General features: G+C 62.1%; 58 protein-coding genes and 2 tRNA genes (1 of these 60 running past the window's edge). 17 read left to right on the top strand and 43 right to left on the bottom strand.

Translation table 11 applies throughout. The features are described 5' to 3' along the window. Positions 1–143 precede the first annotated feature (143 nt). From CRO18_RS12465 to CRO18_RS12445, 5 genes are all read left to right on the top strand, one after another. Positions 144–362, top strand: a complete 219-nt coding sequence (locus CRO18_RS12465; RefSeq protein ID WP_097082356.1) for a hypothetical protein — start codon at positions 144–146, stop codon at positions 360–362. Between the two features lie 174 nt (positions 363–536). Continuing rightward, the gene (locus CRO18_RS12460) at positions 537–1,241 is read left to right on the top strand and encodes a hypothetical protein (protein ID WP_097082355.1); all 705 of its coding nucleotides are present in this window, start codon (positions 537–539) and stop codon (positions 1,239–1,241) included. 10 nt (positions 1,242–1,251) lie between these two features. Further along, a complete protein-coding gene (locus tag CRO18_RS12455; protein WP_249276062.1) occupies positions 1,252–1,527 on the top strand; it encodes a DUF2312 domain-containing protein in 276 nt (91 codons plus the stop codon). Next, positions 1,527–1,727, top strand: coding sequence for a hypothetical protein (locus tag CRO18_RS12450; protein WP_097082353.1), 201 nt, complete (start codon positions 1,527–1,529; stop codon positions 1,725–1,727). The genes CRO18_RS12455 and CRO18_RS12450 overlap by 1 nt, the downstream gene beginning before the upstream one ends. Positions 1,728–1,740: 13 nt before the next feature. After that, entirely contained in the window at positions 1,741–1,944 is a 204-nt protein-coding gene (locus CRO18_RS12445) for a helix-turn-helix domain-containing protein (RefSeq protein ID WP_097082352.1), read from the top strand. Positions 1,945–2,019: 75 nt separating this feature from the next. Here CRO18_RS12445 and CRO18_RS12440 read toward each other — a convergent pair. The 4 genes from CRO18_RS12440 to CRO18_RS12425 all read right to left on the bottom strand — a co-directional run bounded on the left by CRO18_RS12440 (position 2,020) and on the right by CRO18_RS12425 (position 5,628). Continuing rightward, positions 2,020–2,105: transfer RNA gene (locus tag CRO18_RS12440), tRNA-Leu, on the bottom strand. A 48-nt stretch (positions 2,106–2,153) separates the two neighbouring features. Then, positions 2,154–2,930: an enoyl-CoA hydratase-related protein gene (locus CRO18_RS12435; protein WP_097082351.1), complete on the bottom strand. Its 777-nt coding sequence runs from the start codon at positions 2,928–2,930 to the stop codon at positions 2,154–2,156. A 280-nt stretch (positions 2,931–3,210) separates the two neighbouring features. Next, positions 3,211–3,663, bottom strand: coding sequence for a cytochrome c-type biogenesis protein (locus CRO18_RS12430; RefSeq protein WP_076483849.1), 453 nt, complete (start codon positions 3,661–3,663; stop codon positions 3,211–3,213). A 3-nt stretch (positions 3,664–3,666) separates the two neighbouring features. Beyond that, positions 3,667–5,628, bottom strand: coding sequence for a heme lyase CcmF/NrfE family subunit (locus CRO18_RS12425; RefSeq protein ID WP_097082350.1), 1,962 nt, complete (start codon positions 5,626–5,628; stop codon positions 3,667–3,669). A gap of 327 nt (positions 5,629–5,955) precedes the next feature. Here CRO18_RS12425 and CRO18_RS12420 point away from each other — a divergent pair, with 327 nt between their 5' ends. The 3 genes from CRO18_RS12420 to CRO18_RS12410 all read left to right on the top strand — a co-directional run bounded on the left by CRO18_RS12420 (position 5,956) and on the right by CRO18_RS12410 (position 9,247). Beyond that, entirely contained in the window at positions 5,956–7,137 is a 1,182-nt protein-coding gene (locus CRO18_RS12420) for an aspartate aminotransferase family protein (RefSeq protein WP_097082349.1), read from the top strand. Between the two features lie 69 nt (positions 7,138–7,206). Further along, entirely contained in the window at positions 7,207–8,133 is a 927-nt protein-coding gene (argF, locus tag CRO18_RS12415) for an ornithine carbamoyltransferase (protein WP_097082348.1), read from the top strand. A 175-nt stretch (positions 8,134–8,308) separates the two neighbouring features. Continuing rightward, positions 8,309–9,247, top strand: a complete 939-nt coding sequence (locus CRO18_RS12410; RefSeq protein WP_097082347.1) for a class I SAM-dependent methyltransferase — start codon at positions 8,309–8,311, stop codon at positions 9,245–9,247. Here the strand turns inward: CRO18_RS12410 and hrpB are convergent. Both hrpB and CRO18_RS12400 read right to left on the bottom strand, forming a co-directional pair. Further along, entirely contained in the window at positions 9,244–11,682 is a 2,439-nt protein-coding gene (hrpB, locus tag CRO18_RS12405) for an ATP-dependent helicase HrpB (protein WP_097082346.1), read from the bottom strand. The genes CRO18_RS12410 and hrpB overlap by 4 nt on opposite strands. A 7-nt stretch (positions 11,683–11,689) precedes the next feature. Continuing rightward, positions 11,690–12,397, bottom strand: a complete 708-nt coding sequence (locus tag CRO18_RS12400) for a DUF3108 domain-containing protein (RefSeq protein ID WP_076483843.1) — start codon at positions 12,395–12,397, stop codon at positions 11,690–11,692. 152 nt (positions 12,398–12,549) lie between these two features. Between CRO18_RS12400 and meaB the strand changes: the two genes are divergently transcribed. Beyond that, positions 12,550–13,533: a methylmalonyl Co-A mutase-associated GTPase MeaB gene (gene meaB / locus CRO18_RS12395; RefSeq protein ID WP_097082394.1), complete on the top strand. Its 984-nt coding sequence runs from the start codon at positions 12,550–12,552 to the stop codon at positions 13,531–13,533. Positions 13,534–13,588: 55 nt separating this feature from the next. Here meaB and rpmB read toward each other — a convergent pair whose 3' ends face one another. Together rpmB and CRO18_RS12385 are read right to left on the bottom strand one after the other, a co-directional pair. Beyond that, the gene (gene rpmB / locus CRO18_RS12390; protein WP_076483842.1) at positions 13,589–13,876 is read right to left on the bottom strand and encodes a 50S ribosomal protein L28; all 288 of its coding nucleotides are present in this window, start codon (positions 13,874–13,876) and stop codon (positions 13,589–13,591) included. A 128-nt stretch (positions 13,877–14,004) separates the two neighbouring features. Continuing rightward, positions 14,005–14,700: an NAD-dependent deacylase gene (locus tag CRO18_RS12385; RefSeq protein ID WP_097082344.1), complete on the bottom strand. Its 696-nt coding sequence runs from the start codon at positions 14,698–14,700 to the stop codon at positions 14,005–14,007. Positions 14,701–14,728: 28 nt separating this feature from the next. On the opposite strand from CRO18_RS12385, the gene CRO18_RS12380 reads away from it, so the two are divergent. Then, entirely contained in the window at positions 14,729–15,178 is a 450-nt protein-coding gene (locus CRO18_RS12380) for a low molecular weight protein-tyrosine-phosphatase (protein WP_097082343.1), read from the top strand. On the opposite strand, the gene CRO18_RS12375 is transcribed toward CRO18_RS12380, so the two are convergent. Both CRO18_RS12375 and CRO18_RS12370 read right to left on the bottom strand, forming a co-directional pair. Next, a complete protein-coding gene (locus tag CRO18_RS12375; RefSeq protein WP_076483839.1) occupies positions 15,163–15,462 on the bottom strand; it encodes a hypothetical protein in 300 nt (99 codons plus the stop codon). The two genes, CRO18_RS12380 and CRO18_RS12375, sit on opposite strands and share 16 nt — an antisense overlap. 165 nt (positions 15,463–15,627) lie before the next feature. Next, on the bottom strand, positions 15,628–15,816 hold the full coding sequence (locus tag CRO18_RS12370) for a heavy-metal-associated domain-containing protein (RefSeq protein ID WP_076483838.1): 189 nt from the start codon (positions 15,814–15,816) through the stop codon (positions 15,628–15,630). A 128-nt stretch (positions 15,817–15,944) separates the two neighbouring features. Here CRO18_RS12370 and lepA point away from each other — a divergent pair, with 128 nt between their 5' ends. After that, on the top strand, positions 15,945–17,744 hold the full coding sequence (lepA, locus tag CRO18_RS12365; RefSeq protein ID WP_170952656.1) for a translation elongation factor 4: 1,800 nt from the start codon (positions 15,945–15,947) through the stop codon (positions 17,742–17,744). Positions 17,745–17,794: 50 nt separating this feature from the next. Here the strand turns inward: lepA and pdxY are convergent, their stop codons facing one another. From pdxY to CRO18_RS12315, 11 genes are all read right to left on the bottom strand, one after another. Next, positions 17,795–18,646 carry a pyridoxal kinase gene (pdxY, locus tag CRO18_RS12360; RefSeq protein WP_097082393.1) on the bottom strand — a complete coding sequence of 284 codons (852 nt, stop codon included), beginning with the start codon at positions 18,644–18,646 and terminating at the stop codon, positions 17,795–17,797. Positions 18,647–18,836: 190 nt separating this feature from the next. Further along, on the bottom strand, positions 18,837–20,777 hold the full coding sequence (locus CRO18_RS12355; protein WP_097082341.1) for a hypothetical protein: 1,941 nt from the start codon (positions 20,775–20,777) through the stop codon (positions 18,837–18,839). A 1-nt stretch (position 20,778) separates the two neighbouring features. Continuing rightward, entirely contained in the window at positions 20,779–20,937 is a 159-nt protein-coding gene (locus tag CRO18_RS18845) for a hypothetical protein (RefSeq protein WP_170952655.1), read from the bottom strand. A 410-nt stretch (positions 20,938–21,347) separates the two neighbouring features. Further along, positions 21,348–21,421: transfer RNA gene (locus tag CRO18_RS12350), tRNA-Cys, on the bottom strand. An 88-nt stretch (positions 21,422–21,509) separates the two neighbouring features. After that, positions 21,510–22,529 (bottom strand): tyrosine-type recombinase/integrase, encoded by a 1,020-nt coding sequence (locus tag CRO18_RS12345; RefSeq protein ID WP_097082340.1) that lies wholly within the window; start codon positions 22,527–22,529, stop codon positions 21,510–21,512. After that, positions 22,526–22,729 carry a hypothetical protein gene (locus CRO18_RS12340; protein WP_097082339.1) on the bottom strand — a complete coding sequence of 68 codons (204 nt, stop codon included), beginning with the start codon at positions 22,727–22,729 and terminating at the stop codon, positions 22,526–22,528. The genes CRO18_RS12345 and CRO18_RS12340 overlap by 4 nt, the downstream gene beginning before the upstream one ends. Before the next feature lie 6 nt (positions 22,730–22,735). Next, entirely contained in the window at positions 22,736–23,314 is a 579-nt protein-coding gene (locus CRO18_RS12335; protein WP_143128639.1) for a hypothetical protein, read from the bottom strand. Positions 23,315–23,397: 83 nt separating this feature from the next. Then, positions 23,398–23,655 carry a hypothetical protein gene (locus tag CRO18_RS12330; RefSeq protein WP_097082337.1) on the bottom strand — a complete coding sequence of 86 codons (258 nt, stop codon included), beginning with the start codon at positions 23,653–23,655 and terminating at the stop codon, positions 23,398–23,400. Beyond that, positions 23,652–23,870, bottom strand: coding sequence for a hypothetical protein (locus CRO18_RS12325; protein WP_097082336.1), 219 nt, complete (start codon positions 23,868–23,870; stop codon positions 23,652–23,654). Before CRO18_RS12325 ends, CRO18_RS12330 begins: the two co-directional genes overlap by 4 nt. Continuing rightward, positions 23,867–24,106: a hypothetical protein gene (locus CRO18_RS12320; protein ID WP_097082335.1), complete on the bottom strand. Its 240-nt coding sequence runs from the start codon at positions 24,104–24,106 to the stop codon at positions 23,867–23,869. The genes CRO18_RS12325 and CRO18_RS12320 overlap by 4 nt, the downstream gene beginning before the upstream one ends. A gap of 16 nt (positions 24,107–24,122) precedes the next feature. Further along, positions 24,123–24,275 (bottom strand): Arc family DNA-binding protein, encoded by a 153-nt coding sequence (locus CRO18_RS12315; RefSeq protein WP_097082334.1) that lies wholly within the window; start codon positions 24,273–24,275, stop codon positions 24,123–24,125. Between the two features lie 98 nt (positions 24,276–24,373). Between CRO18_RS12315 and CRO18_RS12310 the strand changes: the two genes are divergently transcribed. After that, positions 24,374–24,709 carry an Arc family DNA-binding protein gene (locus CRO18_RS12310; protein WP_097082333.1) on the top strand — a complete coding sequence of 112 codons (336 nt, stop codon included), beginning with the start codon at positions 24,374–24,376 and terminating at the stop codon, positions 24,707–24,709. A 199-nt stretch (positions 24,710–24,908) separates the two neighbouring features. Here CRO18_RS12310 and CRO18_RS12305 read toward each other — a convergent pair whose 3' ends face one another. The 9 genes from CRO18_RS12305 to CRO18_RS12260 all read right to left on the bottom strand — a co-directional run bounded on the left by CRO18_RS12305 (position 24,909) and on the right by CRO18_RS12260 (position 33,253). Beyond that, positions 24,909–25,973: a phage portal protein gene (locus tag CRO18_RS12305; RefSeq protein ID WP_097082332.1), complete on the bottom strand. Its 1,065-nt coding sequence runs from the start codon at positions 25,971–25,973 to the stop codon at positions 24,909–24,911. Position 25,974: 1 nt separating this feature from the next. Next, positions 25,975–26,529: an HK97 family phage prohead protease gene (locus CRO18_RS12300; protein WP_097082331.1), complete on the bottom strand. Its 555-nt coding sequence runs from the start codon at positions 26,527–26,529 to the stop codon at positions 25,975–25,977. Next, the gene (locus tag CRO18_RS12295; RefSeq protein WP_097082330.1) at positions 26,529–27,788 is read right to left on the bottom strand and encodes a phage major capsid protein; all 1,260 of its coding nucleotides are present in this window, start codon (positions 27,786–27,788) and stop codon (positions 26,529–26,531) included. The genes CRO18_RS12300 and CRO18_RS12295 overlap by 1 nt, the downstream gene beginning before the upstream one ends. Continuing rightward, a complete protein-coding gene (locus tag CRO18_RS12290) occupies positions 27,773–28,126 on the bottom strand; it encodes an HNH endonuclease (RefSeq protein WP_097082392.1) in 354 nt (117 codons plus the stop codon). The genes CRO18_RS12295 and CRO18_RS12290 overlap by 16 nt, the downstream gene beginning before the upstream one ends. Then, entirely contained in the window at positions 28,123–29,775 is a 1,653-nt protein-coding gene (locus tag CRO18_RS12285; RefSeq protein WP_097082329.1) for a terminase large subunit domain-containing protein, read from the bottom strand. Before CRO18_RS12285 ends, CRO18_RS12290 begins: the two co-directional genes overlap by 4 nt. Further along, positions 29,772–30,083: a head-tail connector protein gene (locus CRO18_RS12280; protein WP_097082328.1), complete on the bottom strand. Its 312-nt coding sequence runs from the start codon at positions 30,081–30,083 to the stop codon at positions 29,772–29,774. Before CRO18_RS12280 ends, CRO18_RS12285 begins: the two co-directional genes overlap by 4 nt. A gap of 127 nt (positions 30,084–30,210) precedes the next feature. After that, positions 30,211–31,488, bottom strand: a complete 1,278-nt coding sequence (locus tag CRO18_RS12275) for a helicase RepA family protein (RefSeq protein ID WP_097082327.1) — start codon at positions 31,486–31,488, stop codon at positions 30,211–30,213. 190 nt (positions 31,489–31,678) lie between these two features. After that, entirely contained in the window at positions 31,679–32,086 is a 408-nt protein-coding gene (locus tag CRO18_RS12265; RefSeq protein ID WP_097082325.1) for a hypothetical protein, read from the bottom strand. Positions 32,087–32,182: 96 nt separating this feature from the next. Further along, the gene (locus CRO18_RS12260) at positions 32,183–33,253 is read right to left on the bottom strand and encodes an ABC transporter substrate-binding protein (RefSeq protein ID WP_097082324.1); all 1,071 of its coding nucleotides are present in this window, start codon (positions 33,251–33,253) and stop codon (positions 32,183–32,185) included. Between the two features lie 456 nt (positions 33,254–33,709). Here CRO18_RS12260 and CRO18_RS12255 point away from each other — a divergent pair, with 456 nt between their 5' ends. The 3 genes from CRO18_RS12255 (at position 33,710) to CRO18_RS12245 (ending at position 37,399) form a co-directional block, all read left to right on the top strand. Continuing rightward, on the top strand, positions 33,710–34,360 hold the full coding sequence (locus tag CRO18_RS12255; protein WP_097082391.1) for a protein-L-isoaspartate O-methyltransferase: 651 nt from the start codon (positions 33,710–33,712) through the stop codon (positions 34,358–34,360). Between the two features lie 120 nt (positions 34,361–34,480). Then, on the top strand, positions 34,481–35,869 hold the full coding sequence (locus tag CRO18_RS12250) for a TolC family outer membrane protein (RefSeq protein ID WP_076483820.1): 1,389 nt from the start codon (positions 34,481–34,483) through the stop codon (positions 35,867–35,869). A 126-nt stretch (positions 35,870–35,995) separates the two neighbouring features. Then, on the top strand, positions 35,996–37,399 hold the full coding sequence (locus CRO18_RS12245) for a hypothetical protein (RefSeq protein ID WP_170952654.1): 1,404 nt from the start codon (positions 35,996–35,998) through the stop codon (positions 37,397–37,399). A 92-nt stretch (positions 37,400–37,491) separates the two neighbouring features. Here the strand turns inward: CRO18_RS12245 and CRO18_RS12240 are convergent, their stop codons facing one another. From CRO18_RS12240 to CRO18_RS12230, 3 genes are all read right to left on the bottom strand, one after another. Continuing rightward, positions 37,492–37,812 (bottom strand): DUF6280 family protein, encoded by a 321-nt coding sequence (locus tag CRO18_RS12240; RefSeq protein WP_076483818.1) that lies wholly within the window; start codon positions 37,810–37,812, stop codon positions 37,492–37,494. Between the two features lie 307 nt (positions 37,813–38,119). Further along, entirely contained in the window at positions 38,120–38,851 is a 732-nt protein-coding gene (locus CRO18_RS12235) for a folate-binding protein YgfZ (protein WP_097082322.1), read from the bottom strand. A 34-nt stretch (positions 38,852–38,885) separates the two neighbouring features. After that, complete coding sequence (locus tag CRO18_RS12230) at positions 38,886–40,550, bottom strand: ABC transporter ATP-binding protein (RefSeq protein ID WP_097082390.1); 1,665 nt, start codon at positions 40,548–40,550, stop codon at positions 38,886–38,888. Positions 40,551–40,804: 254 nt separating this feature from the next. On the opposite strand from CRO18_RS12230, the gene CRO18_RS12225 reads away from it, so the two are divergent. Further along, entirely contained in the window at positions 40,805–42,007 is a 1,203-nt protein-coding gene (locus CRO18_RS12225) for an alanine--glyoxylate aminotransferase family protein (protein ID WP_097082321.1), read from the top strand. 3 nt (positions 42,008–42,010) lie between these two features. On the opposite strand, the gene CRO18_RS12220 is transcribed toward CRO18_RS12225, so the two are convergent. The 3 genes from CRO18_RS12220 to CRO18_RS12210 form a co-directional block, all read right to left on the bottom strand. Beyond that, positions 42,011–42,397 carry a DUF305 domain-containing protein gene (locus CRO18_RS12220; RefSeq protein ID WP_170952653.1) on the bottom strand — a complete coding sequence of 129 codons (387 nt, stop codon included), beginning with the start codon at positions 42,395–42,397 and terminating at the stop codon, positions 42,011–42,013. Positions 42,398–42,517: 120 nt separating this feature from the next. Then, on the bottom strand, positions 42,518–42,913 hold the full coding sequence (locus CRO18_RS12215; RefSeq protein WP_097082319.1) for a DUF6858 family protein: 396 nt from the start codon (positions 42,911–42,913) through the stop codon (positions 42,518–42,520). Positions 42,914–42,971: 58 nt separating this feature from the next. Continuing rightward, positions 42,972–44,090 (bottom strand): pyridoxal phosphate-dependent aminotransferase, encoded by a 1,119-nt coding sequence (locus CRO18_RS12210; protein ID WP_097082318.1) that lies wholly within the window; start codon positions 44,088–44,090, stop codon positions 42,972–42,974. A gap of 107 nt (positions 44,091–44,197) precedes the next feature. Between CRO18_RS12210 and CRO18_RS12205 the strand changes: the two genes are divergently transcribed. Next, complete coding sequence (locus CRO18_RS12205; protein WP_097082389.1) at positions 44,198–44,983, top strand: crotonase/enoyl-CoA hydratase family protein; 786 nt, start codon at positions 44,198–44,200, stop codon at positions 44,981–44,983. Between the two features lie 18 nt (positions 44,984–45,001). Here CRO18_RS12205 and CRO18_RS12200 read toward each other — a convergent pair whose 3' ends face one another. From CRO18_RS12200 to dprA, 7 genes are all read right to left on the bottom strand, one after another. Continuing rightward, positions 45,002–45,733, bottom strand: a complete 732-nt coding sequence (locus CRO18_RS12200) for an SDR family oxidoreductase (protein WP_097082317.1) — start codon at positions 45,731–45,733, stop codon at positions 45,002–45,004. 3 nt (positions 45,734–45,736) lie between these two features. Next, on the bottom strand, positions 45,737–47,029 hold the full coding sequence (locus CRO18_RS12195; protein WP_097082316.1) for an FAD-binding oxidoreductase: 1,293 nt from the start codon (positions 47,027–47,029) through the stop codon (positions 45,737–45,739). Then, positions 47,026–48,027, bottom strand: a complete 1,002-nt coding sequence (locus CRO18_RS12190) for a lysylphosphatidylglycerol synthase transmembrane domain-containing protein (protein ID WP_349290223.1) — start codon at positions 48,025–48,027, stop codon at positions 47,026–47,028. The genes CRO18_RS12195 and CRO18_RS12190 overlap by 4 nt, the downstream gene beginning before the upstream one ends. Before the next feature lie 111 nt (positions 48,028–48,138). Next, a complete protein-coding gene (locus CRO18_RS12185) occupies positions 48,139–48,768 on the bottom strand; it encodes a CoA transferase subunit B (RefSeq protein ID WP_076483808.1) in 630 nt (209 codons plus the stop codon). A 2-nt stretch (positions 48,769–48,770) separates the two neighbouring features. Next, positions 48,771–49,523 (bottom strand): CoA transferase subunit A, encoded by a 753-nt coding sequence (locus CRO18_RS12180; protein WP_097082314.1) that lies wholly within the window; start codon positions 49,521–49,523, stop codon positions 48,771–48,773. A gap of 77 nt (positions 49,524–49,600) precedes the next feature. Then, positions 49,601–52,273, bottom strand: coding sequence for a type I DNA topoisomerase (gene topA / locus CRO18_RS12175; RefSeq protein WP_097082313.1), 2,673 nt, complete (start codon positions 52,271–52,273; stop codon positions 49,601–49,603). Between the two features lie 107 nt (positions 52,274–52,380). Continuing rightward, a protein-coding gene (dprA, locus tag CRO18_RS12170; protein WP_097082312.1) for a DNA-processing protein DprA crosses the window boundary here: on the bottom strand, positions 52,381–52,633 show its end. Its footprint extends 908 nt past the window's final position; 253 of the gene's 1,161 nt are visible here — the last part of the coding sequence; its start codon lies beyond the right edge, outside the window; its stop codon occupies positions 52,381–52,383.

Raw genomic sequence — 52,633 nt, 5'->3', positions numbered from 1 at the left:
CACATTTTTATTGACGCGGACTTTTGTCCACTGTAGCGTCCCTCTCGCAGGCCACTACGGCCACGGAGGAATAGCCTATGTGGGTCCAGGACAACACTCGAGCGATCCTATCCTGCGCGCGCCGAAGGACTGCCGCCACTCACGTGCGGCGTGGTGAGCCCCGCTTCCTGTATTTACGGGGTGGGCTCACCGCGCCGCATCAACGCTCGCTATCGGCCCCGGCCTTCATCGCGCTGAGCATCGTCACGCTGGTGCTGGCCAACGCCGCCCTGCGCACCGCGCTAGAGCTGCGCACGATGCTCGATCCGAAATTCTGCGCCCCGGCCAATGCCGCTGCGCCCCTGCTTCCTGAGTGCCGCTGAAACCCGGGCACGTTCACTGGCCCGGATGCGCAAGCGACACCGCATCCGGGCACTTTTTCAGGAAACCCGCCATTCCCCGCGCGCGCATTCTCTCATCCCTGCGCGGGGCCAACGCTGCGGCGCGCGACCTCCCCACCCACGCGCCGCAGCACTCCCAACACACCAGAGGCTCGCATGACCTTCCCACAGCGCATAGAAACCATTGACCCGGAACTCGGCGAAGTGCTGCGCCGCGATGACGGTGTCCGCGAAATCGACTGGCACGATCCCATCGCGCGCGGCTGGTTCCTCGGCCACCTCGTGCGCGCGATCCACAACGGCCTCGCTGTGAAGATCACGCCGCTCGAAGGCCCGCGGGCGGGGTCAGTGCGCTCGATAGGCGGCGGGGCAGGGGCCGGCCAAGAGACCCGCTGGCACTGGTATGCCGGCACGGATGCGGAAGCCTATCCAATCGGCCCTTGCGCCAGCCGTGAGGAGGCGCTGGCCGCAGCGGTGGGGCATGACAGCTTTGAAGACCCCAGCGGCGGCACCCCGGTCGCAGCGATCTACATTGTCGAAGCGCGCACGCACGATCTGCGGATCGCAGACTTCATTGCCACCGAGCAAATGCTCGAACTGGTCGAGGAAGCCCCGCCCAATCTCTTCCACCTCCACGAAGACGATGAAGGCCCGTTCTTCGATGCGACCGAAGCGCAACAGGCCGATCTGCTCGCCCGCCTGCGCCAAGCCTGTGACGACTGGCAAAACGCCCACGGGCTGACCTTCACCACGCACACCTTTGCCGAAACCCGCAACGAGGAGCTGGTGCAAATCGCGCCATCGCCCGTGAGCAAAACAAGCGACCAAAGCGGTCTTCGTAAGGAAAATGCCCATGCTTGACCAATTGCCGATGAAGGAAACCCAGGCTGACAAAGATGTGCGCGATCGCGTCTACAACGTCGCCGCCGAGGAGCTGCGCCAGTTCATCGAACAATACGAACACCTCGAAGCCGAGAAGAAAGACATTACCGAGCAGCAGAAAGACGTGATGGCCGAGGCCAAGGCGCGCGGCTACGACACCAAGGTGATGAAGAAGATCATCGCCTTGCGCAAACGCGACAAGAACGACGTCGCCGAAGAAGAGGCGATCATGGACATTTATAAATCCGCGTTGGGGATGGTGTGATGCTGGACGCCGCCATTGGCATTGCCCTCATAACGCTCGGCGTGCTTGGTCTAGCCTTCATCTTCCACTTCGCCGAAGCCGCCGAGGAAGAGGAAACCAACGGCCTCGGCGTCGCCATCGCTGCCACGATCCTGCCGATCCTCTACGCCTCAAGCGCGATCATCTGCGTTGGCGTGGCGCTGGCGTTCAACTTGATCTGAGGGGAGGCCACCCATGACCAAGCATGACCGCCAGCCGCTTCGCCCGCTGTGGGTGCGCGTCTCTGATGTGGGGCTGTGGTTCGGGGTTTCCCGCGCCACGGTTTACCGGGCAGCGGCGCGTGGCGAAATCACAATCTATAAACAGCGCGGGAGTCGCGTGCGCTCCGATGAGATGGACCGCTGGCTGAGCGGTGAGTGCGAACCTACCGCTAACTGACTGTGGGGCTAATTGTGGGGCTGAAAAAGTTAATTTTACAGTAAAGACGTAAAATCAAATGCTTACGAAAGTATTTGGTGCGGGCGGCCGGACTCGAACCGGCATGGAGTTACCTCCCAGGGAGTTTAAGTCCCATGCGTCTACCATTCCGCCACGCCCGCGTGCGCCTTGCCTAGCGCGCAAGGCGCGCGGGGGCAAGTCTATCGGGCTTACTTGCCCCGGAAGGCGGGGGCGCGTTTGTCCAAGAAGGCTTGAACCCCTTCGCGGAAATCCTCCGTCTCGCCCAAGGCGCCTTGGAGTTTTGCCTCCAAAGCCAATTGCGCGGGCAGATCATGGTCAAAGCTTGCGCGCAGAGCCTGTTTCACGGCTTTGAACGCTTCGGTCGGGCCTTGCGCCAGATGCATCGCACGGGCGCGCCAATGGTGTTCAAAATCCACATCGGGCACGGCTTCCCAGATCATCCCCATCCGCGCGGCCTCTTCGGCGCTGATCTTTTCGGCAAAAAGCGCCAAGCCCATCGCGCGGGCGAGCCCCACTTGGCGCGGCAACGCCCAAGTGCCGCCTGCATCGGGCATCAGGCCAATCCGGGTGAAGGCTTGCATGAAGGCGGCGGAATGGGTGGCAATCACCACATCCGCGCATAGTGCAAGGTTCGCCCCCGCGCCCGCTGCCGCGCCATTCACCGCGGCCATAACCGGAACCGGGCATTCGGTCACAGCGGCGAGCATCGGCTCATATTCTTCGCGCAAAATTCGCTCAAGATTCGGGCCGGTTAGGGCTGCCCCATCGCCCAGATCTTGGCCCGAACAAAAGGCGCGGCCTGTGCCCGTCAGCACCACCGCGCGGGCCTCGCCCGCCGCTTGTGTCAGCGCTTGGGTGATTTCGGTGCGCATTTGGGTGTTGAGCGCATTCATCACCTCGGGGCGGTCAAGCGTAATCACCGCAAGCGCCTCGGTTAGGTCATAGCGGATCGTTTCAAACTGCATTGGCGGCGCCTCCCTTTGCGGCCAGTTTGCCCCGGCTGAGGGACGCGGCAAAGCAAAACCCCGCGTCACGGTGAAGGCGCAGCATGAGGGCGGGCTTTAGAAAAAAGCCTATGCCCGGAGCAGCCGCGCGAGCGGCCCGGGCAGCGCCCGACCGCCCCCTCGGGCGGGCGCTTTGCAATGGCAGTGCTCAACACGGGCGTCCGCAGACCTTGCACCATAAAGCGCGAAAGACCTATGGCAGACGCCCACCCGGCGGTCGGGCGCCGCCCTCAGGTCTTTCTTAGTCCTGCAACAGCTCTTTCAGCCGCGCCTCTTCCTCGGCACTCAGCGCCACCGCGGCAGGCATTTCTTCCTTGCGGCGTGACCGCAGCCAGAAGAACACGCCGCCCAAGGCGATGATCAACACCCCCGGCCCCATCCAGTAAAGGATCAGGTTCGCCCCGGTGCGTTCGGGTTCAAAGAGCACATATTCCCCAAACCGGTCCTTGATATAGTCGATCACTTGGCTGTCGCTATCACCCGCCACCAGCCGGTCGCGCACCGCCAGCCGCAGATCGCGCGAGACCGAAGCGTTCGATTCGTCGATATTTTCGCCTTGGCAAACCGGACAGCGCAGCACTTGGGAAATTTGCCGTGCGCGCGCCTCAAGCGCGGCATCGGGCAAAACCTCATCGGGCTGCACCGCATAGGCAGGCGCGGCGAGCAGACACAGCAGAAGAAGGCGTTTGAGCATGGCTTACTCCGCAGGAACAGCGTTGATAGGGGCTGTTTTACGCGCCCCCGCCGCCACACGATAGCGCCGATCGGTGAGGCTAAGCAGCCCACCGAAGGACATGATCAGACAGCCCGCCCAAATCCAGTTTGCGAAGGGCTTGATATAGGTGCGCACCGCCCAGCCACCGCCGTCTTGCGGATCGCCAATCACCAGATAAATATCACGCCAGAAGCCATTGTCGATATCGGCCTCGGTCGTGGGCATGGCTTGCACGGGGTAGATGCGTTTTTCCGGGTGCAGCGTGGTGACAAGCTTGTCTCCGACCCGCACTTCCATCGTTGCGCGTTGCGCGCTGAAGTTCGGCCCCGGCACGGTTTCGACGCCCACAAGGGTGATTTCATAGCCTGCAACGGTGAAATGATCGCCCGCTTTCGCGACGCGAATATCTTCAACCTGACCGGCCATCAAAAGCCCGATCCCGGCGATCACAATACCCAAGCCGCCGTGTGCGAGCGCCTTGCCCCAATCGGCGCGCGGCAGGCGCGCGATGCGGGCGGGCGTGCGGCCCGCGCGCTGCCAAATCTCGGCCAGCGCACCAAACACAAGCCACGATCCCAAACCCGCCGAGGCGAGCGCCAGCACCGGGCGGCCCGTTGCCATCGTCCAAACCAGTGCCATTACCGCAAGCGACAAGATCGCAGCAGGCAGCAGCGGGCGGATGAGCTTAGAAAGGTTCGCCCGTTTCCACGGCATCATCGCGCCAATCGGCAAAAGCAGCGCCAAAGCGACCATGAACGGGGTGAAAGCCTTTTCAAAGAACGGCGCCCCGACCGAAAGCTTGCGGTCCCAGAACAGTTCCGCCACCAGCGGCCAAACGGTGCCGGTAAAGACAACCAGCGCCGAAACGGCGAGCAGGATGTTGTTCATCACCAGCGCAGATTCGCGGCTGACCATCGAAAAGATGCCCTTGGCCTGCATCTCGCCCGCGCGGGCGGCATAAAGCGTCAGCGCACCGCCAGTGAAGAACGCGAGGATGAAAAGGATGAACACCCCCCGCTCCGGATCATTGGCGAAGCTATGCACCGAGGAAATGACGCCCGAGCGCACCAAGAACGTGCCAATCAGGCTGAAGCCAAAGGCCATGATGGCAAGCAAGACGGTCCAGCTTTTCAGCGCCTCGCGCTTTTCAACGACAATGGCAGAATGGAGCAGCGCTGCCGCTAAAAGCCACGGCATGAAGGACGCGTTCTCGACCGGGTCCCAAAACCAGAAACCGCCCCAGCCAAGCTCATAATAGGCCCACCAAGAGCCAAGCGCGATGCCGATGGTCAGAAAAATCCACGCCGCCAGCGTCCATGGCCGCACCCAGCGCGCCCATGCGGCATCCACCCGCCCCTCAATCAGCGCGGCCACAGCGAAGGAAAACGCCATGCTGAGCCCCACATAGCCGAGGTAAAGGAACGGCGGATGGAAGGCGAGGCCGGGGTCTTGCAGCAGCGGGTTCATGTCGCGCCCGTTAAAGGGCACATCAATGATCCGGGTGAACGGGTTTGAGGTGAAGATGATAAAGGCCAAAAAGGCGAGCCCGATCGAGCCTTGAACAGACAGCACGCGCGCGCGCAGCCGTTCGGGCAAAGCCCCGCCAAAAGCCGCCGCCGCCGCGCCAAAGATCGCCAAGATCATCACCCACAAAAGCATCGAGCCTTCGTGGTTGCCCCAAACGCCCGAGACTTTGTAGAGCATCGGCTTATCGGTATGCGAATTGGCATAGACCAATTGCAGCGAGAAATCCGAGGTCACAAAGGCATAGGTCAGCGCCGCAAAGGCCGTGGCAATCAGCAAAAACTGCGCAAGCGCCGCGGGCGCGGCGACCGCCATCCAGCCACTCCAGCCCTTTTGCGCGCCAATTAAGGGCACGGTGGTTTGCACCAGCGCCACAAACAGCGCGAGGATCAGAGCAAAGTGCCCAGTTTCGACGATCATCCAGCGGGTCCTCCTCAAGTCGGGCGGATCATAGGGGCGCACGCGGCCTGGGCCAAGCGGGATGCGCATTTTCAATGCACCTTTCGCAAAAGCGTGAAGAGCCCGAGCAATTGCTTTGACAGCCGCATCTGTCAGCGCTAAGCGCAATGCATGATCACTCGGACCGCATATATCGCCCGTTCGCGACGTCGCCGCTTTAGCGTCTGACGTCTGATCTGCCGTGGCGTGCTGCCACATCCTTCCACAAAACCGTCCCCTTTGGCCCGAAGCCGTTGACAGCGCGCCTGCGCCGTTGCACCCCTTGGCCTTCCTTTTTCGGAGCTTGACATGATCGCTTCCATCTTGCCGACCTATTCGCGTGCGCCCCTTGCCTTTGTGAAGGGCGAAGGCTCTTGGCTCGAAACGGCGGATGGGAGCCGATATTTGGATTTGGGCGCGGGGATCGCGGTCAATGCTTTGGGCCACGCTGCGCCCGAACTTGTGGCCACGCTGACCGAGCAAGCGGGCAAGCTTTGGCACGTCTCGAACCTCTACCAAATTCCCGAACAGCAAAAGCTTGCGGATCTTTTGGTCGCGAACACCTTTGCAGATACGGTCTTTTTCACCAATTCGGGCACCGAAGCCTGTGAGCTCGCCGTGAAGATGGTGCGCAAATATTGGTATGAGAAAGGCGCACCCGAGCGGGTGGAGATTTTGACCTTTGCGGGCGCGTTCCATGGTCGGTCTTCTGCGGCCATTGCGGCGGCTGGGTCAGAAAAAATGGTCAAAGGCTTTGGCCCGCTGCTTGAGGGTTTTGTGCATCTGCCGTGGGATGACATTGAGGCGGTGAAAGCCGCCATCACCGAAAACACCGCCGCGATTATGATTGAACCGATCCAAGGTGAGGGCGGCATCCGCCCGGCCTCGGATGCGTTCCTCAAAGCACTGCGCGAGATTTGCGATGAAACCGGCACGCTTTTGGTCTTTGACGAGGTGCAATGCGGCGTGGCCCGCACGGGCAAACTTTTCGCGCATGAATGGGCGGGGGTGACGCCGGATGTGATGATGGTCGCCAAAGGCATTGGCGGCGGCTTCCCGCTGGGTGCGGTGCTGGCAACCGAAAACGCGGCCTCTGGCATGACGGCGGGCACGCATGGCTCCACCTATGGCGGCAACCCGCTGGGCTGCGCGATTGGCGCGAAGGTGATGGAAATCGTCACCGCAGAAGGTTTCATGGAAGAGGTCAGCCGTAAGGCCGCCTTTTTGCGCCAGCGGCTGGAAGGTCTGGTGGCTGCGCATCCTGACATTTTCACCGAAGTGCGGGGCCAAGGTCTGATGCTCGGGCTCAAATGCAAACCTGCCCCGGTGGAGCTGGTGCAGGCGGCCTATGCGCAAAATCTGCTGACCGTGCCTGCGGCGGATAATGTGCTGCGGCTTTTGCCCGCGCTTACCATTTCTGAAGACGACATGGCCGAAGCAGTGCGCCGCCTCGACGCGGCTGCTTTGGCGCTCGAATCCAACCCGGCCTAACTGCGACTGGCCCCAAAAGACCTCGGGAGCCCGGGGGAGACCCCCGGCCATTCCGAAAGGACAAAACAAATGACCCATTTCCTTGATATCCACACCACCGATCCGGCCGAATTGCGCGCGATGATCGACAGTGCCCGCGCGATGAAAGACGCCCGCCAAGGGCGCCCGAAAGGCGCGCCCGATGATGACAAGCCGCTCGATGGCTGCATGGTGGCGCTGATCTTTGAAAAGCCCTCGACCCGGACCCGCGTGTCTTTTGACGTGGGCGTGCGCCAGATGGGCGGGCAGACGATGGTGCTCTCTGGCTCGGATATGCAATTGGGGCACGGCGAAACCATCGCCGATACCGCCCGCGTGCTGTCGCGCTATGTGGACCTGATCATGATCCGCACGTTTGAGGAAGAAACGCTGCTCGAGATGGCGGAATATGCCTCGGTCCCGGTGATCAACGGGCTCACAAACCGCACCCACCCCTGCCAGATCATGGCCGATATCATGACCTATGAAGAACATCGCGGCCCGATTGCCGGGCGCAAGGTGGTCTGGTCGGGCGACGGCAACAACGTCTGCGCCTCGTTCCTGCATGCGGCGGGGCAGTTTGGCTTTGATCTGACCTTCACCGGCCCGCAAACGCTCGACCCCGAACGCGAATGGATCGAATTCGCGCGCTCCAAAGGCGTGAATGTAGCGATTGAGCGGGATCCGGCAAAGGCGGTTGAAGGCGCCGATCTGATCGTCACCGATACTTGGGTCAGCATGCACGACCCGGAATCGGCCAAAGAGCGCCGCCACAACCAATTGCGCGCCTATCAGGTGAACGAGGCGCTGATGGCGAAAGCCAAACCCGATTGCCTGTTCATGCATTGCCTGCCCGCGCACCGCAATGACGAGGCCACAAGCGCGGTGATGGACGGCCCGCATTCGGTGATTTTCGACGAGGCCGAAAACCGTCTGCATGCGCAAAAAGCGATCATGCGCTGGGCCTTGGGCAAGTAAGCCAAACACCTTCAGCGGGGGGCGGTTCTGCCCCCCTTTTGCTATCCTTATCCTCTCTTGACGCAGCACGGGCGGCGGCGCTAATGGCGGCATTCCCTTTTGGTAGTCCCCACATGCGTCAGCCTCTGTCGTAGTCCCTTCCTGAACCCCGGTTTTCCCAGCGTTCAGGAGCATCATGTCCACGATCCAGTTTTCTTCCGGCGATTTGGTCGCCGACCGTCGCGCCGATTACGCCGAGGGGCTCTTGGCCTCTGGCGATGCGGTGGCCGCCGCCGATCTTTATACCCAAGCCTTGGCACTCGCCCCCGGTTGGGCGGCGGGCTGGTTCCGGCTTGGCGATATTCGCGCCGAACACGGTTTGCCCGAGGCTGCAGAGGCTTTTGCCGAAGCCTTGCGTTTGGACCCTGCAGACCAAATGGGCGCCGCGTTGCGGCTTGAGTTGCTCAACGCGCGGCCCGAGGCCGAAACCATGCCCTCGGCCTTTGTGGAAACACTGTTTGACCAATATGCGCCGCGCTTTGACCATGCGCTTGTGGACACGCTCGCCTATCGCGCCCCGCAATTGCTTGGGGCGCAGATCACCGGTCCGTTTGGCCGCGCGCTGGATTTGGGCTGTGGCACCGGGCTGATGGGGGCCGAGTTGCGCCCTTTGTGCGACTGGCTCGAGGGCTGGGATATTTCCGCGCAAATGCTGCATGAGGCCGGGGCGAAGGGCCTTTATGATGCGCTTTCAAAATGCGACCTCTCAGATTTGCCTGCGCCCGCCCAGCAGTGGGATTTGATCACCGCGGCGGATGTCTTTGCCTACCTTGGCGCGCTGGAACAGATCATCGCTTGGGTCGCGCTTGCCTTGGCACCGGCGGGGCGCTTTGCTTTCACGACCGAGGCGCATGAGGGGCCTGAACCGCTCGTTTTGCGTGAAAGCTGCCGCTATGCGCATGCGGAAACCTATTTGCGCGATCTGCTCACACAGGCGGGCTTTGCGGCACAGATCAGCCGGGCGGAATTGCGCCAAGATCGTGGGCAGCCGATCATCGGCTTTGTGGTCCATGCCGAACGCATCGGCTCGGCCGCGCGCCGTGAATCCGATGGGGAGGATATGGCGCTGGCTTAAGTGCCGCGGGGTTTTGCGCGCGTGGTCGGGTCCGCTTCGCGCGGGTTTTCGGGCCAAGGGTGGCGCGGGTAGCGCCCGCGCATTTCCTTGCGCACCTCGGCGTAAGAGCCATCCCAAAATCCCGGCAGGTCCATTGTGACCTGAATCGGTTTGTTGCCGGGCGAGAGCAGCGCAATCCGCAAAGGGTGGCGTTTTGGCCCCACGCTGGGGTGGATGGTGAGGCCATACATCTCGGGCAGTTTGACCTCGATCGTCGGCACCTCTGGGCCATAATCAATCGGCACGCGCCGCCCCAAGGGCGTTTCAAAATGGCCCGGCATGAGGCGGTCAAGCTCTGCCATCTGGCTCCAGTCAAGCTGGGCGCGCAGGGCCTCGGTCAGGTCAAGATTGCGCAGATCGGCTTCTGTCCGGGCGCGTTTGAGCCATGGCAGCAGCGCTTCGCCCGCAAGGAGCGCTTCATCAGACAAGTCAGGCAGATCGCCCCCATCGCCGCGCAAAATATCCACCCGCGCGCGAAACCGCGCCGCGCCGGGGCTGAGCGTCAGCCCGATTTGCCGCAACCCGTCGAGCGCACCACGCGCCAAAGCCTCTGGCGGGGCATCGGGCCAATGGCGGTCTTCCAGCACCAGCGCGCCAAAACGCTCTTGCTTGCGCGCCACCACGCGGCCTTCGCGCTTGGACCATGCGCAGACATCCTGCCAGCCGATCTGATCGCCATAAAGGCGGCGCAGCTCGGCATCGGCCAGCACCAAACCTTGGCGCACGCGGGCCTCGCGCGGATCGCCATCCAGATCAGAGGCGATGATCAGCCGGTGCTTGCCGAGTCCATCGGCCTCATCCACCACCGCGCCTTTACCGCCAGACAGCACATAACGTGCGGCATCGCCCTTGCGGCGCAGGCCGATCCGGTCGGGGTAGGCCAGCGCCAGCATCTCGGCGGGGCTGTAGCGCTCGGGCACGTCGCGCACCATCCGCGCAAGCCGCTTCGCCTCGGTCTTGATCCGCTCAATCGTGCCGCGATGAAGCTGGCCGGGGTGGTTCGCCTCATAGCGGCCCGGATCGCGGATCGCGGTGAGCCGCAGGCTTAGGTCTGCCGGGCCCCCCCGGATCGGGTCGCGCTCTTCCAAAAGCGCTGCCAAGGGCGCGGCCTCGGGGCCGGCGGTGACCAGCATATGCGCCAAGCGCGGGTGGACAGGCAGCGCAGCCAGCGCCTTGCCATGCGCGGTGATGCGCAGCCCATCGAGCGCACCAAGGCTTTGCAAAAGCGCGCGGGCTTCGGCCAAGGCGGGCGCAGGCGGCGGGGTTAAAAACGCCAAATCCGCGCCATCGCTGCCCCAACTGGCCAATTCTAACGCCAGACCCGCCAAATCGGCTACCGCCATTTCTGGCGGCGCAAAGGCAGGCAGCGCGCCTTCTTCGCCCTTGGTCCAAAGCCGGTAACAGGTGCCTTCCGCCACGCGTCCCGCGCGGCCCCGGCGCTGTTCGGCCTCCGCACGAGATACACGCTCCGTCACCAGCCGCGCCATGCCCGAGGCCGGGTCAAACCGCAGCCGCCGCGCGCGGCCCGCATCCACCACCACGCGAATATCTTCAATGGTCAGCGAAGTTTCGGCGATTGCTGTGGCCAGCACCACTTTGCGCCCCACCGCGCAAGGCGCGATTGCGGCGCGCTGGGCGGCAAAGTCCATCGCGCCAAAAAGCGGGCGCAGGGCAACGTCTTTGGGCAGACGGTCACGCAACAGCGCCTCAACCCGGCGAATCTCACCCTCGCCGGGCAAGAAGACCAGCACGCTGCCGGGGCTTTCTTCCAAAGCTTGGCTCACAAGCCCCGCCACGGCGGCCTCAAGCCGCATCCCTTGCGCAACCGGGCGCGGCAGCCAGCGGGTTTCCACCGGATAGGCGCGCCCCTCCGAGCGCAAGATCGGCGCCTCGTCCAAAAGCGCGGCCACCGGCGCGGCATCCAGCGTGGCCGACATCACCACCAGCGCCAAATCGGGGCGCAGCGCGCTGCGGGCCTCCCATGCAAGCGCAAGGCCCAAATCGGCATTGAGCGAACGCTCGTGAAATTCGTCAAAGATCACGCAGCCCACGCCCGACAGCTCTGGATCGGATTGCAGCATCCGGGTCAAAATGCCCTCGGTCACCACTTCGATCCGGGTGGTTTTGCAAAGCTTCGCTTCGCCGCGAATGCGGTAGCCAACCGTTTCCCCGACCTTTTCGCCCAAGGTCTGCGCCATCCGCTCGGCGGCGGTGCGCGCGGCCAAACGGCGTGGCTCCAGCATCAGGATACGGCCTGCCACCTGATCGAGCAGCGCAAGTGGCACACGGGTGGTTTTGCCCGCGCCGGGTGGCGCCATCAGCACAACACGGCCTGCCGCAACCAGCGTGCGGCACAGTTCGGGCAAAATGGCATCTATGGGCAGTTGGTCTTTCACCCGGCCCTTATCGCCGTTTCAGGCGGCCTTTGCCAAGGATCGTATCGGTGGAAATTTCCACCACCTGCAAGCGCTGCCCATCGGGCGTGGGCGCATAGGTCAGGGTGAAGGGGAAGCGGGTCTTTTCCGCCATGTCCTTGTCTGAAAAACCGGCCAAGCGGCGGTATTCGCCCGAACAGACCACGCCATCCCCCGCCGCCTGCGGGGACGAAAGCGCAACTTGCGAGCGTTTCGTGCCGTCAAACATGGTCACCTTGAGCTTGCAGGCCTCGTCCCGGTCGACATCGCGCAGCACGGCGTAAAGCGCGGTCAGCGGGTCGATCGTGCCGCCTTGTTTGGCGGGGTCCACATCGCTGCTGCGGGGGGTGCGGGGCGGCTCATGGATCACCGAAGAGGGCACGCCAGCGTTATAAATGACCGCGTTCTTGGAACGCGAATTGCCGCGCTGCGCGCTCACCGCTGTACTGCGCGGGCTGAAGCGTCCGCGTGAAAATGTCCCATCGGCGCTGGCATCGTAGCGGATTTTCTTGATCGCTCCGGCAAGGCCCGTGGTCTGCATCACCCCGCGCACGCCATAGCGATTGCCTTGGATTTTGCCATCAATCACCAATTCGCCTGCTTTGATCCCTTTGAGAACGACATCAAAAGCAATGTGATCGGTTTGATCTGCGGCAACCGGCTGCGCCAAAGCCCCGAGCAGCGCAAAGGTCGTCATTATGCGGAAAGGTCGGTTCATCGGTGCCCCTTTCATCGATGGCCTAGCCTCTGGACATACACCGCCTGAAAAGGGCATGAAACCGAAACAGTTCGATGACCCGATGACAGGCTTGTCAAAAGCCCGTGTATATGAAGGTGACCATGACGCTGATGACCGATCCCGCCGCCGAGCTTGCCCCCCGGATTTTGGCCGGAGAACGCAGAGCCTTGGCACGGGCGATCACCTTGGTGGAATCGGGGCGTGCCGATCACCGCGCCCAAGCAACCGCGCTTTTGGAGCGGCTTGCGAGCGCGGGCAAACAAGCCTTGCGGATCGGCCTTTCGGGCACGCCGGGTGTGGGGAAATCCACCTTCATCGAGAGCTTTGGCATGATGCTGGTGGGGCAGGGGCTTAAGGTCGCCGTTCTGGCGGTGGACCCGTCATCGGCGCGTTCGGGTGGTTCGATCTTGGGCGATAAAACGCGGATGGAGCGGCTTTCGCGCGAACCCAATGCCTTCATCCGCCCCTCACCCAGCCAAGCGCAATTGGGGGGCGTGGCGCGCCGCACCCGCGAGGCGGTGAGCCTGTGCGAAGCGGCGGGCTTTGACGTGGTGTTGATTGAAACCGTGGGTGTGGGGCAATCCGAAACGCTGGTGGCGGAGATGACCGACCTTTTCATTCTGCTGATGGCCCCTGCGGGGGGCGATGAATTGCAAGGCGTGAAGCGCGGCATCATGGAAATGGCCGATATGATTCTCGTCAACAAAGCGGATGGGGATCTGAAGCCCGCCGCTTTGCGCACGATGTCAGATTACGCAGGCGCGCTGCGGCTCTTGCGCAAACGCCCGCAAGACCCCGAAGGTTTCCCGAAAGCCGTTGCGGTCTCGGCCTTGGCGGAAGAGGGGCTGAAGGCCGCTTGGGAAGATATGGGCGCGCTGACCGCATGGCGCCGCGAGAACGGGCATTTTGACCGCCGCCGCGCCGAACAGGCCCGCCACTGGTTTGAAACCGAAGTGCGCGAGGGGCTTTTGGCCCGGCTGCAAAGCGACCCTGCGATTCGCGCGCAAATGCAGGCGCTTGGCTCCGCCGTGGCCGAGGGGCAAACCGCGCCCGCCGCCGCCGCCGCGGAAATGCTGGCAGCCCTACAACGCTGATTGCAAATGCAAAAAGCCCCGCCGAGGCGGGGCCTTGCACAGATCAAGGAAGCGATCAGGCCGCGGCTTGCGCCTTCAGGATGGCTTTCTTGATTTTCAGCGCGTTCGAGGAAAGCTCGGCATCCGAGGCTTTCATCAAGAAGGCGTCGAGGCCACCACGGTGATCGACGGTGCGCAGGCCAGCGGCCGACACGCGCAGCTTGAACGATTGGTTCAGCACGTCAGAGATCAGGGTGACGTCATTCAGGTTCGGCAGAAACCGGCGACGCGTTTTGTTGTTCGCGTGGCTGATGTTGTTGCCCGACATCGGGCCTTTGCCGGTCAGTTCGCAGACGCGCGACATGGCGATGTTCCTTCGTTTCCTCGGGCACTCGCGGCCCACTTCCAATACTGCGAGACCCGCTAAGCGCGGTTCCCGGAAATCCGTTCGCGGGGCATAAGGGCAAAGCCGCCCCGCGTCAAGCGATTCATCTACCCCTGCGCCAGCATCTCGCGCACCCAAGCCGGAACCACCTGCGTGGCGGGGCCGTGACGGGCCTCGTCAAACATACGCGTCCCGGTCGAGGGCTCAAGGTTCAATTCCAGCGTCGGCACGCCCGCATGCATTGCATCAGCCACAAAGCCCGCTGCCGGATAGACATTGCCTGAGGTGCCAATCGAGACAAACAAGTCCGCTCGGCGCAGGGCAGGCCAGATTTCCTCCATTCTATAAGGCATTTCGCCAAACCAAACGATATCGGGCCGCGTTGCGGGTTTGCTGCAAGCGGGGCAGGGGTCTTTGGCGCTCATTTCTTGGGGCGCGGGCCAGCGATGGCTGCAAGCCGCGCAAAGTGCGCCATTCAGCGTGCCATGCATATGGATCAGATTTTGCGTGCCAGCCCGTTCATGCAGGTCATCGACGTTTTGCGTCACCACCAAAACCTGATGCCGCCCATCAGCCTCCAACTCGGCCAAAGCCAGATGCGCGGCATTGGGTTGCGCCGCTGCGGCGGCGGCCCGGCGGGCATTATAGAATCGCTGCACCAAAACCGGGTCGCGCGCGAAGCCCTCTGGCGTGGCGACCTCTTCGATTCGATGCTCTTCCCAAAGCCCATCGCTGGCGCGGAAGGTGCGAATCCCGCTTTCTGCTGAAATCCCCGCCCCGGTGAGAATCACGATTCTAGCCATGCGTTCGATCCTTCGCTAAAACAGCCCCATGCGTATCTTGTTTCTTTGCCTTGGCAACATTTGTCGTTCCCCCGCAGCGGAGGGGGTGTTTCGCAAAATGGCGCAAGACGCCGGTTTTGCGGTGGCGCTTGATAGTGCCGGAACGGGGGGCTGGCATGTGGGCGATGCGCCCTATGGCCCCATGCAATCGGCAGCGGGTCAGCGCGGCTATGACCTGTCTGATCTGCGCGCGCGGCAATTGGCGCCGGCCGATTTTTATGAGTTCGATATGATTCTGGCGATGGATCGGCAAAACCTGCGCGATGCACAGGCGGTGATGCCGACAGATGCCACCGCCCGGCTGGAAATGTTCTTGCAAGGGGCGCAGGGCACGTCAGAGGTGCCCGACCCTTACTACACGCGCGATTTCAACGGCTGCCTCGACATCATCGAGGCAGGGTCAAAAGCGCTGCTCGCGCGGCTTCAGGGGGCGCAATAAGCTTCGGCGGTTTCCGCGAAGCCTTTGTAGCGCAGCCAGAAATCTTCATCCGCCGCGCGGCTCGACATGCGGACTTCTTGCGCCATGTCGGGTTCGGCAAAGAACTTCGCGGCGCGGCGCTGGTCCGATTTCGACAGCACATGATCGGCCACTTGCTGAATACAGCCGCACAGCGCGCGGTCCGAGGTGCGCCCAGCTTTCAAGCAAGCGGTATCAATCGGCCCGGCATGTGCCATGGCTGTCCCAGCCAGAACAAACGCCGTAGCGGTGAGAAGATGTTTCATCTGCTGCCTCTGATTTGCGGGAGGTTCGGTGCCAAATCCCTTGAATTTGACGCTATTTCTAAGGGATCTGGCAACAGGGCACAATTGTCTCGGCAATAAATTGCCAAGTTCAAAAGGTCAGGTCAGATGTTGCGGCAGCGACGCGATATCCCCCAACCTATTGAGTCAGGCGATCACCTCTGCCTCATAGCCCGCCGCTTTCAGCGCCGCGAGCACGGTTTCTTCGGGCAGGCCATTCACCTCGACCTCACGGTCTTCAAGGCTCACCAATGCGGTGCCACCCACTTCGGTGATGGCGTTTTCAACGGCCGATTTGCAATGGCCACAGGTCATGTTCGGGACGGAAAGGATCATTGGGCACCTCCGGGGCTTCATGGCGCGATTGATCCGCGAAGCGCTTGGCATGGTCAATGGCAATTTCGCGTCATCACACGCGTGCATGCCCCCTTCCCGGACCCTTTATTTGCGGCTATATGCGCCGCATGAACAAGCTCGATCACATCCGCAATTTCTCCATCGTGGCGCATATCGACCACGGCAAATCCACGCTGGCCGATCGTCTGATCCAGATGACGGGCACAGTGGCGAGCCGGGAGATGAAAGAGCAATTGCTCGACAGCATGGATATCGAGCGCGAGCGCGGTATCACCATCAAGGCGAACACCGTGCGGATCGAGTATCCGGCGAAGGATGGGCAAACCTATATCCTGAACTTGATCGACACCCCCGGCCACGTTGACTTTGCCTATGAGGTCTCCCGCTCGATGCGCGCCGTCGAAGGCTCGCTTTTGGTGGTTGATGCTTCGCAAGGTGTGGAAGCGCAGACCCTCGCCAACGTCTATCAAGCGATCGATGCAGGCCATGAGATCGTGCCGGTTCTGAACAAGATCGACCTGCCTGCCGCCGACCCGGAGGCTGTGAAGGCGAACATTGAAGATGTGATCGGCATTGACGCCTCGGATGCGGTGCCGATTTCGGCGAAAACCGGCCTTGGTATTCCCGATGTGCTTGAAGCCATCGTGCAGCGCCTGCCCGCCCCCGAAGGGGTGCGCGATGCGCCGCTCAAAGCGATGCTGGTCGATAGCTGGTATGATGCCTATCTTGGCGTCGTCGTGATGATCCGCGTCATGGATGGGGTGGTTCGCAAGGGCGACCAGATCAAGATGATGCAAACCGGTGCAGCCTACCGCATCGATAAGCTTGCCGTGCTGAAGCCGCGCATGGTCGATATTGCGGAGCTTGGCCCGGGCGAGATTGGCGTGTTCACCGCCTCGATCAAACAGGTGCGCGACACGCGCGTGGGCGATACGATCACCCATGAGAAAAAGCCCTGCGACAAACCCCTGCCGGGCTTCAAACCCGCGCAGCCGGTGGTGTTCTGCGGCCTGTTCCCGGTCGATTCCAACGATTTCGACGCGCTGCGTGACGCGATTGAAAAGCTGGCGCTGAATGACGCCTCGTTCAGCTATGAGATGGAAACCTCCGCCGCGCTCGGCTTTGGCTTCCGCTGCGGCTTCTTGGGGCTGTTGCACCTTGAGGTCATCCGTGACCGGCTTGAGCGCGAATATGATCTTGATCTGATCACCACTGCGCCGAGCGTTGTGTTCAAGCTCTACATGAAAGACGGCGAGGTGCGCGAATTGCACAATCCCGCCGATATGCCCGACCTTACCTATGTTGATCATATCGAAGAGCCGCGCATCAAAGCCACGATCATGGTGCCGGATGAATATCTGGGCGATGTGCTCAAGCTTTGCCAAGACCGTCGCGGCATTCAGCTCGACCTCACCTATGCGGGCACCCGCGCGATGGTGGTTTATGACCTGCCGCTCTCGGAGGTCGTGTTCGACTTTTACGACCGGCTGAAATCGGTCACCAAAGGCTATGCGAGCTTTGACTATCAACTGGCCGAATATCGCGAAGACTATCTGGTGAAAATGTCGATCCTTGTGAACGACGAGCCGGTGGATGCGCTGTCGATCATGGTTCACCGCGACCGCGCCGAAAGCCGTGGCCGCGCGATGGTCGAAAAGCTCAAAGACCTGATCCCGCGGCACATGTTCAAAATTCCGATCCAAGCCGCCATTGGGGGCCGGGTGATCGCGCGCGAAACGCTTTCGGCAATGCGCAAAGACGTGACGGCGAAATGCTATGGCGGCGACGCAACCCGGAAGAAAAAGCTGCTCGAAAAGCAAAAAGCCGGGAAGAAGAAGATGCGCCAGTTCGGGAAAGTGGAAATCCCGCAATCGGCCTTCATCGCTGCGCTTAAAATGGACGAATGATCTCAGACCCCGCCCTTGGCGGGGTCAAGTCTTTCTGGAACACTTTCGGATTAGGGCTGCGTTCCCAAAGACAACAGTTCTTGCCGGAAGCTGGGTTCGCTCAACACAACTTCCCCGGCGCCCAAGGCCTCCGCATGGGCGAGTGAGCGGCCCACAAGCTTCTGCGCCATTTCTACCGCTTGCGGCAGGCGCATCCCGCGGCCCAGCCCTGCAATAATCAGCCCGGCAAACAGATCCCCGGTGCCGGGCTTGGCGATTGGCAGATATTCGGCGGCAAGGCGCGTTGTGCTCTCCGGGCTCAGAACCACGCTCTCGATTTGCCCTTTGGGCGTGTCCTGCAACCGGCAGCCGGTGGCGACCAGATGCGCCGCTGGGGCCAGCGCCAATTGCGCGCGCGCCGCCTCAAGGTCTTCCAGACGGGTGATGCTTTGTCCCGTCAGCCAAGCCAGTTCAAACGGGTTTGGGGTGGCAATATCGGCCAAGAGCAAAAGCCGATCCCGCAGCACATCGGCAATGGTTTCGGGCACATAAAGTCCCGGCCCCTCATCACCCAGAACCGGATCGCACAGATAAATCAGCTTTGGGTTCAGCGCTTTCGCCTCGGCAACAAAGGTGGCCACCTGCTCGGCCACATCGCGCGACCCAATATAGCCGGTCAGCAAGAAATCCGCGCGTTGTGGCAACTCGCGCTCATGCGCCCCGCGCAGCAAATCGGCAAAGAACTCTGGCGGCAAGGCTTGGCCGCGCAGGGTGGGGTAGTCGGGGGTATTCGAGAAGACGACCGTCGGAATCGCCGCCACCTCCAGCCCCGCCGCCTGCATCGGAAACAGCGCCGCCGAATTGCCGACATGGCCAAAGACGACTTGGCTCTGAATCGAAATCACAAAAGGAGGCTGCATCATGCGCGAAGCTCCCGCAGGCTTGAAAACCAAAAAAAGGGGTTCCCTCGCCATAGACCCGTGGGCACGGCGGTTCAACCGCGAGGTTGGGGCTTCAAAGCCGCTTGGCATCCGACAAACCACCGAAAAGCGCCCATGGTGCGCGCCCGCCATGCAACAGGCGGGCGCGCAATCTTCAGCGCTTCAGATGGGATCAGCCGATCTCATACATACCCGCAGCGCCGCCCGGTGCCTCGCTTGCGTTCAAGAAACGGTAAAAACGCGAGTGTCCGGTCGCGAGCACATCATTCACGCCGCTAAGATTGAACAGCGGCGCATAGCGAAGCGGGGCATCTGCGACAGAGCTGTTGTCATGCGCGAGCGTCATGGCGCTGCCGCTTTGGTTCATGATCTGCAACACCATCCCCGCGCTCGGGTTGCGCACTTCGTTGACAAAGCCCCCCGGCGCGCTGCGAATCTGGCAGCGCATGAACGCCCCGATATCCGTAGACGTACCCACATAGACATCTGGTTTGTTGCCGTCCGAAATAAGCTCAGAATAGTCCACGTCGCTGTCGCCATTTGGCCATTGGGCCAGCGTATCCATGTGGCAATTCGTGATCACGCCTTTGATCTTGAACCCTGTCCGGGTGAGCGAGTTGATCCGGGCCCCGGATACGGAGCCCGTAAAATCAAGATTGCGCCAATCAATGCTGCGCGCGTCATCATCTTTCTGTGCTTGGAACTCAAAGGCAACGTCAGAGCTGTTGGCGTTTCCGCCGCCGTGCCAGATGTGGTGACGATCAGAAAGAACGATCACCTTTTTGCAGTTGTCAAATTTGACGTTGTAGAACTCGATCGGTTCGGCCGTGCTGTCACCGGTGACGTAAAGTGGGATCGTGTTCGGGCTGTCCGACATATGCAGCCCATCAAAGACAATCCGGTTCGGATTTGTAAGCCCTTGATAGCCATCTACGATCCCAGTTGAGGATTGCAGCCCAATCACGCGGCCATTCATCAACACGGGCTTCGGGAAGACGAAAGCATTCACCCCCCCAGCAGGTGCCCCGAGGCCGATCAAATCCCACCAGTTTAACACGGTGTATCCCTGCACGGTGACGGTTTCACAGCCATAGAATTCTAGCGCCGACCCTTTCGGGCTGCCTTGGCGACATTCAACACGTATGTTCTCCAGCACAACATCGCCGCAACGGGCGATCTCAATCCCGTCACCGGCCATCTGGAAATCTTCGTCGAGGACGTAGCAGGGTGTTCCCGTCACCTGATCAAAACCTGCGATCTCCGGCCCCTCACCGCAGTTGGTATAGGTGATCTGGCCGAAATGAACGCTCCCGCCGCGCGCTATTGCGGCGCTAATGTCGATGGGGTTTGAAAAACAATCGCCAATCGTGCCGGTGCCCATAAATTCATAGCGGCCACCGGGCGTGCTGCCTTTAAACAGCACGCAGCATCCCCCCGCACCCGCTTGGGAATAGCCCCCCGTCCAACCGGGCTGGCCGTTTTTGTTATTCGAGATGGCCCCATCCACCTCAAAGCGAATGCCAGAGCGCGCGACATCGCCTGCAAACAGATAAACTGGGCCCGTCGCGTCGGTCTGCGCACCATCGGAAAGTTTGAGCGTGGCGCCGGGGCCAACGATCACGGTCGTTTTGTCGGAGGTCATGTCGACGCAACATTTGCCCGCGCCATAGGGGTTGTTTTTGCTCACGCCAAACTCGTAAGTGCCCGGCGCCGAGAACACCAGCGCCGCACCACCGAGGCGCTCAATCGCCGCCATCGCAAAATTGGCAGGGGGCGAGTTGTCGCCCACGGCGGTCCCGCCGCCAAATTGCTCAATGCTCAACCGCCCTTTGTCGGGCAAAGCATAAAGCTTGGCGGCGTAAGACAGGTCGGCGTCGGTCGCGCCAGATGCCGCAACGGTGTAAGCCCCGCAACCGATCACGTCGATCACATCGCCCGCCGCCACGGTGATTTGGCCAGCCGTTGCCCCTGAATACACAAGCCGTGTCGCCAGTTCGACAAAGCTTGCGAGCCGGTACGGCGAGCCAGCCAACGCCAAGTCACGCGCCGCCGTGATCTGCGCGATCAGCCCGTCGCCAGAGATGGTTTCAATCGGAAATGAGGTGATCGCCATATCACTGCGCCTCCAAAACATATGCCGCACCCGCGGCGTCCACGACGATTGCGCCGTTCATGGTCAGGACACGGGGGAATCCCGTCGGTGTGCTGTTGCTATTTTGGCTGGTTGCAAGGCCGCCCAGCCCAAGGCCGCCCAGCCCGATCATGCGTTGCATCCTTGCCCCCCGATCTGCTGGCCGGGGGCGGGGATTAGGCGGCAGTGCTGCCGATTGTGGCAGGTAGGCCCCACCCGTTTTGCCCGTCCTGCGCTGGTGCACAGAGTGCTCTGAAAGCGGTTGCTCATCATCAACTCCTTGGGTCGTTGCGGAGGAAAGCTGACAGAGCCAGATTGATGCTCTGCAAACGCACCGTGCGGAGCTTTGGTCACGAAGGAATAAGGCGTTAATTCAGATCTTTAAGTGCAAAGTCGGGGGGGCTGGGGACGGGCAGCCAAGAGCCGCACGCGCGTTACGAATCGCGTATGGCCGCCACAGAACCCGATGCGGGCAAAAGGCAAACGGGACGCGAACGCGCAATTCAGCGCGTGAACCGATTTTTGCCGTGTCCGAGAAATGCTTGGGAGATTTGGAGGCGGGTACCGGAATCGAACCGGTCTTCACGGATTTGCAATCCGCTGCGTAACCTCTCCGCCAACCCGCCTCGCTGTTGTGTTCCTTAGTTTTTTCGAAGGGCACGGTCAAGCGGTTATCACTCCGGTTATCACGTTCTTGTTTCGGTTCCGTTCTGTTCATCTGCGCTTTTCCCGCGCTTGGCGGGCGCGCATGATCTGCCGCGCCTCGCCCGCATACTTGCGAACCATCGCCTTCGTGGAGTGACCAGAGTAACTCATGATCTCGTCGTCTTCGCAGCCCGCCCAAGCCAGTTCCATCACGCCGCGATAGCGCATGGCGTGCAGGTCATAGGCCTCAAGGCCAAGGCGCTGCCGTTCGGCAAGCATGATCTCGGCCAAGCGGCGATAGGTCATGGCGCTGCCGTCCTGCTTGCAGATGATGAAGCGGTTCGGCATCGGAGCGTAAGGCAGGGCGGCTTTGGCTGCGTCCAGAGCGGCTTTCAGGGCTTCGGTGCAGGGCAGAACCAAAGGCATGTCGCTTTTGTTCTGGCGCAGGGTCAGGGAGCCATCGCCGGTCGGGTCATAGTCTCCCCAGCGGAACCCAACCCAATCGCCGGGACGCTGGACAGTGCCCACGCCGATCTCGAAAATCAGCCGCTCAAGCGGCCCAGCTTCGGCCCGGAATTTCGCAATTGCAGCATCGGTCCACGGCACATGCGGCTGTTTCTTGCCCTTCGGCACCTTGAGCCGCTCAATCCCAACTGCCGGGTTGTCGGTGAGCCAGCGCAGCCGCAGCACCTCTTTGGCGATCATCGAGACCGCCACGGGAATGTAGTTTGCGAATCGGACCCGATGCTTGTTCGCATCCATCGCGGCGTAGATGTCCGCAGCCGTGAGGCGCCGCACATCGTGTTTGCCGATCTTGCCTTCGAGGTATTCCAGCACGGGTTCGAGGTCTTGACGATAGCGCGGCGAATGATCGGCCCAGCGATCAGAGGTCCGAAGAATCTTGATCGCCGCCGCCCAGGAGCGCTTCGCCTCTTGGGTCTTGCCGGTCATGACTTCCCAATACTGCCGGTCAAATTCGGCTGTGCCCTCGGGTGCCGTGAAGCGGTGCAGGTATTTGCCGCCCCGGTAGAAGTAGACGAAGCCCGGCTTCGTCTCGCGCACATAGCGTTTGCGGCCCTCTTTTCTCACCAGTCGATACCCCCGTCGATCGCATCGCCGCGCCCGATCTGGCGCAGCGCCTCGGCTTCCCAGCGGATCACGCCGGGGGCGATTTCCCGCCCCTTCGGCAGGTGCCCCCCATCCACCAGCGCGCGAAATTCCGGCACCGGCATGTCGAGCAGCGCGGCGGCAGTCTTTTCGTTCGCAAGGATCGGGGTCAGGTTCGCCATGCGTGGTTATTCCTCCATCGTCTCGCCGATGTAATCGCGGCCTTTTCCGAAGCCCAAAAGCAGAACGGCACGTCCGTTCATGATCGTTACGCGCTTCACTTGATCTTCCCAATGGCTCGGATTTCCGGCCTTGAAGCGGAACAGTGTCGCCCCGCCATCTTCCCCACCGGATTGAATTTCGATCTCGGGCCAGTTTCTCACGAATAAGATATTTACGTTTATGGCAGTTTTTCGCGCGGCTTTGTTGTCTTCGCCTTTCGGGTGGGTGTGGATCACTTCAAAGAGGGAAGTCAGATACTCACCCGCGCTGAAACTGATATGCTTGGGCGCACCTTCCGGCACACCGGCAAGCCTTAAAGAAAGGTATCTTTCGACAGTCTCGGCAGCATCTTTGATCTTTGGTTCAAGGCAAACAGCGGCAAAAAGTGAAACGATGTGAAGCCGCGTAACCTGCGCAATAGCGCGGCCCCGGCTCTTGGGCAAAAGGCCCGCATCAATCAGTGCGCGCGCATAGGCGTTCACCGTCTCCACGGGTTCTTGCATGACCTCCGCCACGTCTTCCACAAGTTCCGATACGCTCGCCATGCTGCAAACCTCCATATTGGTTTTGACTTTACGCAATCCAAAATGAAATTGCAAGCGCGGGAGCATATCGGGTTGGCAATTCATCACGCCGCCGCCTCGGTTTTCTCAGCCCACAGCCCGCGCTTGGCATCGCGCTGCAAAAATTCCGCGCCTGTGTCTAAGAGGTCCGAAAGTTCTTCGGCCAATTCCAGCACGGTTGCTGCGCAGTGACGCGCATCCCTCCCGCTTGTCTCGTTTTCAAGCGCAAGGCGAGCGGTGCAGATCAGGGCAGAAACGGTGCCAGCCAAGGGGACGGCAATATCGCGCGGGTCAGCGGTGCGCAGTTGGTCGAGCGTGATCATTGGGCACCGCCTTTTGCAATCTTGTCCGCCTCGGCTTCACCGATCAGGCGTTCGAGAGCCGAACGAGCCGCCTCAACTTCTTCGGGCGTAAAGTCGGGGAACGGGATGGGCTTGACGGTATAGCCCAACTCCGAGAGGGCAAGGCAGAGGTCGGCCACCTCAACTTCTTCGCCGTCGATGATCGCGACGCCCTTTTCCTTGTTGACGGTGATCATTGGGCACCGCCTTTCACCAGATCGGCGGCAAGGGCAAGACGGGCGCCTATGTCGTCAACCTTGTTAACAGCCTGAGCGCAAGCAAATGAAATGGCGTTGTTTTCGTCGGTCGGGTTATGTTCCGTTGCCATTTCTACTAGGGTGACGATGCTGCGAACATCGTGCAGGGCGTCCCTTGCATCGTTGATCCTGTGCAAAACTTCATCGGTCGCGCAGGCGCGTTTTTCTTGGGTCATGGTGTTTGTTCCTAGGTCAGTTGGCGGGTTCGGTGCGCTTCATGGCGGCCAAGAGCACTTGGACAACTTCCGAGTTTTGGGAACGCCCGTTCCGCTCGGCCTCGGCCTTGATCCAAGCCTTGAGGTCAGCGGGCAAGCGAAGCTGCATCGGTTTGCGGTCGTGTGTCATTGGTTCACCCCTTAGTGGCACCGTGCCTGCAAGGTGGCACCGTGCCTTTATTCCGTCAAGTGCAAAGTTGTGGCACGGTGCCACGAAAAGAGGTGACCATGGCGATTCCGACCAATCGAGACAGTGATAAATTCGTCATTCGGCTTCCCGAGGGGATGCGCGACAGGATCAAGGCCGCAGCGGATCAGAACAACCGCAGCATGAATGCGGAAATTGTCGCCACGCTTGGGGAAGCATACCCTGACCCGGCCCCTTTCGACTGGTATTCGTTCGCCTTCGAGGAATGGACGAATTGCGGGCGCAAGTTGCCAGAGGTCGAGCGGCTGGCATTTGAGGCAAGGATCAACGATCGCCTGTCCGAGGAAAAGGCGCCAGTTCGCATTTCGCTTTCCGAAAAGGACGGTTTAACCTTCCGCCCGATCACCAAAGACTAAGGCCGGGACAGCGCGCGGCGTGCCCCGGCCCCATGATCGGCCCCGGTCCAACCCGTGCCGATCTGCGCCGCGCCCCCGACGAAAGGAGACCAAGGGGCCGCGCCTTGACGGGGTTTTCGGCCAAGAACCGGGGCACTCTCCGTCTAATCCCAGATGCTTCGGCGGAAGATGAGCGCCGGGCGCATCCTGCCCTATTCGATCACGCCAGCGAGTCGCCGCCGCCCCAGTTCACAGCCTTGAGCGCGCCGCCCAGTTCGTCGGGGGAAAGCCCCAATTCCTTGGCACGGCCCATTGCCTCGATCAGCTGCGAGAGCGCACGCGCGCGGCCCCCTGCATCGAAGGCTTGCAGCGGTCGGCCCACATCAATGAGAACATCGGCGCCCAGTTTTTCGCGGCATTCTTCAGCCAAGAGTTCGGCCATCGGTTGCAGCACCCACCCGGCCAAATGCCGTTGCGCCTCGCGCACCAGCGGCCCTTGAGCGGCTTGGCTGAACAGCGCGGGCAGCACGCCAAAGGCCGCACAGATCGCGCCCCGCGCCGCTTCGAGGGTTTCGGTCGGCATGGCGCGTTGCAGATCGGGCGTGAGTTGGTCGGGCGATCTGCCAAGGTTCGGGTTCATGCCCGCCGCCGTCGCCTGCGCCACGCCCTCCACAACGAGCGAGGAACCGCGCCGCCCTTTGAGCGCCGCGCGCATTGCCGCCATGTCGCTCGCGCTGCCCTCGGGCATGTGTGCGATCTGCGACCCCATCGGCGCGTTTTGCCATGTATCGCGCAGCGCGGTTTCCACCTCTTGCAACAGGCTCGCCGTGAGGCTGGACCGCCGCAGCGGTGCTTGCCCCGTCCAAGGTGCCACCGGATCAACGCCCAGCCGCAAGTGAATGACCTCGCCCGCAAGAACCGTGGTCGAGGTCGAGCCGCCCGCTTCGGAGACGGTGACGCGATAGGCGCGCGGGATGCCGTCGCGGGTGGACAGATCCCAATCGGCGCAGGGGATAAGCCGGTCCCGGATCAGCAACACCGATTCGCCCCGGATCGCCGCAGAGCGGGCAATGAGGGCCATCGTCTTGCGGTCCAGAAGGTCGGTGCCGGTCACATCGGCCAGAGCGAAAGCCGATTCCCAGAGCGTGACGCAGGTTTGAACCGTCGCCGTCAGTTCCGCGATGCCAGAGACGCCCGCGATATAGGATTCGCGCGCCGCCAAGATCGCAGCCGTGTAGCCGGTCGCCACATCGCGCTTTTCCAATTTGCGTTTGAAGGGCCACATGTCAGAGCCTCCACCGATTGAGGGGGTTCACCGCGCCCCGGTAGGGCTGCCGATCTTGATGGGTTTCCCATGCCCGCGCCTCGATCTGTGCAGAGGGATAGGCCGGGACCGTGACCGCAGAGACTTCAAACAGCGCCGCTTGTGTCACCGTGCGCACCAGATCAGCGCCGCGCCGTTCCACCTTGTCGCCGCCGCTCGGCACCCGGAAACCGGGGGAAAGGCCGCGAATGAGGCCCGCCCGATGCGCCGCCAGAAAGTCAGCCGCCCAGGTGGTCGAGGCGTCAACCGTCGCTTCGATCTCCACCGCAAGGTCAGTGCTGCGAAGCCGCAGCGTGCCCGCCGCCGTGCTGGCAAGGGGCTTGGTGTAATCGTGCTGGGCAAGCAGGTGGATTTCTCCGCCCGCTTCGATGCGTGCCCGGAAGGCGTGAGGGGCGAAGACCTCGCGCCGCCCCGGTGCCAGTTCGGTTTCGGCTTGATAGGGGAACCGCGCCGAAAGGTGAGTTGCCCCACCTTCCGCGCGAATTTCCAGCGTTCCGAGATTTCCGCCCCAGAGCATCAGACTTGCACCCCGGTCAGAAGTTCAAGCTGCGCCCCGCGGGCCACGGTCACATCGCAGGTGGTGAGCGCGGTCAAGCGCAGGCCACCCGAGGCCGCATCGCTGAACGGATCGCGGATCAGGTCCACCGCGCCCCACATGCCCACGAAGACCGGGGCAACACCGCCCGCCGAGGTGGTCAAAAGCGAGGTGCAGGCCAAGGGGTCGCCGGTCGGAGCCGCCAGCGCGGTCGAAGACATGACAACGCCGCCCATCTTTTCCGCAAACCTATCAAACTCGTATTTCGGCGCGGCGGTCGCGGTCAGTTGGTCTTCCATGAAGTCCCAGACCTCGGGCCGGATCAGCGCGCGCACATCGGCGGGGGTCGAGGCGGCATTGCGCGTCATGAACCGCACCACGCCGCTGCGATAGGTCGCCCAAGACGCCGCAGCATCAACCGCCGTCGAGGTGATGCCATAGGTCGCCGCCCCGGTGATCACGCCCAGCGGTTGCCCATCCGCGCCGGTGCCGAGGAAGATCGCGCGATCGAGTTCCGCGCCCATCGCCCCGTTCATGTCGCGCCGGATCGCCGCTTCCAGAGCCTCACCCGATTGCAAGAGCGCCTTGCGGGTGACCCTCATTTGAACGCCCATCGTCTGATTGGGGGCTAGCGCTTTGTCGATGGTGCCGTAGGCGGTCGGGTCGGGAATGTTGCCAGTTTCGCCGTTCGCCCAGCCCGCCGTAACGGCAGAGGTCGCAACCGGCCATTCCATCGCACCGGAACCGATAGCGATCATCGCGGCACCCATGCGCGCGGCCACGCTCGCCGGGAAAAGCCGGTCGATGATCGGGCGCGTTTGCATCGGGTCGGGCGTGCCGGTCGAGACGGTTTCACCGGCCCGCGCTTCGAGCGCCAAGAGCGGCACGGGAATGCCGCGATAACCGCCCGCGTTGCGCAGCTCGGTCACGACTTCGGCGGTCTGCCCATCAAGCGCGCGGCCTTCATTCAAGGCCCCGATCACTTGGCGCATTTGAAAGCCCGCGATCATGTCGGACCATTCGCGGCCCGCGCGGGTTTCGAGGTCTGCACCAGCTTCGCGGCGTTCGGTGTCTTCCGCGATCAGGGCGGCGCGATACCGGGTCTCGTTGGTCCGATATTCCGCGTCGAGGGCTTCCATCGCGCGGGTTTCGTCTTCGGTCGGGGTCGCCTTGCCGACAAGGCCCGCAAGGGCTTGGCGGATTTCCGATTGCCGACGCTGAACTTTCAGGCTTTCAAGCATGGGTCGTTTCCTTCATTGAGGGGGAGGGTTTCCGCTGCCAGATCGGCAACGGCTGCATCCCACGCCTTTCGCGCGGGGGATTTCGGTTTGTGCCCGCATTCGATGCGGGTTTTGCGGGTGTGGCAGCGCGGGCAGAGCGCTTGCAGGTTGCGCGGATCAAAGGCCAGATCAGGCCGCAGCCGAACCGGCTGGATATGGTCCACCTCAAGGCGGCGTCGTTCACCGCAGCACCGGCACGCCCAGCCGTCACGTTCGAGGATCTGTTGCCGCAACACCTGCCAGCGGCGGGTTGAGGTGACGCGCTTCGAGTGCCGCGCATATTCCTTGCGCTTGCTCATAGCCATGCCACCCTTGGCTTGCGCTCGGGCGTAGCCTTCATGCGCGCCCCCTGCGCCACGGCCAGCACCGATGCCGCCGCCGCGTCGATCCGGCCAAGGCTTCGGGCCTTCGCCAGCTTGTGGTTGCCTGCCGGATCAACCAGCGTGATTGCATCCGAAAAGGCGCTGCGCAGAAGCATGGAAGGGGCAACAAAGATTTCGCCGTCAAACAGCGCGCGGCGGAATCGCTCAATGTCTTCGGAGCCGTCTTTCCACCCGAAGCCGCGCCAGATGAACGGCACCCGCGACAGGCCCGCCGCGTTCATCGCCTCAACAAATTCGGCATTGCGGAAACGGTCGCCGCAGATGCAGGCCGGTTGCACCCCATCGAGGCGGCGCACCACTTCGGCCAGCCATGCGCCGGGGGGAACCGTCGCCTCGCCCAGAACCGTCAACTCGCCCCGGTCAAACATCTGCGAATAGCGCTCGCCCACGCCGTCAGCCGCGCCCCTATCGGCAAGGCTGGGGGTGCTGGGGAAGGTGCCCACGGCCTCAAGACGCCCCGTCTCGGGCCAGTAGAACGCCGCCGCCGACATGCTGCGAGAGCCGCCCAGATCAACGCCCAGCACGCAAGGCCCCGCCCGCTCGGGCAGTTCATCGGGCGAAACTTCCGCCGAAAGCCATTCGTCCACCGTGCAAAGCACTTGGCGGCTTTCGCTCGAAACCCGTTCATTCCGGTTCAGGTTGCGGAAGCTGGACAGCGCCGAACCGCCCCGCGCAATCGCGCGCCGCGCCTGTGCCACAAGCCAATCGGGCGTTGAGCCGATGCCCTCGGTCGCGCCGGGGTTGGCTTCGAGCAGGCTTTCCAGATCATCGGCAGGCAAGCCAAAGGCGGGCCGGTGTTCCTGAACGAAGGTGCCGGGGGGCGGATCATCGAGCCACCGGGAAAAGGCGTTGGTATCGTCGGGCGCAGAGGTCGAGATGATCAGCGCGCGGCCATCACGTTTGCCAAGGCCCGACAGGATCGCGTTTTCCAACGTCTCGCCCTTGGCCGGTTCCCATGCCGCCCGTTCATCGAGAACCGCCAGCGTCGGAGCGCCGCCCAAGATCGACTTGCCATCGGCAGCAATGACGCGGGCCAGCCCGCCGCCGTTGCCCTCAAACTCAACTTCCAGCTTTGAGCCGCGCCGGATCGTGAAAAGCGCTTGATCCTCTTCGGGCAAGCCTTCGATGTAGCCCACCAAGAAATTGAACGCGGTCCGGGCTTGATCGCGGTTCCGGGCGGCGAAGATGATTTCGCGCTTGGGCTGGGGCTTCGCCTCAAGCGCGCCCGCCAGCTCGGCCAGCGACAGGCCAGCACTCAAGGCGGTCTTGGCGTTTCCGCGCCCGATGGACAAAATTCCAACCATGACGCCATCGGCCAGCGCACCGCGCACGAACCGCTTTTGAAACCCGGCCAGCTTGAGCGGCTTTCCCGCCGTGCGGCCCTCGGGGATGCGCAGTTGAGCAAGGAAGGCCAGCGCCCGGTTCGCCCGATTTTTCCCCCGGATTTTTTTCAGGAGAGAGAATTGTAAACTCAGACCGCCGGTCCCGGCCTCGGCAGAAACCGGGGCATTGGGACCATTCTTGCGCGGTCGCCCCCTCGGGCGCTTGGTCGCGGCCTCGGTCATTCCAGCACCTCGCCCAGCGAAACACCGCGATAGCGCGCGCAGATGCGAGACGCGGCCAGCGACAGCCCAAGCGGTCTATCCCGCTCGGTCGCCCCGCCCCGGTTGTCGTAAAGCATCGCGCATTGGTCATAGATCGCGAAGGCCAGATCATCGGGCAGCGCGCCATCCTCGGGCGCGGTGTAGTTGGCAGCGGCCAGCACATCGCCTTGAGCGGCTTCGAGCATCTGCATCAACGCTGCGTCTTCGTCGTCGCCATCCACACGGGCAACAAGTTTGGCTTGGGAAAGCTGAATGCTTGCGAGGGTCATTGGTGGGCCTCATGGCACAGGCCGCGCGTTACCGCGTTACCTCCCCTATAGGGAGAGGTAACGGTGGTAACGGCTTGGTGCGGCGTTACGGTGTGTGAGAAGTAACGGTTGGTAACGGTGGTAACGGTCATTCCGAGGCCCTCCACGCGAAGCCCTCGGCAATGCAGATCACGCCCGCCTCTTGCAGCTTGCTCTTGGCGCTGTGGAAGGCTTTACGGCTGGCACTTTCGCTTTCCCCGCTGGACAGTGACGCCCCGTCGCAGAAGGTGCGCCAATGATCGAGCGAGACGCATTGCCGATCAGTCGGGAACAGATCGCCGGTCTTGGTGATGCCGTGATGCGCCAGAGCATCCCCGAAGGCTTGCAGCGCAATCTTGGCCTGCCCGGTGATCTTCGGACCGCGTTTTTTAGGGGCTTCGGCAGAGACCAAAACCGCGCTGTTAATGCGCGGCGTAAGCTGCACATCGGTCAGCGTGAAAAATTGCTCGGGAAGCTCGGGCGCGTCCTTCATCTTCGGATTAGAAACCGTGATTTCCTCGCCGTCCTTTTCGACACGAAATTCAAAGTCCAAAGCCCCCTTGAGAACCGTGGAGCCGCGCCCCCGGCCCTTGTCCGAATGCCCGGTATGGTGAACGATGATGATCGTGGTCTTGAGCCAACAGGCCCGCAGATCATCAATCGCCGCGACAAATCCATTCATGTCCTGTGTGCTGTTCTCGTCGCCGCCGCCGAAGTTCCGGGCCAGCGTGTCGATGATGATCAGCGCAGGGGCACCATGCAGCGCCGACAGGCCCGCGACGGCCCGCCCGACCTCGGCAGCCGAAGCACCGTCCAGAAGCTGCGCCGCGCGGTTGGATTTGAACACCGGCAAGCGTGACATGTCTTGCCCGTGGTGCCGCCCCCATGCATGGAAGCGCCGCGCAAGCCCGTTGTGGCCCTCGCCCGCGATATAGAAGACAGAGCCCTGCCGCACCTTGCGCCCGTGAAAGTCACTGCCAGAGGCGACGGAGCAGGCCAGATCGACGGCAAGGAAGGATTTGCCGCAGCCCGGGTCACCGAAGACGACGCCAATCGTCTCGGTCTCGATCATGCCATCAACGTGGTATTCCGGTTCTGTTAGTTCCAAGTCGCCGACAGCGACGAACTCGAACGCCTTACCCTCGCCCCTCGCCGCGCCAGCCTCACCCCGCGCCGGTTCGCCGCCATCCCGAAAGGCGTCGTTGTAGGCGCTTTCGGGCAGCCGGTCGTAATCGTCGCAGCCCGCCGGGGCACTATTCACCGGGGGGTGGACTTGGCGCAGCGGCGCGCGGGTCGAGGTCACACCCTCGCGGCGGTCGCGTTCATTGCGCAATTGCGCGAATGTCTCAGCCGCCCACGGTTCTTTCAGGGGGTCGAAGTCTTCCATCACGCTGCCCCCCGCGCCGGAAAGGGCAGCACAGGCGCAGACCAGATCGCCGCGCCGGTCAGATCGGCCAGCCGCTCGGCATAGGCCAGCGCTTCGCTCAAGCGCCAACGTGAGGCGACGTGCTTTCCCTCAAAATAAATGGCCCGGAAGTTGCGGCCCGTCTTTGGGTCTTGGCAGAGGCGTATCCAGATCACGAAAGCACCCCCGCAAAAGCGTGGTCGATGATCGCCGCAGCTTGATCAGGTCGCAGAGAGTGCAGCGCGGCCATGAGAATTGCCGCCCGCTCGCCCGTGGTCAGCCGCACCGCCCAGACGCTTGCCACCGCCTGCCACGCCTCGGGCGTGTCGAGGATCAGGCCATAACCGAGAAGCTTCGAGGCGCTCTTGTGCGCGGGCTTGGCAAAGGCTTGAATCGGGTTCGGGGTGGAAAAGGCGCGGTTATCACGTTCACCGGGCGTTCCCGGTTTGATCTGATAACGATTTTGGGGGTTTTCGTTGATTCGGCGGGGAAAATGCAGGGATTTGCAATCCGCTGCGTAACCTCTCCGCCAACCCGCCGAGAGCTTGGCCTGATTAGTTATTTCCGAGGGCGCGGTCAAGCGGTTATCAGGCCGGTTTTCGCTTGGTGCGCTGTTCTCGCAGGGGAAAACGAAAGGCGCGCGGGAAGATCCCGCGCGCCAAGGGGCTCTGCCCGATTAGTTCGCCAGCCAAGCGTTGAAACGCTCGTTCAGCTCGCTGTCATTGTCGACCCAGAAGTCGAGGTTGGTTTCGAGCGCGTTTTCCATGTTGGCCGGGTAGGTCGGCAGGTGCGGACCCATGACGGTTTTGCCATCTTTGAAGATGATCTCGCCAGCGTTCGACGAATAGCGGGTCGGGCCGTAGGAGATGTATTGCGCTTGGCGACGCAGACCTTCGGTCGAGGTCGCGAATTGCACGTATTTCAGCGCGTCTTCCAGATGCGGCGCGCCTTTCGGGATCACGTACATTTCGTGTTCGTAAACTTGGCCATCCCACAGCACGACGAGCGGTTTGCCTTCTTCAATGGCGGCGTTGAAGATACGGCCGTTGTAAGCGGTGGTCATGACCACTTCGCCATCGGCGAGGAGTTGCGGCGGTTGCGCACCGGCTTCCCACCAGATCGCGTGATCTTTGATCGTGTCGAGTTTGGCGAAAGCGCGGTCAAGGCCTTCATCGGTGTCGAGCACGTCATAGACTTCCGCAGCCGGAACGCCATCAGCCATCAACGCCATTTCGAGCACGGTTTTCGGGCTTTTCTTCACGCCGCGCGTGCCGGGGAATTTCTCGAGGTCGAAGAAATCGGCAATCGAGGTCGGTTTCTCGTCGGGGAATTTCGAGTCGTCATAAGCCACAACGTTGGCCCAAAGGTCGGTCGAGATGCCGCAATCCATCACCGCGCCGGGCAGGAAGTCTTCTTCCGCCGGGGTGCCGTCGTCGCCGGGCAGCAAAATCGCCGGGTCGATTTCTTCGAGCAGGCCTTCGTCGCACAGGCGCACCGCATCGGCATATTCGAGCAGGGCGACATCAACCGAAACGTTGCCGGATTCGGTTTGCGCTTTCACCGGGGCGGCCGGGTTGTCAGCGTCGATCATCGTGGTTTTGATGCCGGTGGCTTCGATGAACGGTTTGACGTGAGCTTCGACTTCGGCTGCGCCATAGGCGCCGCCCCAGCTCAGAACCACGACTTCGGCCTGGGCGCTCACTGCGAAGCAGGAGGCAAGGACCGTGCTGAGAAGGAGTTTTTGCATCGGTTTTTAGTTCCCTGTGTTTCGAAAAGGGGCGCGATCAAGCCGGGGAGGAGTACGCGGTCTGATCAGTGCCGCTTGCCAACCGGCCCCTTACAAATCCCGGATAATCGGAAGGCTCGGGGTGTGGGTGCGTGCAAAGCGACGTCGAAAGGGTCGTTTGCGGCCTTTCGGCGATCTGCGTTTTGTAGCCCGTTGTATACATTGGCCGGATGCTGGCGGATGGGGCGAAATGCCTGAAATTAGGGCGAATCTAAAACGCCGCAGCGCTGCGGCGCGGGAGACGGGCGAGGCATTCTTCGGCGCCCTGCGACGATAGGTCCCTGCTGTGCCCCTGTTTGCAGCGCCGATCCTGTGCACCATGGTATGCAAAAGCGCCGCATCTGGCCGCTGCGCCGTTGCCCCGTGCTGGTTTCTGTGGCAAAACCGCGCAACAAAACCCCAGACCGAGAGTTCCCCATGCAGGATTTCGCCACCCGCCGCACCATGATGGTCGACACCCAGGTCCGCCCGAACGATGTTACCAAGTTCCCCATCATCGAGGCGATGCTCACGGTTCCGCGCGAAGATTTCGTGCCCGCAGGGCGGCGTGAGGCAGCCTATGTCGGCGAAAATATCGAGTTGGAAAGCGGGCGTGTGCTTCTGGAGCCGCGCAACTTCGCCAAGATGCTTGATGCGATCGACATTCAGCCCGCCGATCTCGTGCTCGATATCGGGGCGGGCATGGGCTATTCGGCGGCGGTGATCGCGCGGATGGCCGAAGCCGTTGTCGCGCTTGAAACCGAAGAAATGGCGCCGAAAGCCGAGGCGCAACTCGCGATTCATGATGTCGACAATGCGGCTGTGGTCGCCGGGGTGCTGGCCGAAGGCGCGCCGCAACACGGGCCTTATGACGCGATCGTGATCGAAGGCGGTGTCGAGACGGTGCCTGCCGCGATTGAGGCGCAACTCAAAGAAGGTGGCCGGATCATCGCGATTTTCATGCAAGACGCGCTTGGCACGGTGCGGCTTGGTCGCAAGATCGACGATGTGGTAGTGTGGCGCGATGTCTTCAATGCCGCAGCACCTTTGCTCGAAGGCTTCACTTTGGCGAAAGAATTCGTACTCTGATTGCAAAACGGTGTTAACCGGGTCATATCGTGGGAGTTGAATGTTTCCCGATAGGTACGCGGTCGCGCCAGAGCATATCCCGCCGCGGCAGTGGTCAGGGCAAAAATGAGGACGAGCGAGATGCGCAAGACATTGAAACCCCTTTTGCTGGCTACGGCTGCGGGGCTGGGGCTGATGGCCGGAACCGTTGCCGCAAGCGCGGAAACCTTGGCCGATGCATTGGTCTCGGCCTATCGCAACTCGCATCTGCTCGAAAATTACCGCGCCACTTTGGCCGCTGCCGATGAAGATGTCGCACAATCGGTCGCCGCGCTGCGCCCGGTGGTGCAATGGGGGTTGGATTTCGCCACCTCGCGCTGCACCTATCCGAGCACCGCGACCTGCACGAGCGACTGGACGGATATTTCCGCAACGCTGGCCGTCAGCGCTAGTTGGACGCTCTATGATTTCGGGCGCACGCAGCTGAGCATCGGCATGCAAAAGGAAACGGTGCTTGCCACGCGTGAGGCTTTGCGCTCGACCGAACAAGATGTGCTGTTGTCTGCCGTGCAAGCCTATGCCGATGCGAAAGCGACGGCCGAACAGGTGGCGATCAACCAAAACTCCGTGCGTGTGATTTCGGAACAACTCAAAGCGGCGCAAGACCGCTTTGATGTGGGTGAGGTGACCCGGACCGACGTTTCGCAGGCCGAGGCTTCGCTCGCCGGGGCGCGGGCATCGCTCGCCGCTGCGGAAGGGAACTACAAGGCGGCGCGTGAAGCGTATAAAGCCGCGATCGGCCATTATCCGACCCGCCTCTCGGCTTTGCCGCGTGCCCCGAGCCTGCCGAAATCTGTTGAGGCCGCGAGCACCACGGCATTGCGGCAGCATCCGACGATCAAACAACTCCAGCATCAGGTCGCGGTGACTGATTTGGCGGTTTCGCTGGCCGATGCGCAGCGTTTGCCCACGATCACTGGCAGTCTTTCGTTCTCTGACCAAGATGGTGTGGGCCATTCGGGTGCGGCGGGCGTGAGCATTGGCCAGACGATCTATTCGGGCGGCAATATCTCGTCGTTGCGCCGCCAAGCGGTGATCCAGCGCGAAGGCACGCGGGCCAGCTTGCGGCAGGCGGGGGTGTCTGTGGCGCAGGGCGTGGCCAATGCCTATGCAATGATCGAGGTCTATCGCGCGCAGATCCGCGCCTATGATCAACAGATCCAAGCGGCCGACATCGCCTATCGCGGCGTGCGTGAAGAAGCGACGCTGGGCGCGCGCACCACGCTTGATGTGCTTGATGCCGAACAGGACCTGCTGGATGCCCGCGCCTCGCGGATTACGGCAGAAGCTGATTTGCAAGTAGCATATTATCAACTTTTGTCGGCTATGGGTCTTTTGACGGTAGAAGACCTCAAGCTCGGGATCCCCACCTATGATCCCGCAGCCTACTACAATGCGGTGCAGAACGCGCCTCTCAGTGTTCAAGGCGAGCGCCTTGATCGCGTCTTGCGGGCCATTGGTAAGCAATAAGCTTGCCTGAGGGGCGCGTTATGGGTGCCGACCTGCTTCGTTCGGGCAACAGCCCGGATATGAGGGATTCTGCTTACACCAAAAGGCTGGACAGACGTGCAGTCGGATCGCAGGATTGAGGGCATGATGTCGGAAACCGAGACGAATATCGAAATCGAAGATGTGCTGGCGTCGATCCGGCGGCTGGTATCGAGTGACGTGAGCCCTTCACGCTCCTCGGCTGTGCCGCATCGAAGCGCCGCCGTCGCGATGCCCCTTCATGCGCCGGAGCCGGAGCCCGTTGCCGAACCCGAAGTGATGGCCGAGCCGGAAGCCGCGCTGGAACCGGAGGTTGTGGCTGAGCCCGAGCCGGTGATGGACGCTGTTGCCGAAGAACCGGTGGAAGATGTAGCGCCCGAGCCGCCGATGGTTCTGCAAGCCGCGCTTGAGCTGCCCGAGGCACCGATCGAGTCTCTTGCCGACGCATTCCCCGAGCCAGAGATGCCCGCGTTTGAACCGGTTGTCGACGCGGTCGCAGATGTGTCTGAGGCCGAGGTTTCGGAAGCGACGGATCAAGCCGATGACTTTCTGGTCCTGAGTCCGGCGTTGCGGATTGATGAGACCGATGCAGAAGAACTGCCCGACACCGGGCTTGCGGAGCCGGACCCCATGGCTGACGATGCCCCCGTGATGGCGGAGGCGCCCGTCGAAGTCGCGCCGCAACCGCGTGTGTTGACCGAGGCGGAAGCCCTTTTGGCAGAGGCGGAGGCCGCGCTGGAAGGCTCTGGCGCGCTGCTTGAGGCATCTGCGGTGCTTGATGGCGCGGATGATATGGACGCCGACGTCGCGCTGCCCGAGGCTCCGGCCAAAGACGATCTGGGCGATGAACTTGCGCGTCTGGAAAGCACAATTGCCGAGCTTGAGGCCGCGGTGGCCGAAAGCGACACCGAGTTTGAACCCGAAGAAGGCCACCCCTTCGTGGCCGAGGGCGCGGCGCCTTTGACGGAACTGCCGGAAGCCTTTGACGAGGCCGCCTTGGGCACGCAGGAACCGGCCTATGAGGCCGAGCTGGAAGCCATCTTGGAAGAGGCGCCTTCGATCAGCGAAGACGAGGCCGATGCCGCTTTTGCTGCCGAACAAGCCGACCCCGATCTTGAGGATGCCGCTTGGGCGGAAGCCGAGACGGAAAGCGTGGGCATGGATTGGGCGGAAGCGACGCTGAACCTTGCGCGTGGTGCCGCGCCGCGTCGGCTCAGCCTCGAAGATGCTGAGGAAGTCGAACAGCATGTTTCGTCGCGCCGCTCTACCTATGACAGCCTGCGTGAAGAACTGGATGCGGATGCCGCCTATTACGATGCGGATATGATCGAGGATGACACCCAGTTTGCCAGCGATGAACGGCTGCTCGATGAAGCCGCGCTGCGCGACATGGTGGGCCAGATGGTGCGTGACGAATTGCGGGGCGCGCTTGGCGAGCGGATCACGCAAAACGTCCGCAAACTTGTGCGCCGCGAAATTCAGCGTGCGCTGATGGGGCAGGGCTACGAATAAGCGGCCCCACCGCTTTCCCTTTGATGGACAAAAAGCAAACGGCGTGCCCGAGGGAGGACACGCCGTTCGCTAATGCCATATCTGGCTGGGGCTTACGCCGCTTCGGCTTCTTCCGCCGCCATGCGCCGTTCGCTTTCTTCGCGCGAGAGCGCAACAGAAGTCCGCACACCTTTGGTGACGAATTCCATCAGGCCTTTCACCACGCGCTCGTTCGGGTCGATCCCGGCGCAGGACAGCACTTCGCGTCCATCGCGCGACCGCGCCCAACGGGCGATCTGCTCGGGGCCGTTGCCGTATTTCTTGTCATCGGCAATCGCATCATCGAGCGCGGCGAGCACGACGGCGGCAAAAAGCTTCCGTGCGCGTTGGCCTTGCTCATAGTTGAATGCGGAGCCGTCAACGAAATCGCGCATTTTCTGTCCTTTTTATTGCTCTTGCGTTTCCTGGCGTGGCGGCCATCTACGGCGCTTGGGACGTGATTCGATATGCCCCCAAACACATGGCTGCCATGCGTGTAATGCATGGGTGGGTTCTCGTGGTCCCGGATTTAGCGCCTGTTAACGAGAACAACCGGCCATATATGGTCAGTTTGACCAAGCGTTCAAGGTTCTTTTCCGCAAAACGCGTGCCGGGTGCTTGTGTTTCACGTCATCTTGTGTTCGCGCATCGCAACGCCTTGTTAGGGCTGATAGCGCCCGGCTCGCGGTCTTGTGAAGGCGGTTAGGCCTCTGTGGCGCTCAGTTCCGCATCGCCTGCACGCAGCGGACCCGCGAGCGCATCATGGCGGATCTGGGCCAAAGCGAAGCCCTGCGCTTGGGTATAAAGCGTGCCGACCGTTTTCCCCTCGGCCTCAATCGGTGTGCCAACAGGCGCGGCGCCCACAATTTTCAGCCGCACCAGCCCTTTGCGCAATTCGGTCTTGTGCTTCATGCGCGCGGTGACCTCTTGGCCAACATAGCAGCCCTTGCGGAAATCCACGCCATTGAGCCGTTCAAACCCGGCTTCAAGGATATAGGTCTCGGGCGTTAGTTCGATCCCGGTTTCCGGGATCATATGGGCAACGCGCAGCGCGTCCCAATCGGTGCCATCATCGCCCGCCTCTGAACCGTAAAGCCGCCAGCCAAGCTCTGGGTGGCGCGGGTCTTGCACCGCGCCTTCGGGCGCGGGTCCGGTGCCGCGCGCGACTTGCAAATCGGTCGGGCTGATCGCCACATCCGCGCGCAGCTTATACATCATCAGCCGCTTCACGGTGGCCTCAGCCAAACTGGAATCAATGTCCAAAAGCACGCTGTCGCCTTGGGGCACCAAAAAGAAATCCGCCAGATACTTCCCCTGCGGCGTCAACAAAGCCGCATAGATCGGCCCTTCGGAAAGCTTCTTCACATCGTTGCTGACAAGCCCTTGCAGGAAATGCACGCGATCCGGGCCGGAAATTTCATAAATACTGCGCATGGTTGCCTCCTTCCCCCGATATGGGCGGGGACTGTCATTCGACAAGTTGCATCTTGCACAGGGTGGCATAGGCACCGCCTTGTGCCATCAGCACATCATGCGTGCCTTCCTCAACAACCTGTCCTTCGTTGATCACGACGATTTTGTCAGCATCACGCACAGTAGACAGGCGGTGCGCAATCACCAAAGTGGTGCGGCCTTCCGAAAGCCGCGAGAGCGCTTGCGCCACCTTCGCCTCAGAGGCGGTGTCGAGGGCCGAGGTGGCCTCATCCAACAGCAAAATCGGTGCATCGCGCAGCACCGCGCGGGCAATCGCCACCCGCTGACGCTGGCCGCCAGAAAGCGCCGAGCCGCGCGGCCCTGCGGGCGTATCAAGCCCGGCGGGCAGCGCATCGACGAATTCCGAGACATAGGCCACATCAAGCGCATTTCGCAGCTCTGCCTCGCTGATATCGCTGCGCCCAAGCAACACGTTTTCGCGGATCGTTTCGTCAAAAAGCGCCGCGTCTTGGCTGACCGAGGCAAACATCTGCCGCAGCGCCACCAGATCCACCGCTGTCACCGGCACGCCGCCCACAGAGATCGTGCCCGATTGGGCGTCGATCAGGCGGGTCAGCAGGTTGAACACGCTCGACTTGCCCGCGCCCGAGGGGCCAACAAGCGCCGTGGTCTTGCCCGCCTCTGCGGTGAAGGACAGCCCGCGCAAAACCGGTTTCGTCCCATAGGAAAAGCGCACATCGTCAAACTGCACTGCGGTGGTTGCGGGTTTGGGGAGCGGCGCGGCGGGGGTTTGCACCGAAGGCTGAATGTCAAACACCAGATAGAGCCGCTCAAGGCTCGCCGCAGCAATTTGCCAAGTGCCAGACAGTCCGCCAAGCCGCCGCAAGGGTTGGAAAGCCAGCGCCATCGCCGTGAAAAAGGACATGAACTCGCCCACGGTGCGCTTGCCCTCAACGATTTCGGGAGCGCCTAGTACCAGAACGGCAAAGAAGCCAAGCCCGGTCACAAGGTCGATCAATGCCGGGATCGTCGATTGCGAAAGCGTCATTTTGACGAGCGCTTTGCGGATCGCGACCACCAGCTTTTCAAACCGTTCCGTCTGATAGGCTTCCATCTGGTAGAGCTTCACAGCCGAGATGCCGTGAAAAACCTCATCCAGCCGGGTGGCGCGGTCGCCCGATTGCGTGCGCATTTGCTGGGTTTTGCGCCGAATATAGCGTTGTGCCAGCGCGATCGGGGCTACCAGAAGCGGTGCGCCGACCAGCGCCGCCAAAGTCCAGCGCCAGTCGATGGAAACGGCCACTGTGAAAAGCGAAATCAGCGCCACCGCGTCGCGCCCGGCGCCGGTGATAAACACCTGCCACACGCCTTGCACGGCCATCGTGTCGCCCTGCACCCGCTCGATCAGGGCACCGGGCGGGTTGTCTTGAAAGAAGCTTTGATCCAGCCGCAGGATGTGGCGCAACAGGTCCACTTGCATCGCGCTTGAAGAGCGTTGGGCAACATCCGTCAGCAAGCCGCGCGCGCCGACCGAGGTGACCGCACGGATGGCAAAAAGTGAAAAGATCACCCCGCCAACGACCCAGATCAGGCTCGATTGGCCGGCGGCAAAAACCTTGTCGAAAAGCGGCTCAAGCATCCAACTCAGCACGCCAAGGCAGGCCCCTTCGACCGCCATCAAAAGCCCGGCCAGCGCCATTTTCGGCCAATGCTCACGCAGATAGCCGCGCCAGATGCGCCCAAAAAGAACGCGCGAACTATAGGCCGCCTTCGGCGCGGTATCTTTTGGCTGGGTCACGCGGTCCTCTGACGGATGAATTCTGGCTAGGTTTGGGATAGCGCGATTGCCCTTTGGCGGCAAGGCAGGCGGGATTTGTGACCGTTACAAGCCCAAACGTTGACCACCCCCGCGCGGCTCACTACCGATAGTGCGTTCAAGCCCGGAGATCTGTCATGAGCCTTGCCCACGGTCGTTCCTATCTTGCCATTCCCGGCCCTTCGGTGATGCCCGAACGCGTGTTGGCGGCGATGCACCGCTCGGCCCCGAATATCTATGAAGGCGATCTGGTCGATCTAACCGGGCAGGTGGTGGCCGATCTGCGCCGTGTGGCGCTTAGCACGAGCCATGTCGCGATTTACATCTGCAACGGCCACGGCACGTGGGAGGCGAGCATCGCCAATATCTTCAGTCGGGGCGACAAGGTGCTGTCTTTGCAAACCGGGCGCTTTGGGCAGGGCTGGGCCGCGCAGGCGGAGGCGATGGGGGTGACGGTCGAGGCGCTTGATTTTGGGCTCACCACGCCGGTGGACCCGAACCGGGTCGAGGCCGCTTTGCGCGCCGATACGGGCCATGACATCAAGGCCGTGTTCCTCACCCATGTCGATACCGCGACCTCGATCCGCAATGATGTGGCGGCGGTGCGTGCGGCAATGGATGCGGCGGGGCACCCGGCGCTTTTGGCGGTCGATTGTATTGCTTCGCTGGCTTGCGATGCGTTCCGGTTTGATGATTGGGGCGTCGATGTGATGATCGCGGCCAGCCAAAAGGGGCTGATGGTGCCGCCGGGGCTCGGCTTTGTCTGGGTGTCCGATAAGGCGCTTGCGGTGAGCCGCAGCGCCGATCTGCGCACGCCTTATTGGGATTGGGCGCCGCGCATCGCGCCAGATTTCTACTACCAACATTTCTGTGGCACCGCGCCGACGCATCACCTTTTCGGCATGGCGGAATCGCTCAAGATGATCTTGGACGAAGAAGGTCTGCCGCATGTTTGGGCGCGCCACCAGGCCCTCGCACGCGCTGTGGCGGCGGCCTTTGAGGCTTGGGGGCAGGGCGGAGATCTGGCGCTCAATGTCGCTGATCCGGCGTTCCGGGCGGGCTCTGTCACCGCCGCGCGGATCGGGCAGGGCGGGGCCGAACGGCTGCGCCGCTGGTGCGAGGCGGAAGCGGGCGTGACGCTGGGCATTGGGCTTGGCATGGCGGCGATGGGCAGCGCCGAGGCCGATGATTTTCTGCGCGTCGCACATATGGGCCATGTGAACGCGCATATGACCCTTGGCGTGCTTGCGGTGATGGAGGCAGGGCTTCAGGCGCTCAACATCCCGCATGGCGCGGGCGGCATTCAGGCGGCAGCCGCAGTGGTGGCCGCGGGCGCTTAAGCCTTAGGGCTGGCCATGCTTTTCGAGCCAGCCCATCAGCCACTCAATCTCGGCTTGATCTTGGGCTGCCATTGCCTCGGCGCGGTGGCGCAAGTCTGGATCGGCGCCGTTCTCAACAACGATCTGCGCCATATCCACGGCGGCTTGTTTTTGTGGCAGCAGACTGCGGACAAAATCCAGATCGGCATTGCCGGTATAGGGGGCGGCCATGTCGGTGGCCATTCGCGCCTTTGCCGCCTCAAACGCTGCGGTTGAGGGGGCCGCATCGGCGGTGGCAGTGGCTGCGCTGCGCATCACCGGTGCGGGCAGATCATCGGCATAGGCCCCAAAGGCCAGCGCGAAAGCCAAGGGGCTGAGCAAAGCGATATGACGACGGGTACGGGGGGACATGGACGACTCCTTCATCGGTGCCGTCACAGTGGCGCGCCAGAGCGGGCGCATCAAATCAAGGCCGCGCGAGAGACGCGTGAGCCCGCCCCAAAAGGCGCAGGCTCGCAAGGTGTTGAAGTCTTAGGCTTTCAGATCGGCAAGCGATTTGCACCAAGCTTCCATTTCCTTCGTCGCCAGTTCCATCGGCGGCTCAAGGAAGGTCAGGTGGAACGCATCGCCCAGATCGGCCACGCCAATCGCGCGCGGGCGCACGGCCAGCACATGGGCATTGGGCAGCGCGACGCCAAAGCAGAAAACGATGTTCTGCGCGGCCAAGATCGAGCGGTCAATCGTGCCTTCAATCGCGGTCGTATGCGCGTAATGGTCGAAGGTGGCGATATAGGCGACCTTGGGGTGGGCGTCGATTTTCTCTTTCAGCTTGGCCATCACGTCATCGACGGTGGCGCAGCTGGTTTCTGCCTTCGGCAGGGTCAGATCGAAGACCGGATATTTCTCCATCAGCAAATACTGTTTCATGTCTGACCTTTCCCTTGGATGTATCTTTTAGAATGGCTGCACAGGGTTGACGAGCGGGTCAACCGGACGTTCTGTCGCGGGCGCGTTTTAGGGCGCTAGGCAGCGCGGTGGCGAGGGCCTTCATCTCTGCCTCTGGGCCGCAAGAAATGCGGATGCAGCGGTCTTGTGGGGCCACGGCGGGCTTGCGGACAAACACATCGGCGGCGGCCAATTCTTCCAAAACCGCTGTGGCAAAAGCCCCGTCTTGCCCGCAATCCACCGCCACGAAATTAGTGGCCGAAGGAAGCGGCGTAAGCCCATTGTCGCGTGCGATTTGCGCGATGGTTTCGCGCGCGCCGTCCACCAAGCGGCGCATATAGGCCAGCCATGTCGTGTCAGAAAGCGCGGCTAGAGCCCCCGCTTGGGAAATACGGCTCATGCCGAAATGATTGCGGATCTTGTCAAAGGCGGAAATCAGATCGGGGTGGCCAAGCGCATAGCCCACCCGCGCGCCCGCCAGCCCATGCGCCTTGGAAAAGGTGCGCATCCGGATCACGCGCGGGTCATCGGCGTCGATCGGGGCTTCGGTGCCCTCAGGTGCCAGTTCAACATAGGCTTCATCCAGCACCATCAAGGTGCCTTCGGGCACCTGCGCCACCATATCGGCAATGGTTTGGCCGGGGTGATGCGAGGCCATCGGGTTATCGGGGTTGGCGATATACATCAGCTTGGGACGCAGCGCGATGGCCTTGGCCAAAAGCGCCTGCGGGTCTTCATGGTCGCCCGTATAGGGGACTGTGTGCAGCACCCCGCCAAACCCCGCCACATGGAAGTTGAAGGTTGGATAGGCCCCTTCGGACGTGACCACCGGGTCACCGGGTTCCAACAGCAGGCGGCAGAGATAGCCCAAAAGCCCGTCGATCCCTTCGCCAATGACCACGTTTTCGGGGCGGCAACCGTGATGCGCGGCGAGTGCTGCCTTCAGGTCATGCACCTCCGGGTCGCCATACATCCACGCATCGCCTGCCGCTGCGGCCATTGCCGCAATCGCGCGCGGCGAGGGGCCAAAGCCGTTTTCATTCGCGCCAAGCCGCGCGGCAAAGGGGCGGCCACGGGCACGCTCCTGCGCTTCAGGGCCGACAAAGGGCACGGTGGCGGGCAGGGCGGCAACAAGCGGGGTGTAACGGGGCTGGGTCATAAGCCTTATGGCTAGGGGCAAAGCGCAAAGCCGTAAAGCATGTTTCGCAGCGTCATGCGCGCGCGGGGGCGGGCTTTGTGCTTGGATGGTGCAAAGCGGAGGGGATGATGAACCGGGTCAGTGTAAAACGCGCGGGAGGCGTGGCCGTGGTGCGGCTCAACCGCCCCGAAAAGATGAATGCGGTCGATTTTGAGATGATCGATGCGGTCATTGCAGCGGCAGAGGATTTGGCGGCCGACTCAGCCCTGCGCGCTGTGGTGCTTACGGGCGAGGGGCGCGCCTTTTGCGCGGGGCTTGATGTGGCGAATTTCTCGGCCCTTGCTTTGGGTGACCCCGAGGGGCTGATCATGCCGCGCAGTCATGGGGCGGCAAACCGGTTTCAGCAGTTTTCTTTGTGTTGGCGGGCGCTGCCGGTGCCGGTTATTGCGGCGCTCCATGGCGTGGCTTTTGGCGCGGGTCTGCAACTGGCTGCGGGGGCCGATTTGCGCATTGCCGCGCCGGGCACGCGGCTGTCGATCATGGAAATGAAATGGGGCCTTGTGCCCGATATGGGCGGCATGGTGACCCTGCCCGAGATTTTGCGCGCCGATCATCTGCGTCGCATGACATGGACGGCCGAGGAAGTGAGCGCCGAAGAGGCGCTGCAAATTGGTCTCGTGACCGAGATTGCCGAAGATCCTCTCGCTCGTGCAATGGCGTTGGCGCAGGTGATTGCGGGCAAATCTCCCTCGGCCATTCGTGCGGCGAAGCGGTTGATTGAGGTCGCCTATACCGCACCCGAGGCAGAGGTGCTGGAGCGCGAAAGCCGCGAGCAGACCGATCTGATCGGGAAACCCGATCAGATGGAGGTGATTGCCGCGAATATGCAGGGCCGCGCGCCAAAGTTTGACTAGGCGCGCGCCAGTCTGCCGTTAGATCGACATTTTCTTGAAGATCGGCTCCGGGATCGCGCGGATCACCATCATGATGAAATACCAGATCCGTGCGGTGTAAAGCACATTGGCGCGCCGTTCGATGCCGCCCATGATATCTTCGGCTACTTGCTCGGGTTTGGCCATGAAGGGCAGTTTCATTCCCGCCGTCATGCGTGTTTCCACCGGGCCGGGTTTCACCGTCATCACATGCACGCCCTTGCGGCCAAGCCGGTTGCGCAGGCCCGAAAGATAGGTCGCAAAGCCCGCCTTCGCGGCACCATAGACATAGTTGCCCACGCGGCCACGGTCGCCCGCGACCGAGCCCACGCCCACAATCACGCCCTCGCCGCGGGCTTCCATTACGGGCGCAAGCAGCGACAGGAATTTGGCCGGGCCGGTGAAATTGTCGGTCACCACCTCGTCGATCAGCATGGGGTCGGCATCAATTGCGCTTTGCTCGGGCATGGTGCCGACAAAACAGGCAAGGTTCAGCACGCCTTGCGTGGCGGCGAGTTTGTCGATCAGCGCGGGGAAGGCGGCGGTGTCGCGGATGTTGAAGGCAATCACCTCCACCTCGGCGGCGCCACGCAATTTGCAGTCTTTCGCGAGCGTTTCCAGCTCTTCCATATCACGGCCCGCCAGCATCAGCCGGGCGCCATCAATGGCCAAGCGGCGCAGGAAGGGGCGGGCCATGCCAGAGGTGGCCCCGAGTACGATCCAGTTTTGCATGCCTCAGGCACTCCTCAGGTTCAAGCGTCTCACAAGGTCGGTTTGATAGGCGCCGGTCGGGTCGGCGCGGGCGACCTCTTCCTGCCAGAGATTAAGCTCTGGATACATTGTGCGGATGCGCGCACCCTCGGCCAAAGCATCTTTGGCAAAGTAAAGCCGCCCGCCCGCCTCAGCCGTTTCAATCTCTAGTGTGCGGATCAAATCACGCGCGGCGCTACGGTTTGGGAAGTCGATGGCGAGCGTATAGCCCTCCATCGGGAAGCTAAGGTAACCGGCGCGCCCCGCCCCCATGCGTTTAAGCACCGCTAAGGGGGAGGCAAGGCCCGAAGTGGAGATCCGCTCCATCATCGCGCGCAGCGCACGGGCCGAGGAAAGCGGCACCACGCATTGAAACTGGTGAAAGCCGCGCCGCCCATAAAGGCGGTTCCAGTCGTGGATTTTATCGAGCGGAAAGAAGAAATCCGCCATCGGGCGCGCAATGGTGCGGCCATGCGCGGGCACGCGGTGGTAATAGGCTTGGTTGAAGGCGCGCACGACGGGCGAAGACAGCGCAAAATGCGGCGCATCAAGCGGCACTTTCGCGGTGCGCTTGCGTTCTTTCACCAAGCCTTTGCCGATCTCGCCTTCTTCGACAATGCCACGCCCCATCGCGGGGCCGGTCGCGGTCGCATCAATCCAGCCAACGGTATAGCTGGCTTCAGAGGCATCCAAGAACGCAAGATGCTCTTCCCAGTTGCGCGCGCGGCGTTCGGTGACCAGCATCAGATTGCCATCGCAACGCTTCAGCCGCAGCGTGGCGCGCAAAATCACCCCGGTTTGGCCAAGCCCGCCAACGGTGGCTTGAAACAGCGCTGTGCCGGGGGTGGCGGTCAGTTCGACCCCATTTTGCAACAGCACAATCTCGGTCACATGCGCGCCAAAGCTGCCAACGTGATGGTGGTTTTTGCCATGCACGTCTTGCGCGATGCAGCCGCCCACGGTGGCAAAGCCGGTGCCGGGCATCACCGCCGGAATCCAGCCTTGCGGCACGAAGGCGGTGGCGACATCGCCGATCCGGGCGCCTGCTTCAACGGTTAGGCAGCCTGTTTCCGGGTCAAAGGCCAGAAACCGATCAAAGCCGCTCATATCCACCATTGCCCCACCTGAATTGAGCGGCGCATCGCCATAGGAGCGGCGCATCCCAAAAGCGGGCGTTGGCGGCAACTCAGCCAGATGGCGGAGTTTTTCGGGGCGGGCGACCGGGCCTTTGGCGCGCAGCGCGCGGCCCCAGCCGGTATAATGGGTGTCTTTGGTCATTGGCCGCCTCCTTGCGGCGCGTGGAGCGAGGCGCGCTCGGCGAGCGGAAAGACCGCAAGCCCGATCGCAATGGCAAACCAAAGCGTGGTGAGCCGGATCACCGCCGTTGCGGGGACAGAGACCTCAAGCGGGACGCCATCAAGGCTGAGAAGGGCGACCATCGCCGCCTCGGCGCCACCAAGCCCCCCCGGTGCGCCCGTGAGCCCGCCCGCGAGCGTGGAAAAGACAAAGATCGCGACCGCTTTCCAAAGCCCGATTTCGGCCCCCATAAAGCCCAAAAGCAGATGGAAGGCATAGCCCTCTGCCATCCAACCCGCAAAGCCAAGCGTGAGCGCAAGCGCCAGCGTCGGGCCGTGGCTGAACCGTGCAAGCGAGCGCGCGGCCTGACGGGCGCGGGCAAAAAGGCGCGGCAAGCGGCCCAAGGCGCGATAGGCGAGCGTAACAAGTGCGGCGAGGAGTTTGGGGCGCGTGGCGACCACCGCAGCAGCAAGCGCAAGCACTGTCACCGGCAGTGCGCCCGCAATCCCGCCTGCGGCGAGCGAAATGGCCAGTGCCAAGATCAGCCCCATCACCGCCAGATCACCGGCGCGGTCCATCAGCACCAAGGGCGCGGTGCGTTCGACCGCCCAGCCGGTTTCGCGTTTGAGCCAGCGCATCCGCACCAATTCCCCCACTCGGCCCGGCGTGACCGACATGGCAAAGCCGCCAAGGTAGTGGCGGAAATCTTGGGCGAGATGTGTCGGCAGCCCCAAACGGCGTGCCAAAATGTGCCAGCGCAGGCCGCGCATCCCGTAATTGGCAAGCGACAGGCCCAAAAGCGCGATGATCTGCCAAAGATGCAGGCGAGTCAGTTGCGCCCAAGTTTCTTCCCAGCCCGTGGCCGAGGCAAGACCCGCAAGCCCAAGGCCCACCAGCGCCAAAAGCCCGAGGATCAGCGCTTTGTCGCGCCAACGGCGGAGGGAGGAAGGGGCAGGGGGCGTATTTTGGCTCAGGCTCATCATTGCCCTGCATCTAGTGGTTAATTGGGGCAGGAATATGATGTTGTTGCGGGTTCGCGAACAATTTTAACGAAGAAAAGCCCCGCGTTGGGCGGGGCTTTTGCAGTTTGCTTAGTCGACGATGGTGGCCTCGGTCGCGGCGCGCAACTCTGCCTCTGTCACGCCATCAGCGAGTTCCACAATTTTCAACCCGCCCGGCACGACATCCATCACGCCAAGGTTGGAGATGATCCGGTCCACAACCGCTTTACCGGTGAGCGGCAGGGTGCATTTGTGCAAGACCTTGGAATCGCCGTGCTTGTTGGTGTGATCCATCACAACCACCACGCGCTTGACGCCAGCCACAAGATCCATCGCCCCGCCCATGCCTTTGACGAGCTTGCCGGGGATCATCCAGTTCGCCAGATCACCCTCTTCGCTGACTTCCATCGCGCCCAAAATCGCCATCGCGATCTTGCCACCACGGATCATGCCAAAGCTGGTGGCACTGTCGAAATAGGCGGTTTGCGGCAGTTCGGTGATGGTTTGCTTGCCCGCGTTGATCAGGTCGGGGTCTTCTTCGCCCTCATAGGGGAAGGGGCCCATGCCCAGCATGCCGTTTTCCGATTGCAGCGTGACCGAGACGCCTTCGGGGATGAAGTTCGGCACCAAGGTCGGAATGCCGATGCCAAGGTTCACATAGGTGCCGTCTTTGAGCTCTTTCGCGGCGCGCGCCGCCATTTGGTTGCGATCCCACGCCATGATCACGCCTCCCCTTTGTCGCCGCAGCCGCCACCGGCCCCCGCCGGGGTGGGGGCATCCGCGCGTTTGCGCGTGGTGCGCTGCTCAATGCGCTTTTCATGCTGGCCCTGCACAAGGCGGTGCACATAGATGCCCGGCAGGTGGATGTGGTCGGGGTCAAGGCTGCCCACCGGCACGATTTCTTCAACCTCCATCACGCAGACCTTGCCGCACATCGCGGCGGGCGGGTTGAAGTTGCGCGCGGTCTTGCGGAAAATCGCATTGCCCGAAGTGTCGGCCTTCCACGCTTTGACGATCGAGACATCGGCGAAGATGCCAGTTTCCAGAATATAGGTCTCGCCGTTGAAGTCTTTGTGCTCTTTGCCCTCGGCAATCACCGTGCCGACGCCGGTCTTGGTGTAAAAGCCCGGAATACCGTGGCCCGCCGCGCGCATCCGCTCGGCCAAAGTGCCTTGGGGGTTAAACTCCAGCTCCAACTCACCCGACAGATATTGCCGCATAAATTCGGCATTCTCGCCCACATAAGACGAGATCATCTTCTTGATTTGCTTGGTGTCGAGCAGCTTGCCCAGACCGAAGCCATCGACGCCGCAGTTGTTCGAGGCGATGGTGATATCCTTCGCCCCGCTTTCGACCAGCGCATCAATGCAAAGCTCCGGGATCCCACATAGGCCAAACCCTCCCGCGGCCAGTGTCATCCCGTCGAACAGAAGCCCCTCAAGGGCCTCTTTCGCCGAGCCATATATTTTGTTCATCTAAACCTCCCGAAATCCCTTCGGAAAGTTGTGACGAAGCCCGGGGCGCAAGTCAATTGCCGCGTTGCGGCGTTGGCTCAGCCCTCAATCACGTCATCGCCGGGCGTTGGCTCGGCTGCTTTCTTGGGCGCTGCCTTTTTGGCGGGCGCTTTTTTCGCCGCAGTGGTTTTGCTGGCGGTTGTTTTCTTGGCGGTGGTCTTTTTCGCTGCCGTCGTTTTTTCGGCAGCCGCCTTTTTCGCGGGCGCTTTCTTGGCGGCGGGCTTTTTGGCGGTGGCTTTCTTGCCGCCTTTGCTGGCTTTCGCCTCCAGAAGCGGCAGCGCAATTTCCATCGTCACATCGGCGGGTTCAACGTCTTTGGGAAGCGTCGCATTGACCTTGCCCCATTTGACGTAGGGCCCATAGCGCCCCGGCATCACCTGCACCGGCCCGCCATCGGGGTGTTCGCCCAAATCTTTGAGCGGTTGCGCCGCAGCCCCCCGGCCCGGACCTCGGGCGAGTTTTTGCGCCAACACCTCAACCGCGCGGTTCATGCCAATGGTGAAGACCTCTTCGACATCGGGCAGGTTCGCATAGGTTTTGTTGTGCTTCACATAGGGGCCAAAGCGGCCAATCGCGGCTTCAACGGGTTCGCCATCTTCGGGGTGGGCCCCGATCTGGCGCGGCAATGATAGCAGCATCATCGCGCGCTCAAGGTCGATGCTTTCGGGCGACCAGCCTTTAGGCAGGCTCGCGCGCGGGGGTTTGGGCACCTCTTCGGAAGCTTCGCCCTTTTGCACATAAGGCCCAAAGCGGCCAATGCGGAGCGTGATATCTTGCCCTTCGTCTTGGCCCAGAACCTTGCCATCAAGGGCGGCGGTTTCATCATCGCCGGGGGCAGAGAGCGGGCGCGTATAGCGGCATTCGGGGTAATTGCCGCAGCCAATGAAAGCCCCGCCCGAACGCGCGGTTTTCAGGTGCAAGCGGCCCTCGTTGCACAGCGGGCAGGCGCGCGGATCGCCGCCATCGGCGCGCGGCGGGTAAAGGTGCGGGGCCAAAACCTCGTCGATTTTGGTCAGCACCTCGCCGATGCGCAGATCCGCTGTTTCGCCAATTGCGGCCGAGAAATCGCGCCAAAACCGGGCAAGCACCTCTTTATAGTGGCGATCCCCGGCAGAGATGTCGTCGAGCTCCGTCTCCATATCGGCGGTGAAATCATATTCTACATAGCGGCGGAAATAATTGGTCAGGAACGCCGTCACCAGCCGCCCGGTATCTTCGGGAATGAGCCGGTTCTTGTCTTTGCGGACATAGCCACGGTCCACGATCGTTGTCAGGATCGAGGCATAGGTGGAGGGCCGCCCAATGCCCAATTCTTCCATCCGTTTGACCAGTGTTGCCTCGGTGTAGCGCGGCGGCGGCTGGGTGAAGTGCTGCTCGGGCGTGATCTCGCCCTTCTTGGCGGGCTCGCCTTGCATGATTTGCGGCAGGCGCGCGCCGTCTTCGCCCTCATCATCATCGCGGCCTTGGTCGTAGATTTTGAGAAAGCCGTCAAAGGTCAGCACTTGGCCGGTGGCACGCAGTTCCACCTGACCATCGGCGGAGCCCACATCTACCGTGGTGCGCTCCATCATCGCCGCCGCCATTTGGCTGGCCAGCGTGCGCTTCCAGATCAGGTCGTAAAGCTTCCACTGATCATCGGCCAGTTTCAGCTTGTCGGGGCTGGTGCTCATATCGGTGGGGCGAATGCATTCGTGCGCCTCTTGCGCGTTCTTCGCCTTGTTTTTGTACATGCGCGGGCTGGAGGGAGCGTAATTATCCCCAAAGCGGCGTTTGATCTCGTCGCGCGCGGCCATCACCGCTTCGGGCGCCATATCAATGCCGTCAGTCCGCATATAGGTGATATGCCCCGCCTCATAGAGCCGCTGCGCCGCCGACATGCAGGCCTTGGCGCCCATGCCAAATTTACGGCTGGCCTCTTGTTGCAGGGTCGAGGTCATGAACGGCGGGTAGGGGTTGCGGCTGGCGGGTTTCGCCTCGACCGATTTCACCGTCAGATCGCGGCTTGTCACCGCTTGCACGGCGAGTTCCGCATCGGTGGCGGTGCCAAGGTCAAACTTATCGAGTTTTTTGCCGCCCAAAACGGTCAGACGCGCGGTGAAGCTCTGGCCGCGCGGCGTTTCCAGAACGGCACTCACCGTCCAATATTCGCGCGCCCGGAACGCCTCGATCTCCATTTCGCGTTCCACGATCAGCCGCAGGCAGACCGATTGAACCCGGCCTGCCGATTTGGCACCGGGCAGTTTGCGCCACAAAACGGGCGAGAGATTGAAGCCCACCAGATAATCGAGCGCGCGGCGGGCCAGATAGGCCTCGACCAGCGCCTGATCCACCTCGCGCGGCGCTTTCATCGCCTCGGTGATCGCGGATTTGGTGATCGCGTTAAAGGTGACGCGGCTCACCTTCTTCTTTTTCAGCTTGCTCGCGAGCGCCTCTTGCAGGTGCCACGAAATCGCCTCCCCCTCGCGATCAGGGTCGGTTGCGAGGATCAGTTCGTCATCGGAGGCCAATGCCTCGGCAATCGCGCGGATGTGCTTTTTCGAGTCGGAGGCAACCTCCCATTTCATCTCGAAATCATGCTCGGGATCGACAGAACCATCTTTGGGCGGCAGATCGCGCACATGCCCAAAAGAGGCCAGCACGGTGTAGTCATTGCCCAGATATTTGTTGATTGTCTTGGCCTTGGCGGGAGATTCGACAACGACAACGGCCATGACTTCCTCGTTCTTACGCTTCTCAATTCGCTGAGGGCGGACCATGCGGGGCGATTGGGGGGAATGTCAATCCGGCATGAAACCCGCCTTGGCACGGCAGATGCGGGCTATCCGCGGCTTACCATGCCACCCGGATGACGTGTGACCGTGCCCTCCATCTCTAGCGCAAGGAGTTCGCGCGAGAGCGTGGCCGCATCGGTGCCAAGGTCACGAATGACCGCATCTTCGGGCGTGGGCGCGGGGCCCAAAAGTGCGAGCAAGCGGTTGCGCAGGCTGGTTTTGGGGGCTGTTTGCGGGGGTGATGCCGGGGCTGCTGGGGCCGGTGCTGGGCCGTGGGGCGCGGTTTTGGATTTGACGGGT

Source organism: Rhodobacter sp. JA431 (genome assembly GCF_900217725.1).
GTDB lineage: Bacteria > Pseudomonadota > Alphaproteobacteria > Rhodobacterales > Rhodobacteraceae > Rhodobacter > Rhodobacter aestuarii.
Note: the sequence above shows the minus strand (reverse complement) of the source record. Positions and strands in the feature narration are given on the sequence as shown.

Excerpts from the sequence above, each read along its gene's own strand:
- CRO18_RS12200 (WP_097082317.1), bottom strand. The coding sequence starts at position 45,733 with ATGCAAAACTGGATCGTACTCGGGGCCACCTCTGGCATGGCCCGCCCC.
- CRO18_RS12370 (WP_076483838.1), bottom strand. The coding sequence starts at position 15,816 with ATGATCCTTTCCGTCCCGAACATGACCTGTGGCCATTGCAAATCGGCC.
- CRO18_RS12255 (WP_097082391.1), top strand. The coding sequence starts at position 33,710 with ATGCAGGATTTCGCCACCCGCCGCACCATGATGGTCGACACCCAGGTC.
- CRO18_RS12435 (WP_097082351.1), bottom strand. The coding sequence starts at position 2,930 with ATGCAGTTTGAAACGATCCGCTATGACCTAACCGAGGCGCTTGCGGTG.
- CRO18_RS12385 (WP_097082344.1), bottom strand. The coding sequence starts at position 14,700 with ATGGCTAGAATCGTGATTCTCACCGGGGCGGGGATTTCAGCAGAAAGC.
- CRO18_RS12185 (WP_076483808.1), bottom strand. The coding sequence starts at position 48,768 with ATGGCGTGGGATCGCAACCAAATGGCGGCGCGCGCCGCGAAAGAGCTC.
- CRO18_RS12260 (WP_097082324.1), bottom strand. The coding sequence starts at position 33,253 with ATGCAAAAACTCCTTCTCAGCACGGTCCTTGCCTCCTGCTTCGCAGTG.
- CRO18_RS12285 (WP_097082329.1), bottom strand. The coding sequence starts at position 29,775 with ATGACCGAGGCCGCGACCAAGCGCCCGAGGGGGCGACCGCGCAAGAAT.
- CRO18_RS12290 (WP_097082392.1), bottom strand. The coding sequence starts at position 28,126 with ATGAGCAAGCGCAAGGAATATGCGCGGCACTCGAAGCGCGTCACCTCA.
- CRO18_RS12250 (WP_076483820.1), top strand. The coding sequence starts at position 34,481 with ATGCGCAAGACATTGAAACCCCTTTTGCTGGCTACGGCTGCGGGGCTG.
- CRO18_RS12225 (WP_097082321.1), top strand. The coding sequence starts at position 40,805 with ATGAGCCTTGCCCACGGTCGTTCCTATCTTGCCATTCCCGGCCCTTCG.
- argF (WP_097082348.1), top strand. The coding sequence starts at position 7,207 with ATGACCCATTTCCTTGATATCCACACCACCGATCCGGCCGAATTGCGC.
- CRO18_RS12455 (WP_249276062.1), top strand. The coding sequence starts at position 1,252 with ATGAAGGAAACCCAGGCTGACAAAGATGTGCGCGATCGCGTCTACAAC.
- CRO18_RS12215 (WP_097082319.1), bottom strand. The coding sequence starts at position 42,913 with ATGAAACAGTATTTGCTGATGGAGAAATATCCGGTCTTCGATCTGACC.
- CRO18_RS12450 (WP_097082353.1), top strand. The coding sequence starts at position 1,527 with ATGCTGGACGCCGCCATTGGCATTGCCCTCATAACGCTCGGCGTGCTT.
- CRO18_RS12180 (WP_097082314.1), bottom strand. The coding sequence starts at position 49,523 with ATGAACAAAATATATGGCTCGGCGAAAGAGGCCCTTGAGGGGCTTCTG.
- CRO18_RS12315 (WP_097082334.1), bottom strand. The coding sequence starts at position 24,275 with ATGACACACGACCGCAAACCGATGCAGCTTCGCTTGCCCGCTGACCTC.
- CRO18_RS12245 (WP_170952654.1), top strand. The coding sequence starts at position 35,996 with ATGTCGGAAACCGAGACGAATATCGAAATCGAAGATGTGCTGGCGTCG.
- CRO18_RS12460 (WP_097082355.1), top strand. The coding sequence starts at position 537 with ATGACCTTCCCACAGCGCATAGAAACCATTGACCCGGAACTCGGCGAA.
- pdxY (WP_097082393.1), bottom strand. The coding sequence starts at position 18,646 with ATGATGCAGCCTCCTTTTGTGATTTCGATTCAGAGCCAAGTCGTCTTT.
- CRO18_RS12300 (WP_097082331.1), bottom strand. The coding sequence starts at position 26,529 with ATGCTCTGGGGCGGAAATCTCGGAACGCTGGAAATTCGCGCGGAAGGT.
- lepA (WP_170952656.1), top strand. The coding sequence starts at position 15,945 with ATGAACAAGCTCGATCACATCCGCAATTTCTCCATCGTGGCGCATATC.
- CRO18_RS12295 (WP_097082330.1), bottom strand. The coding sequence starts at position 27,788 with ATGCTTGAAAGCCTGAAAGTTCAGCGTCGGCAATCGGAAATCCGCCAA.
- CRO18_RS12205 (WP_097082389.1), top strand. The coding sequence starts at position 44,198 with ATGAACCGGGTCAGTGTAAAACGCGCGGGAGGCGTGGCCGTGGTGCGG.
- CRO18_RS12195 (WP_097082316.1), bottom strand. The coding sequence starts at position 47,029 with ATGACCAAAGACACCCATTATACCGGCTGGGGCCGCGCGCTGCGCGCC.
- CRO18_RS12240 (WP_076483818.1), bottom strand. The coding sequence starts at position 37,812 with ATGCGCGATTTCGTTGACGGCTCCGCATTCAACTATGAGCAAGGCCAA.
- CRO18_RS12335 (WP_143128639.1), bottom strand. The coding sequence starts at position 23,314 with ATGGCGAGCGTATCGGAACTTGTGGAAGACGTGGCGGAGGTCATGCAA.
- CRO18_RS12320 (WP_097082335.1), bottom strand. The coding sequence starts at position 24,106 with ATGACCCAAGAAAAACGCGCCTGCGCGACCGATGAAGTTTTGCACAGG.
- CRO18_RS12330 (WP_097082337.1), bottom strand. The coding sequence starts at position 23,655 with ATGATCACGCTCGACCAACTGCGCACCGCTGACCCGCGCGATATTGCC.
- CRO18_RS12425 (WP_097082350.1), bottom strand. The coding sequence starts at position 5,628 with ATGATCGTCGAAACTGGGCACTTTGCTCTGATCCTCGCGCTGTTTGTG.
- meaB (WP_097082394.1), top strand. The coding sequence starts at position 12,550 with ATGACCGATCCCGCCGCCGAGCTTGCCCCCCGGATTTTGGCCGGAGAA.
- CRO18_RS18845 (WP_170952655.1), bottom strand. The coding sequence starts at position 20,937 with ATGCAACGCATGATCGGGCTGGGCGGCCTTGGGCTGGGCGGCCTTGCA.
- CRO18_RS12305 (WP_097082332.1), bottom strand. The coding sequence starts at position 25,973 with ATGTGGCCCTTCAAACGCAAATTGGAAAAGCGCGATGTGGCGACCGGC.
- CRO18_RS12410 (WP_097082347.1), top strand. The coding sequence starts at position 8,309 with ATGTCCACGATCCAGTTTTCTTCCGGCGATTTGGTCGCCGACCGTCGC.
- CRO18_RS12210 (WP_097082318.1), bottom strand. The coding sequence starts at position 44,090 with ATGACCCAGCCCCGTTACACCCCGCTTGTTGCCGCCCTGCCCGCCACC.
- CRO18_RS12235 (WP_097082322.1), bottom strand. The coding sequence starts at position 38,851 with ATGCGCAGTATTTATGAAATTTCCGGCCCGGATCGCGTGCATTTCCTG.
- CRO18_RS12275 (WP_097082327.1), bottom strand. The coding sequence starts at position 31,488 with ATGGAAGACTTCGACCCCCTGAAAGAACCGTGGGCGGCTGAGACATTC.
- CRO18_RS12190 (WP_349290223.1), bottom strand. The coding sequence starts at position 48,027 with ATGAGCCTGAGCCAAAATACGCCCCCTGCCCCTTCCTCCCTCCGCCGT.
- rpmB (WP_076483842.1), bottom strand. The coding sequence starts at position 13,876 with ATGTCGCGCGTCTGCGAACTGACCGGCAAAGGCCCGATGTCGGGCAAC.
- CRO18_RS12400 (WP_076483843.1), bottom strand. The coding sequence starts at position 12,397 with ATGACGACCTTTGCGCTGCTCGGGGCTTTGGCGCAGCCGGTTGCCGCA.
- CRO18_RS12340 (WP_097082339.1), bottom strand. The coding sequence starts at position 22,729 with ATGGCGAACCTGACCCCGATCCTTGCGAACGAAAAGACTGCCGCCGCG.
- CRO18_RS12310 (WP_097082333.1), top strand. The coding sequence starts at position 24,374 with ATGGCGATTCCGACCAATCGAGACAGTGATAAATTCGTCATTCGGCTT.
- CRO18_RS12230 (WP_097082390.1), bottom strand. The coding sequence starts at position 40,550 with ATGGCGCTGGCCGGGCTTTTGATGGCGGTCGAAGGGGCCTGCCTTGGC.
- CRO18_RS12380 (WP_097082343.1), top strand. The coding sequence starts at position 14,729 with ATGCGTATCTTGTTTCTTTGCCTTGGCAACATTTGTCGTTCCCCCGCA.
- CRO18_RS12355 (WP_097082341.1), bottom strand. The coding sequence starts at position 20,777 with ATGGCGATCACCTCATTTCCGATTGAAACCATCTCTGGCGACGGGCTG.
- CRO18_RS12220 (WP_170952653.1), bottom strand. The coding sequence starts at position 42,397 with ATGTCCCCCCGTACCCGTCGTCATATCGCTTTGCTCAGCCCCTTGGCT.
- CRO18_RS12280 (WP_097082328.1), bottom strand. The coding sequence starts at position 30,083 with ATGACCCTCGCAAGCATTCAGCTTTCCCAAGCCAAACTTGTTGCCCGT.
- CRO18_RS12420 (WP_097082349.1), top strand. The coding sequence starts at position 5,956 with ATGATCGCTTCCATCTTGCCGACCTATTCGCGTGCGCCCCTTGCCTTT.
- CRO18_RS12430 (WP_076483849.1), bottom strand. The coding sequence starts at position 3,663 with ATGCTCAAACGCCTTCTTCTGCTGTGTCTGCTCGCCGCGCCTGCCTAT.
- CRO18_RS12445 (WP_097082352.1), top strand. The coding sequence starts at position 1,741 with ATGACCAAGCATGACCGCCAGCCGCTTCGCCCGCTGTGGGTGCGCGTC.
- topA (WP_097082313.1), bottom strand. The coding sequence starts at position 52,273 with ATGGCCGTTGTCGTTGTCGAATCTCCCGCCAAGGCCAAGACAATCAAC.
- CRO18_RS12375 (WP_076483839.1), bottom strand. The coding sequence starts at position 15,462 with ATGAAACATCTTCTCACCGCTACGGCGTTTGTTCTGGCTGGGACAGCC.
- CRO18_RS12325 (WP_097082336.1), bottom strand. The coding sequence starts at position 23,870 with ATGATCACCGTCAACAAGGAAAAGGGCGTCGCGATCATCGACGGCGAA.